57 protein-coding genes and 2 pseudogenes (2 of these 59 running past the window's edge) are annotated in these 55,478 nt (G+C 70.2%); 37 read left to right on the forward strand and 22 right to left on the reverse strand.

Annotated features, from left to right (window positions below; all coding sequences use genetic code 11):
• Positions 1-447, forward strand: partial view of an acyl-CoA dehydrogenase family protein gene (locus tag IEY88_RS15715; RefSeq protein ID WP_189155511.1) — the 3' portion only. The gene continues 693 nt to the left of window position 1, outside the view; the window shows 447 of its 1,140 coding nt (coding positions 694-1,140); its start codon lies off the left edge, out of view; it ends in the stop codon at positions 445-447.
• 13 nt (positions 448-460) lie between these two features.
• On the forward strand, positions 461-1,264 hold the full coding sequence (locus tag IEY88_RS15720; protein WP_189155512.1) for an alpha/beta fold hydrolase: 804 nt from the start codon (positions 461-463) through the stop codon (positions 1,262-1,264).
• On the opposite strand, the gene IEY88_RS15725 is transcribed toward IEY88_RS15720, so the two are convergent.
• The gene (locus tag IEY88_RS15725; protein WP_189155513.1) at positions 1,204-2,103 is read right to left on the reverse strand and encodes a helix-turn-helix domain-containing protein; all 900 of its coding nucleotides are present in this window, start codon (positions 2,101-2,103) and stop codon (positions 1,204-1,206) included. The genes IEY88_RS15720 and IEY88_RS15725 overlap by 61 nt on opposite strands.
• Before the next feature lie 182 nt (positions 2,104-2,285).
• On the opposite strand from IEY88_RS15725, the gene IEY88_RS45780 reads away from it, so the two are divergent.
• The 9 genes and pseudogenes from IEY88_RS45780 to IEY88_RS15765 all read left to right on the forward strand — a co-directional run.
• Positions 2,286-2,960: a S8 family serine peptidase gene (locus IEY88_RS45780; RefSeq protein ID WP_308425982.1), complete on the forward strand. Its 675-nt coding sequence runs from the start codon at positions 2,286-2,288 to the stop codon at positions 2,958-2,960.
• Positions 2,933-3,436 carry a S8 family serine peptidase gene (locus IEY88_RS45785; RefSeq protein ID WP_308425983.1) on the forward strand — a complete coding sequence of 168 codons (504 nt, stop codon included), beginning with the start codon at positions 2,933-2,935 and terminating at the stop codon, positions 3,434-3,436. The genes IEY88_RS45780 and IEY88_RS45785 overlap by 28 nt, the downstream gene beginning before the upstream one ends.
• Before the next feature lie 74 nt (positions 3,437-3,510).
• Positions 3,511-4,584: a S8 family peptidase gene (locus IEY88_RS15735; protein WP_229693422.1), complete on the forward strand. Its 1,074-nt coding sequence runs from the start codon at positions 3,511-3,513 to the stop codon at positions 4,582-4,584.
• A 118-nt stretch (positions 4,585-4,702) separates the two neighbouring features.
• On the forward strand, positions 4,703-5,872 hold the full coding sequence (locus IEY88_RS15740) for a S8 family peptidase (RefSeq protein ID WP_189155514.1): 1,170 nt from the start codon (positions 4,703-4,705) through the stop codon (positions 5,870-5,872).
• Positions 5,873-5,934: 62 nt separating this feature from the next.
• Positions 5,935-6,966 carry a hypothetical protein gene (locus IEY88_RS15745; RefSeq protein WP_189155515.1) on the forward strand — a complete coding sequence of 344 codons (1,032 nt, stop codon included), beginning with the start codon at positions 5,935-5,937 and terminating at the stop codon, positions 6,964-6,966.
• Entirely contained in the window at positions 6,963-7,319 is a 357-nt protein-coding gene (locus IEY88_RS15750) for a hypothetical protein (RefSeq protein WP_189155516.1), read from the forward strand. The genes IEY88_RS15745 and IEY88_RS15750 overlap by 4 nt, the downstream gene beginning before the upstream one ends.
• 99 nt (positions 7,320-7,418) lie before the next feature.
• Positions 7,419-9,230 (forward strand): aspartate--tRNA ligase, encoded by a 1,812-nt coding sequence (gene aspS / locus IEY88_RS15755; RefSeq protein WP_189155517.1) that lies wholly within the window; start codon positions 7,419-7,421, stop codon positions 9,228-9,230.
• A 474-nt stretch (positions 9,231-9,704) separates the two neighbouring features.
• On the forward strand, positions 9,705-10,688 hold the full coding sequence (locus IEY88_RS15760) for a hypothetical protein (protein WP_308425984.1): 984 nt from the start codon (positions 9,705-9,707) through the stop codon (positions 10,686-10,688).
• A gap of 41 nt (positions 10,689-10,729) precedes the next feature.
• Positions 10,730-11,269 (forward strand): annotated as a pseudogene (locus IEY88_RS15765) (SGNH/GDSL hydrolase family protein); the annotation flags it as partial.
• 201 nt (positions 11,270-11,470) lie between these two features.
• Here IEY88_RS15765 and IEY88_RS15770 read toward each other — a convergent pair.
• From IEY88_RS15770 to IEY88_RS15785, 4 genes are read right to left on the reverse strand one after another with little or no spacing between them, the layout of a single operon-like run.
• The gene (locus tag IEY88_RS15770; protein ID WP_189155519.1) at positions 11,471-13,288 is read right to left on the reverse strand and encodes a glycosyltransferase family 39 protein; all 1,818 of its coding nucleotides are present in this window, start codon (positions 13,286-13,288) and stop codon (positions 11,471-11,473) included.
• Positions 13,285-15,006 (reverse strand): ArnT family glycosyltransferase, encoded by a 1,722-nt coding sequence (locus tag IEY88_RS15775; RefSeq protein ID WP_189155520.1) that lies wholly within the window; start codon positions 15,004-15,006, stop codon positions 13,285-13,287. Before IEY88_RS15775 ends, IEY88_RS15770 begins: the two co-directional genes overlap by 4 nt.
• An 18-nt stretch (positions 15,007-15,024) precedes the next feature.
• Positions 15,025-16,419: a sensor histidine kinase gene (locus IEY88_RS15780; RefSeq protein WP_189155521.1), complete on the reverse strand. Its 1,395-nt coding sequence runs from the start codon at positions 16,417-16,419 to the stop codon at positions 15,025-15,027.
• Positions 16,397-17,122 carry a response regulator transcription factor gene (locus IEY88_RS15785; protein WP_308425985.1) on the reverse strand — a complete coding sequence of 242 codons (726 nt, stop codon included), beginning with the start codon at positions 17,120-17,122 and terminating at the stop codon, positions 16,397-16,399. The genes IEY88_RS15780 and IEY88_RS15785 overlap by 23 nt, the downstream gene beginning before the upstream one ends.
• 109 nt (positions 17,123-17,231) lie before the next feature.
• Between IEY88_RS15785 and IEY88_RS15790 the strand changes: the two genes are divergently transcribed.
• From IEY88_RS15790 to IEY88_RS15815, 6 genes are all read left to right on the forward strand, one after another.
• Positions 17,232-17,729 (forward strand): hypothetical protein, encoded by a 498-nt coding sequence (locus IEY88_RS15790; protein WP_189155522.1) that lies wholly within the window; start codon positions 17,232-17,234, stop codon positions 17,727-17,729.
• An 86-nt stretch (positions 17,730-17,815) separates the two neighbouring features.
• Entirely contained in the window at positions 17,816-19,465 is a 1,650-nt protein-coding gene (locus IEY88_RS15795; protein ID WP_189155523.1) for a bifunctional metallophosphatase/5'-nucleotidase, read from the forward strand.
• Positions 19,466-19,539: 74 nt separating this feature from the next.
• Complete coding sequence (locus tag IEY88_RS15800) at positions 19,540-19,998, forward strand: hypothetical protein (RefSeq protein WP_189155524.1); 459 nt, start codon at positions 19,540-19,542, stop codon at positions 19,996-19,998.
• 10 nt (positions 19,999-20,008) lie between these two features.
• Positions 20,009-20,326, forward strand: coding sequence for a sunset domain-containing protein (locus IEY88_RS15805; protein WP_189155525.1), 318 nt, complete (start codon positions 20,009-20,011; stop codon positions 20,324-20,326).
• 10 nt (positions 20,327-20,336) lie between these two features.
• Positions 20,337-20,831, forward strand: coding sequence for a G/U mismatch-specific DNA glycosylase (gene mug / locus IEY88_RS15810; protein ID WP_229693423.1), 495 nt, complete (start codon positions 20,337-20,339; stop codon positions 20,829-20,831).
• A 168-nt stretch (positions 20,832-20,999) separates the two neighbouring features.
• The gene (locus IEY88_RS15815) at positions 21,000-23,858 is read left to right on the forward strand and encodes an AfsR/SARP family transcriptional regulator (RefSeq protein WP_268241239.1); all 2,859 of its coding nucleotides are present in this window, start codon (positions 21,000-21,002) and stop codon (positions 23,856-23,858) included.
• On the opposite strand, the gene IEY88_RS15820 is transcribed toward IEY88_RS15815, so the two are convergent.
• Entirely contained in the window at positions 23,848-24,399 is a 552-nt protein-coding gene (locus IEY88_RS15820) for an NlpC/P60 family protein (protein ID WP_189155527.1), read from the reverse strand. The genes IEY88_RS15815 and IEY88_RS15820 overlap by 11 nt on opposite strands.
• A gap of 144 nt (positions 24,400-24,543) precedes the next feature.
• On the opposite strand from IEY88_RS15820, the gene IEY88_RS15825 reads away from it, so the two are divergent.
• From IEY88_RS15825 to IEY88_RS15860, 8 genes are all read left to right on the forward strand, one after another.
• Entirely contained in the window at positions 24,544-25,014 is a 471-nt protein-coding gene (locus IEY88_RS15825) for a hypothetical protein (protein ID WP_189155528.1), read from the forward strand.
• A gap of 41 nt (positions 25,015-25,055) precedes the next feature.
• On the forward strand, positions 25,056-25,814 hold the full coding sequence (locus tag IEY88_RS15830) for an LLM class flavin-dependent oxidoreductase (RefSeq protein ID WP_189155529.1): 759 nt from the start codon (positions 25,056-25,058) through the stop codon (positions 25,812-25,814).
• A 75-nt stretch (positions 25,815-25,889) separates the two neighbouring features.
• Positions 25,890-26,519 carry an SNIPE associated domain-containing protein gene (locus IEY88_RS15835; protein ID WP_189155530.1) on the forward strand — a complete coding sequence of 210 codons (630 nt, stop codon included), beginning with the start codon at positions 25,890-25,892 and terminating at the stop codon, positions 26,517-26,519.
• A gap of 21 nt (positions 26,520-26,540) precedes the next feature.
• On the forward strand, positions 26,541-26,990 hold the full coding sequence (locus IEY88_RS15840; protein ID WP_189155531.1) for an SRPBCC family protein: 450 nt from the start codon (positions 26,541-26,543) through the stop codon (positions 26,988-26,990).
• Positions 26,991-27,022: 32 nt separating this feature from the next.
• On the forward strand, positions 27,023-27,757 hold the full coding sequence (locus tag IEY88_RS15845) for an ABC transporter ATP-binding protein (protein ID WP_189155532.1): 735 nt from the start codon (positions 27,023-27,025) through the stop codon (positions 27,755-27,757).
• Positions 27,754-28,725 (forward strand): ABC transporter permease, encoded by a 972-nt coding sequence (locus IEY88_RS15850; RefSeq protein WP_189155533.1) that lies wholly within the window; start codon positions 27,754-27,756, stop codon positions 28,723-28,725. Before IEY88_RS15845 ends, IEY88_RS15850 begins: the two co-directional genes overlap by 4 nt.
• A gap of 36 nt (positions 28,726-28,761) precedes the next feature.
• Positions 28,762-29,139 (forward strand): GntR family transcriptional regulator, encoded by a 378-nt coding sequence (locus IEY88_RS15855; protein ID WP_229693424.1) that lies wholly within the window; start codon positions 28,762-28,764, stop codon positions 29,137-29,139.
• Between the two features lie 25 nt (positions 29,140-29,164).
• Positions 29,165-30,025: an ABC transporter ATP-binding protein gene (locus IEY88_RS15860; protein WP_189155535.1), complete on the forward strand. Its 861-nt coding sequence runs from the start codon at positions 29,165-29,167 to the stop codon at positions 30,023-30,025.
• On the opposite strand, the gene IEY88_RS15865 is transcribed toward IEY88_RS15860, so the two are convergent.
• Positions 30,019-31,557, reverse strand: a complete 1,539-nt coding sequence (locus tag IEY88_RS15865; RefSeq protein ID WP_189155536.1) for a phytoene desaturase family protein — start codon at positions 31,555-31,557, stop codon at positions 30,019-30,021. The two genes, IEY88_RS15860 and IEY88_RS15865, sit on opposite strands and share 7 nt — an antisense overlap.
• Entirely contained in the window at positions 31,554-32,417 is an 864-nt protein-coding gene (locus tag IEY88_RS15870) for an NAD-dependent epimerase/dehydratase family protein (protein WP_189155537.1), read from the reverse strand. Before IEY88_RS15870 ends, IEY88_RS15865 begins: the two co-directional genes overlap by 4 nt.
• Positions 32,418-32,622: 205 nt before the next feature.
• Here IEY88_RS15870 and IEY88_RS15875 point away from each other — a divergent pair, with 205 nt between their 5' ends.
• Positions 32,623-33,858, forward strand: a complete 1,236-nt coding sequence (locus IEY88_RS15875; RefSeq protein WP_189155538.1) for an ABC transporter substrate-binding protein — start codon at positions 32,623-32,625, stop codon at positions 33,856-33,858.
• Positions 33,859-33,908: 50 nt separating this feature from the next.
• Here IEY88_RS15875 and IEY88_RS15880 read toward each other — a convergent pair whose 3' ends face one another.
• Positions 33,909-36,239 carry a Tex family protein gene (locus IEY88_RS15880; RefSeq protein ID WP_229693425.1) on the reverse strand — a complete coding sequence of 777 codons (2,331 nt, stop codon included), beginning with the start codon at positions 36,237-36,239 and terminating at the stop codon, positions 33,909-33,911.
• 49 nt (positions 36,240-36,288) lie between these two features.
• Here IEY88_RS15880 and IEY88_RS15885 point away from each other — a divergent pair, with 49 nt between their 5' ends.
• Both IEY88_RS15885 and IEY88_RS15890 read left to right on the forward strand, forming a co-directional pair.
• Positions 36,289-37,386 carry an alkaline phosphatase family protein gene (locus tag IEY88_RS15885; RefSeq protein ID WP_189155540.1) on the forward strand — a complete coding sequence of 366 codons (1,098 nt, stop codon included), beginning with the start codon at positions 36,289-36,291 and terminating at the stop codon, positions 37,384-37,386.
• A gap of 45 nt (positions 37,387-37,431) precedes the next feature.
• On the forward strand, positions 37,432-38,292 hold the full coding sequence (locus tag IEY88_RS15890) for a patatin-like phospholipase family protein (RefSeq protein ID WP_229693426.1): 861 nt from the start codon (positions 37,432-37,434) through the stop codon (positions 38,290-38,292).
• Positions 38,293-38,585: 293 nt separating this feature from the next.
• On the opposite strand, the gene IEY88_RS45490 is transcribed toward IEY88_RS15890, so the two are convergent.
• Complete coding sequence (locus IEY88_RS45490) at positions 38,586-38,675, reverse strand: putative leader peptide (RefSeq protein WP_322789012.1); 90 nt, start codon at positions 38,673-38,675, stop codon at positions 38,586-38,588.
• Between the two features lie 152 nt (positions 38,676-38,827).
• On the opposite strand from IEY88_RS45490, the gene IEY88_RS15895 reads away from it, so the two are divergent.
• The 3 genes from IEY88_RS15895 to IEY88_RS15905 are packed head-to-tail and all read left to right on the forward strand — an operon-like array spanning position 38,828 to position 41,164.
• Positions 38,828-39,400: an RNA polymerase sigma factor gene (locus IEY88_RS15895; protein WP_189155541.1), complete on the forward strand. Its 573-nt coding sequence runs from the start codon at positions 38,828-38,830 to the stop codon at positions 39,398-39,400.
• Entirely contained in the window at positions 39,397-40,206 is an 810-nt protein-coding gene (locus tag IEY88_RS15900) for a hypothetical protein (protein WP_189155542.1), read from the forward strand. Before IEY88_RS15895 ends, IEY88_RS15900 begins: the two co-directional genes overlap by 4 nt.
• Positions 40,207-40,249: 43 nt before the next feature.
• The gene (locus IEY88_RS15905; RefSeq protein WP_189155543.1) at positions 40,250-41,164 is read left to right on the forward strand and encodes an alpha/beta fold hydrolase; all 915 of its coding nucleotides are present in this window, start codon (positions 40,250-40,252) and stop codon (positions 41,162-41,164) included.
• Between the two features lie 45 nt (positions 41,165-41,209).
• Here the strand turns inward: IEY88_RS15905 and IEY88_RS15910 are convergent, their stop codons facing one another.
• On the reverse strand, positions 41,210-42,742 hold the full coding sequence (locus IEY88_RS15910) for a WS/DGAT/MGAT family O-acyltransferase (protein WP_229693427.1): 1,533 nt from the start codon (positions 42,740-42,742) through the stop codon (positions 41,210-41,212).
• A gap of 221 nt (positions 42,743-42,963) precedes the next feature.
• Between IEY88_RS15910 and IEY88_RS15915 the strand changes: the two genes are divergently transcribed.
• A complete protein-coding gene (locus IEY88_RS15915) occupies positions 42,964-43,782 on the forward strand; it encodes an esterase/lipase family protein (protein ID WP_189155545.1) in 819 nt (272 codons plus the stop codon).
• 81 nt (positions 43,783-43,863) lie between these two features.
• On the opposite strand, the gene IEY88_RS15920 is transcribed toward IEY88_RS15915, so the two are convergent.
• A complete protein-coding gene (locus IEY88_RS15920) occupies positions 43,864-45,075 on the reverse strand; it encodes a hypothetical protein (RefSeq protein ID WP_189155546.1) in 1,212 nt (403 codons plus the stop codon).
• Between the two features lie 349 nt (positions 45,076-45,424).
• A complete protein-coding gene (locus IEY88_RS15925) occupies positions 45,425-46,204 on the reverse strand; it encodes a helix-turn-helix transcriptional regulator (RefSeq protein ID WP_189155547.1) in 780 nt (259 codons plus the stop codon).
• Between the two features lie 65 nt (positions 46,205-46,269).
• Here IEY88_RS15925 and IEY88_RS15930 point away from each other — a divergent pair, with 65 nt between their 5' ends.
• Positions 46,270-47,004 (forward strand): SDR family oxidoreductase, encoded by a 735-nt coding sequence (locus IEY88_RS15930; RefSeq protein ID WP_189155548.1) that lies wholly within the window; start codon positions 46,270-46,272, stop codon positions 47,002-47,004.
• 25 nt (positions 47,005-47,029) lie between these two features.
• Here IEY88_RS15930 and IEY88_RS15935 read toward each other — a convergent pair whose 3' ends face one another.
• Both IEY88_RS15935 and IEY88_RS15940 read right to left on the reverse strand, forming a co-directional pair.
• The gene (locus tag IEY88_RS15935; protein ID WP_189156029.1) at positions 47,030-47,932 is read right to left on the reverse strand and encodes a hypothetical protein; all 903 of its coding nucleotides are present in this window, start codon (positions 47,930-47,932) and stop codon (positions 47,030-47,032) included.
• Positions 47,933-47,952: 20 nt separating this feature from the next.
• Complete coding sequence (locus IEY88_RS15940; protein WP_189155549.1) at positions 47,953-48,921, reverse strand: DUF2332 family protein; 969 nt, start codon at positions 48,919-48,921, stop codon at positions 47,953-47,955.
• Between the two features lie 220 nt (positions 48,922-49,141).
• Between IEY88_RS15940 and IEY88_RS15945 the strand changes: the two genes are divergently transcribed.
• Entirely contained in the window at positions 49,142-49,900 is a 759-nt protein-coding gene (locus tag IEY88_RS15945; RefSeq protein WP_229693428.1) for an enoyl-CoA hydratase/isomerase family protein, read from the forward strand.
• Here IEY88_RS15945 and IEY88_RS15950 read toward each other — a convergent pair.
• The 7 genes and pseudogenes from IEY88_RS15950 to IEY88_RS15980 all read right to left on the reverse strand — a co-directional run bounded on the left by IEY88_RS15950 (position 49,897) and on the right by IEY88_RS15980 (position 53,573).
• Entirely contained in the window at positions 49,897-50,496 is a 600-nt protein-coding gene (locus IEY88_RS15950) for an MBL fold metallo-hydrolase (protein WP_189155551.1), read from the reverse strand. The genes IEY88_RS15945 and IEY88_RS15950 overlap by 4 nt on opposite strands.
• Positions 50,496-51,585, reverse strand: a pseudogene (locus IEY88_RS15955) (S-(hydroxymethyl)mycothiol dehydrogenase). The gene IEY88_RS15950 and the pseudogene IEY88_RS15955 overlap by 1 nt, the downstream one beginning before the upstream one ends.
• Before the next feature lie 13 nt (positions 51,586-51,598).
• Entirely contained in the window at positions 51,599-52,117 is a 519-nt protein-coding gene (locus IEY88_RS15960; RefSeq protein ID WP_189155552.1) for a VOC family protein, read from the reverse strand.
• 102 nt (positions 52,118-52,219) lie between these two features.
• A complete protein-coding gene (locus IEY88_RS15965) occupies positions 52,220-52,489 on the reverse strand; it encodes a DUF4235 domain-containing protein (protein ID WP_030476400.1) in 270 nt (89 codons plus the stop codon).
• Positions 52,486-52,773 (reverse strand): DUF3618 domain-containing protein, encoded by a 288-nt coding sequence (locus IEY88_RS15970; protein ID WP_189155553.1) that lies wholly within the window; start codon positions 52,771-52,773, stop codon positions 52,486-52,488. The genes IEY88_RS15965 and IEY88_RS15970 overlap by 4 nt, the downstream gene beginning before the upstream one ends.
• Entirely contained in the window at positions 52,770-53,159 is a 390-nt protein-coding gene (locus tag IEY88_RS15975; RefSeq protein WP_189155554.1) for a phage holin family protein, read from the reverse strand. Before IEY88_RS15975 ends, IEY88_RS15970 begins: the two co-directional genes overlap by 4 nt.
• 33 nt (positions 53,160-53,192) lie before the next feature.
• Positions 53,193-53,573, reverse strand: coding sequence for a thioredoxin family protein (locus IEY88_RS15980; RefSeq protein ID WP_189155555.1), 381 nt, complete (start codon positions 53,571-53,573; stop codon positions 53,193-53,195).
• Positions 53,574-53,707: 134 nt separating this feature from the next.
• Between IEY88_RS15980 and IEY88_RS15985 the strand changes: the two genes are divergently transcribed.
• The 3 genes in view from IEY88_RS15985 to IEY88_RS15995 are tightly spaced (at most 7 nt apart) and all read left to right on the forward strand, a layout consistent with a single transcriptional unit that may run on beyond the window.
• A complete protein-coding gene (locus IEY88_RS15985) occupies positions 53,708-54,610 on the forward strand; it encodes an ABC transporter substrate-binding protein (RefSeq protein WP_189155556.1) in 903 nt (300 codons plus the stop codon).
• 7 nt (positions 54,611-54,617) lie between these two features.
• A complete protein-coding gene (locus IEY88_RS15990; RefSeq protein WP_189155557.1) occupies positions 54,618-55,430 on the forward strand; it encodes an amino acid ABC transporter permease in 813 nt (270 codons plus the stop codon).
• Positions 55,417-55,478, forward strand: partial view of an amino acid ABC transporter ATP-binding protein gene (locus tag IEY88_RS15995; protein WP_189155558.1) — the beginning only. The gene runs 697 nt beyond the window's last position; 62 of the gene's 759 nt are visible here — the first part of the coding sequence; it begins with the start codon at positions 55,417-55,419; its stop codon lies beyond the right edge, outside the window. Before IEY88_RS15990 ends, IEY88_RS15995 begins: the two co-directional genes overlap by 14 nt.

The raw sequence follows: 55,478 nt of genomic DNA on the forward strand, positions 1-55,478 counted from the left end.
CTCAACCCCGAACGGATCATGGGCGCGAGCATGGGGACCGGGTCGGCGCGGCTCGCGATCGGCAAGGCCGTGAAGTACGCGAAGGAGCGCGCGGTCTGGGACACCCCGATCGGTGCCCACCAGGGGCTCGCGCACCCGCTCGCGAAGATCCACGTCGAGGTCGAGCTCGCCCGGCTGATGACGCAGAAGGCCGCCGCGCTCTACGACTCCGGCCGCGACAAGGAGGCGGGAGAGGCCGCGAACATGGCCAAGTACGCGGCGGGCGAGGCCATCGCCGCGGCCGTCGACCAGGCGATCCAGATCCACGGAGGCAACGGCCTGAGCCGCGAGTACGGTCTCGCGTCGATGCTCGCGTCGTCGCGCCTGTCCCGCATCGCGCCGGTGTCGCGCGAGATGGTGCTCAACTTCGTCGCGCAAAACTCGCTGAAGTTGCCGCGCAGCTACTGACACACTGCGGGGCATGGGGACTTTCACGAACTCGGACGGGCTCGGTCTCGCCTACCACGGCGAGGCCGAGAACCCCTTGATCTGCCTGGCCGGTGGGCCGATGCAGGACTCGTCGTACCTGGGCGGGCTGCCACTTCCCGACGTGATCAGGCTGGACCTGCGCGGTACGGGCGACTCGGACGAGGCGACCGCCTACGGCGTCGACGACCAGGTGGGCGACGTCGACGCGCTGCGCCGGCACCTCGGGCTCGACCGGATCCGGCTGCTCGGCCACTCCGCGGGAGGCACGCTCGCGGTCCTCTACGCCACGCGCCACCCGGAACGGGTCGAGGAACTCGTGCTCGTCGCGCCCAGCCCGTTCGTGGTCGGCATCGACGTCAGCGACGACGACCGCCGCGAGATCGCCCTGCGACGCGGTGGGGAACCCTGGTACGCCGAGGCGATCCAGGGCTTCGAGGAGATGTGGGCGGGCCGGGTGACGCCCGAGGCGTTCGCGAAGATCACGCCGTTCTTCCACGGCCGCTGGGACGACGCCGCGCGTGCGGTGGACGCCCACCCGCGCCACCCCAAGGCCGCCATGGAGTACTACAAGGACGCCAGGTTCGATCCCGCGAAGGTGCGCGAGAAGGTCCAGAAGCTCGACGTGCCGGCACTTCTGGTCACCGGCGAGCTGGACGTGTCGCTGCCGCCGGTCCGCGCGCGGGAGTACGCGGACCTGTTCCCGCGCGCGACGCTGGTCGTGCAGCCCGGCGCCGGTCACTTCCCCTGGGTCGACGACCCCGGGGCGTTCGCGGCGACCGTCCAGCGCATGCCGTAGAGGCCCGGACCGAAGTCGAGCGCGGCGGCGTGCGCGTAACCACCCTCGTCCACCGGGGCCGCTCGCGCGCCGCCGGGCATTTCCGCGCCGGCCGGGCCGGACGAGAACTGTTCACAGGACTCCGGTGAGCCCTGGAATTTGACCTCCAGCACGTAGTCGTGCACGCGGTCGCCGAAACGCCGGAAATGCGTGTGCTCGACCGTCGGGTGTGGATAGATCAATTCGTACTCGATCGCGATCGTCTCGCCGGAGGAGATCGGTTCGTCGAACAGGATCTCCGCGACCAGAACGCCGTTCGTGCGTTCACGCGCGATCCGGCCGACCCGGCAGGAACGGACCGCGGTGAGCGCGGGCTGCGCGGAACCCGTTTCCTGACACAGGATCCAGCGGTCCACATTGGCGGTGTTCGCCCGCATGACCTGGCGTGAGCGGACGCCGCGCACACCGCCGCAGGGCGCGACGTCGACCCGGTCGTGCTGGGCGGTCATCACCAGCCCGGACCCGTTCCACGGTGTCCGCGCCGGCTGCTCCCGCCTGCGGGAACGGCCGCGCGGCCTGGGCGGGCCGAGCAGGCGGCTCAACGCGGCCGCGGGAAGTCCGAGCACGTCCTCGAGGTGTGCCAGGGCCATCATCGACTCCGGCCGCTCGGGTCTGCGGCGACCCGACTGCCAGTAGCTCAGCGCCGTCACGCTGATCGGCGCTCCCCGCACCTTCAGGCGGTGCTGCAGCCGTTCGAGACTGAGTCCCCGCACCTGGATCGCGACGCGCAACGCGTCCGCGAACGGGCCCGTGACGAGAAGGTCGGCGAGCTCCTCGCGCGGTGGGTAAATCGTGAGCATCCACTCCTCCGTTTCACGGAGTCAAGCTGGGAAGGCTATCGGCAGCAAAGGGAGCGCGGTACAGCCGATCGGCGGTTTTGTCCGGGTTCGAAACTCGGCAGGTTCAGATCTCGGGACTATTACGCCGCCAATACCCCCGTTCGAGGTTCCTGCAGCATCCCTGCGACGAACAGGACCGCACAATGCGCAAGACCGCAACTCTGCTGAGCTCGGCGGCCATGGTCGCCGTCTTCGCGGCACCGGCCACCGCCGCGGCGGGCGAGATCCGCGTCTCGCCCGGTGAGAACATCGCCGGAAGCTTCATCGTGAAGCTGAAGGAGGGCGGGGTCACCGCGAGCGCGCAGACCCTCGGTTCCCGGTTCGGGGGCCAGGTCGGGCACGTCTACAACACGGTCTTCCAGGGCTTCTCCGTGAAGATGAGCGACGCGCAGGCGCGCAGACTCGCCGCTGATCCCTCGGTCGAGTACGTGGAACGCGACCAGGTCGTCAGCATCCAGGCCACGCAGGTCAACCCGCCGTCGTGGGGGCTCGACCGGATCGACCAGCGCAACCTGCCGCTCGACCAGCGCTACACCTACAACAGCACCGGTTCCGGTGTGAACGCCTACATCATCGACACCGGTGTCCGCATCACGCACCGCGACTTCGGCGGCCGGGCGCGCAACGGCCGCGACCTCGTGGACAACGACGCCGTCGCGCAGGACGGCAACGGCCACGGCACGCACGTGGCCGGCACCGTCGCGGGCACGCTGCACGGTGTCGCGAAGCAGGCCAACATCATCGCCGTCCGCGTGCTCAACAACTCCGGCTCCGGCACCATCGCCGGGGCGTGGACTGGGTGGCGAACAACCACGTGAAGCCCGCTGTCGCCAACATGTCGCTGGGTGGTGGCGCCAACACCTCGCTCGACAACGCCGTGCAGGGCGCGATCACGCGCGGTGTGACGTTCGCCGTCGCGGCGGGCAACTCCAACGCCAACGCGTCGGGCTTCTCGCCGGCCCGCGTGGCGGCGGCGCTGACCGTCGGCTCGACCGAGCGCACCGACGCGCGGTCGTCGTTCTCGAACTACGGCGCCGGTGTCGACGTGTTCGCGCCGGGTGGCGGCATCACGTCCGCGTGGCACACCAGTGACACGGCCACGAACACCATCTCCGGCACCTCGATGGCGTCGCCGCACGTCGCCGGTGTGGTGGCCCGCTACCTGCAGGGCAACCGGAACGTGACGCCCGCCCAGGTGGCGACCGCGATCACCTCCAACGCCACCAACGGCAAGGTGACGAACCCCGGCCCGAGCACGACCACGAGGCTCCTGCACTGGCCGCCGACCAGCTGACACCCCTGAGATGTGCGGCCCCGGTTCCCTGCGGACCGGGGCCGTTTTCCCTGCACACGAAAGGAAACCTGCCCGTGAGAGCCCTGCTGGCAGTCGCCGCCCTGGGTGCGGCGGTCGTGGTCGCCCCGGCGTCCGCGGCCACGTCGTCGTACATCGTCGTGTTGCGTGAGGGGGCTGTGTCCTCGTTCAGCGGCACGGTCGAGCACACGTACTCGAGTGTTTTCAACGGGTTCAGCGCTCGGTTGACCTCGGCCCAGGTCCGCGCCCTGAAAGCCGATCCGAACGTGTCCTCTGTGGAGCGTGACGGGATCGTGCACGCCAACTCCGTCCAGCTCAACCCGCCGTGGGGCCTGGACCGGATCGACCAGCGCGCGTTGCCGCTCGACCAGCGCTACGAGTACACGACCACCGGCCGTGGCGTGAACATCTACGTGATCGACACCGGGCTGCGCGTGACGCACGCGGACTTCGGTGGCCGGGCGCGCAACGGCTGGGACACCGTCGACAACGACGCGATCGCGCAGGACGACAACGGCCACGGCACGCACGTCGCCGGCATCGCCGCGGGTGCGAAGCACGGCGTGGCCAAGCAGGCGACGGTGTGGGGCGTGCGCGTGCTGAACGGGTCGGGTTCCGGCACGATCTCCGGGGTCATCGCCGGTGTGGACTGGGTGACGCGCAACGCCGTGAAGCCCGCGGTCGCGAACATGTCGTTGGGAGGCGGTGCTTCCGCGGCACTGGACACGGCCGTGAAGAAGTCGATCGACTCCGGTGTCTCGTACGCGGTCGCGGCGGGCGGCAGCAACACCGACCCGGGAAACTCGTCGCCACAACGGGTTTCGCAGGCGATCTGCGTGGGTGCGTTGACGCAGAACGACACCAAGGCCTCGTCGTCGAACTTCGGGCCGCTCGTGGACATCTGGGCGCCGGGCGTGAGCATCCCCTCCGCCTGGAACACTTCGGACTCGGCGACCAACACGCTGAGCGGAACCTCAATGGCCGCACCACATGCGGCCGGTGTCGCGGCACGGTTCCTGGAGCGCAACCGCGCGGCCACGCCCGCGCAGGTCGAGCGCGCGCTGGTTACCACGGGCACTCCGGGGACGCCACCCGTCACTCGTATCCTCTACTGGCCGCCTTCCCTGTGAAAGGTGAATTGTCCGGCAATGCAAGTGCGTCCTAAAACGTAAGACACCCTTGGCAGGAACCGGATCTCTCCATAACGTCGAAAGCGCTTCGTTCCCCTGCAAAGAACGGAAAGCAATCATGACGCGAAAGATCCGGTTCCTGGCCGGTGCCGGCGCGGCGACTCTCGCCATGTCGGTTCTGATGGTTCCCAGCGCCTCCGCCGCCGAGGGCGAGGTGCTGTCGCTCGACGCACCCGAGAAGATCTCCGGCAGCTTCATCGTGAAGCTCAAGGAGGGCAAGGCGAACGGGCATGCCCTCGCTTCCCGTTTCGGCGGCACCGTCGAGCGCGAGTACAAGACCTTCGGCGGCTTCAACGTGAAGCTGACCGAGAAGCAGGCCAAGCGCCTGGCCGCCGACCCGTCGGTGGAGTTCGTGGAGGCCGACCAGGTCGTCCACACGCAGGCGACGCAGACGAACCCGCCGTCGTGGGGTCTCGACCGCATCGACCAGCGCAACCTGCCGCTGAACCAGTCCTACAGCTACACCTCGACCGGTACCGGCGTGACGGCGTACGTCATCGACACCGGTGTCCGCATCAGCCACTCGACGTTCGGGGGCCGCGCCTCGAACGGCCGTGACTTCGTGGACAACGACGCCGTCGCGCAGGACGGCAACGGCCACGGCACGCACGTCGCCGGCACCATCGCGGGCTCGCAGTACGGCGTCGCGAAGGCCGCTCGCATCGTCGCCGTCCGCGTGCTCGACAACGCGGGCTCCGGCACCCTCGCGGGCGTCGCGGCCGGCATCGACTGGGTGGGCGCCAACGCCGTCAAGCCCGCCGTCGCGAACCTCTCCCTCGGTGGTGGCGCCAACGCCACCCTCGACACCGCCGTGCGCAACGCCGTCGCCAAGGGCGTGACCTTCGCGGTCGCGGCCGGCAACTCCAACGCCAACGCGTCCGGCTTCTCGCCGGCCCGCGTGACCGAGGCGATCACGGTCGGTTCCACCGACCGCAACGACGCCCGCTCGTCGTTCTCGAACTTCGGCGCGGTGCTCGACATCTTCGCCCCCGGCCGCGACATCACGTCGTCCTGGCACACCTCCGACAGCGCCACCAGCACCATCTCGGGCACGTCGATGGCCACCCCGCACGTCGCGGGTGCCGCCGCCCGCTACCTCTCGACGAACCGCGCGGCGACGCCGGCCCAGGTCGCCTCGTACCTGGTCGGGCAGTCGACGCCGTCGAAGGTGACGAACCCGGGCACCGGTTCGCCGAACCGCCTGCTCTACCTCGCGCCCACCGCGTGAGCTAGCCCTGTGTGAGAAGGCCGCGACCTCCCCGGTCGCGGCCTTTTCCTATTGTTGGGTCCATGGTGGAGGCTCTGAGGAAGATCGACTGGTACCGGTTGCGCGGTCACAACGGGTACGCCGACGAGCTTCCCCGGTTGCTGAAGCAGGCCAGGACGTCCGTCGAGCCGCACGAGGAGCTGGTGGGCGTCCTCACCGGCGAGGAGTCGGAGGTCAGCGAGGCGACCGCGGCGGCGTGGCCGTTCCTGCTGGAGCTGGTCGCCCACGACAACACCCCCAGCCGGGAGTGGCTGCTCGAGAACCTCTGCGGGGCGATCGCGGTCGCCGGGGGCAGCGGTGCGGACGGTGTCCACCCGAGCTGGCCGCCCGCGTTCGAGGCCTCGAAACCCGCCCTGCTCGCCCTGCTCGACCACAGCTCCGCGGGGGTGCGGCGGGGCGTGCTGTTCGTGCTCGGGAAGGGGCGTGGGGACAGTGCGCTCGTGCTGCCCGCCCTGACGCGGCGGTGGGACGAGGAGACGGATCCGGCCACGCGGTTGTGCCTCGTGCTCGTCGTCACGGAGTTCGCCGGGCGGGGCGACGAGGCCGCGGTCTCGTGGTTGCGGGAGCTGGACGTGCCGGACGGCGAACCCCTGGCGCGGCTGCTCGTGTCCGCGGCGACCCGGCCGGACGCCGACGTCATCCTGCGCGGGCTGACCGGGGACCTGGAGCTGTTCCTCGCCACCGGGTCGTTCGAGATGGGCTACGACGAGGTGCTGGAGCACGTGCTCTGGCTGGTGGGGCCCAAGGACTTCGAGGGCATGGACCTCGTGCTGGCGCTGGTGGACGTGCTGCCCTGGCGGACCGAGGCACTCGACTACCTGCGCAGGCTCTTCGAACGGGACACGACGGACGTGGGTCTGGTCGTGCCGTTCGTGCCGGTGTGGGCGGCCGATCCGGACGTGCGGCTGCGGGCGTTCGCGGTGTGGCTGGTCGGTGTCGCGCGGGCCAGGGAGTACACGGACCTCGTCGCCGCGGCGGTGCACGACCACGCCGTGACCTCGCTGGGGCAACGGGTCTCGGCGCTGGCCGAGTCGGTGCTGCTGGAGTTGCGATGATCCTGGACGGACTGGACGACGTCGCGTGGCAGCTGGTCGACCACGCGTACGGGCCCGCGCTGGACACCCCGGGTCACCTCAGGGCGTTGCTGTCCGAGGACCCCGAGGTGGTCGCGCGGGCCATCAGGGACCTCGACGAGACGATCTACGAGGAGGGTGGCTTCGTGTGCCCCGCGGCCACGGCCGTGCTGCCGTTCGTCGTCGAGGTGCTGCCGGTGCTGCGGGCGGACCACCGCGCCGCGCTGGTGGACCTGGTGGGGCGGATCGCGTTCTACGGCGACGCCGAGCAGGTCGACCGCGGCTGGCACGCGGCCTGGGAGCGGGCGAAACCCGTGCTGGAGCGCTACCTCTGAAGATCGGCTCCGCCCACGAAAAGCCCTGCGTGAAAATCTGTCGGTGGCTCCGGCTAGCCTTGACGGCAAAGCTGACTTCGTCTACAAGGAGCCACCACCGTGTTGCGCACGCACGAGGCCGGATCACTCCGGGCCGAGCACGCCGGGCAGTCCGTCACCCTCACCGGGTGGGTCGCTCGCCGGCGGGATCACGGCGGTGTCATCTTCATCGACCTCCGCGACGCCTCGGGCGTCGCCCAGGTCGTGTTCCGCGAGGGCGAGATGGCCGAGCGCGCGCACCGGTTGCGCAGCGAGTACGTCATCAAGGTCACCGGCGACGTGAGCGCGCGTCCCGAGGGCAGCGAGAACCCCGACCTGGCCACCGGTGCCATCGAGGTCTACGTCAGCGAGCTCGAGGTCCTCAACGAGGCCGCGCCGCTGCCGTTCCAGGTCGAGAGCGACGTGGAGCCGGGCGAGGAGGCCCGCCTCAAGCACCGCTACCTCGACCTGCGCCGCAGCGGTCCGGCTCAGGCGATCCGGTTGCGCAGCGAGGTCAGCCGCATCGCCCGCGAGGTGTTGCACGGCGAGAAGTTCGTCGAGATCGAGACGCCCACGCTGACCCGGTCCACCCCCGAGGGCGCGCGTGACTTCCTGGTGCCGGCGCGGTTGCGCCCCGGCTCCTGGTACGCGCTGCCGCAGTCGCCGCAGCTGTTCAAGCAGCTGCTCATGGTCGGCGGCATGGAGCGGTACTACCAGATCGCGCGCTGCTACCGCGACGAGGACTTCCGCGCCGACCGCCAGCCGGAGTTCACCCAGCTCGACATCGAGATGAGCTTCGTCGAGCAGGACGACGTGATCGGCCTGACCGAGAAGCTGCTCGCCGCGATCTGGAAGGAGACCAAGGGCGTCGACATCCCCGTGCCGTTCCGCCGGATCTCCTACGCCGACGCGATGGCGAAGTACGGCTCGGACAAGCCCGACCTGCGCTTCGAGCTCGAGCTCACCGACCTCACCGAGTACTTCAAGGACACGACGTTCCGCGTGTTCCAGGCGCCGTACGTCGGTGCCGTCGTGATGCCGGGTGGTGCCTCGCAGCCGCGCCGCACGCTCGACGCGTGGCAGGAGTTCGCCAAGCAGCGCGGCCACAAGGGCCTCGCGTACGTGCTGGTCCAGGAGGACGGCACGCTGGGCGGCCCGGTCGCGAAGAACCTCACCGACACCGAGCGCGAGGGTCTCGCGAAGGCCGTCGGCGCCAACGCGGGCGACTGCATCTTCTTCGGCGCGGGCGACCCGCGTGACGCGCGTGCCCTGCTGGGCGCCGCCCGCGTCGAGATCGCGCACCGCGTCGGTCTGATCGACGAGAACGCCTGGGCGTTCGGCTGGGTCGTCGACTTCCCGATGTTCGAGTCGGTCGACAAGCTCGAGGCCGGTGACGTCGCGGTCGGCGGCAGCAACTGGACGGCGCTGCACCACGCGTTCACCTCGCCGACCCCGGAGTGGATCGACAACTTCGAGTCCGACCCGGGCAACGCGCTGGCCTACGCCTACGACGTGATCCTCAACGGCAACGAGCTCGGCGGTGGCTCCATCCGTATCCACCGCGCCGACGTGCAGCAGCGCGCGTTCAACGTCATGGGCATCGGTGCCGAGGAGGCGCAGGAGAAGTTCGGCTTCCTGCTCGACGCGTTCAAGTTCGGCGCCCCGCCCCACGGCGGCATCGCACTGGGCTGGGACCGCCTCTGCATGCTGCTCGCGGGCGCCGACTCGATCCGCGAGGTCATCGCGTTCCCGAAGTCGGGCGGCGGCTACGACCCGCTGACGGCGGCTCCGGCCCCCATCACGGCGCTGCAGCGCAAGGAGGCCGGTGTGGACGCGAAGCCCCAGGAGAAGGCCGCGGACAAGGCGGCCGAGAAGGCCGAGCAGAAGGCCTGACGATCTTTCTCGCGCGTGGAGGCAACCGATCGGCTGCCTCCACGCGTCCCAGAACATGAGACCGGTTCGCCCGATCGAGCAGCTACTTGATCGGTATTGAGGTGCGCGTGCCGATCGATCGGCTTGATCGGCACGTAGTGGGCAACGGAAGGTGTTTCCACACGTCCACACCTCGGAGGGGTGTCCGGGAACCGTTCGAGCCGTTATCAACGAGTGGTGGTAGTCGCAGCCTGGCCCGATTAGCGTCGGTCCGGCTCACGGACTTGGGGAGTAGGGTCGGAGGGGATGAGCGTGGAGATCACCGCGGGCCCTCCCGACACGACTTCACCTGAGATCGCAGACGCTGTCGGGGCGGCTGAGCGGGTACTGACCAAGCGACTGGGCGCACAGGTGCGCCTCGCGGACCCCGAGGCTCTCGGGGGTACCGGTCGTTCCGTCGTCATTCGCGTGAGAGTGGCGTCCTCGCCTTTCTCGATGCCCCGCACACTGGTCGTAAAGCGCTATCCCGCCGGGACCGGCGACCGCGACCCGTGGGCGCACGAGGCCGTGAGCCACCAGCTGCTGACGGCGCTGCCCGCCGAGGAGCGCGCCACCCCCGAACTCTTCGCCCACGACGCGGCGTCACGCCTGGTCGTGCTGGAGGACCTGGGCCGGGCGCCGAGGTTGTCCGAGAAGCTGCACGCCAAGGACGCGCGGGCGGCCGAACGAGGGCTGCTCTCGTGGGCCCACGCCATGGGCCGCCTGCACGCCACGACGGCGGGCCGCGACGCCGACTTCGACGCGTTGATGCGCCGGGCCGGTGCGCAGTGCTGCCAGGACCCGATCGCGGTCGACGTGCACGCGGCGATCGCCGGCTTGCCCGCGCTGCTCGAGTCCACCCTGGGCGTCGCCACGTCCACGCAGGCCGTCGAGTTCGCCGCTGGTGCCGCGAAGGCGTTCAGCACCTCGCGGCGGCGCGCGTTCAGCCCGTCGACGTCGTGCCCGGACAACCACCTGGTCACCTCGCGCGGGGTGCGGTTCGTCGACTTCGAGGGCGGCTGCGTCCGCGACATCGTGTTCGACGCCGCCGCGCTGCGCGTGCCGTTCCCGTCCTGCTGGTGCGGGTGGGGCCTGCCGCCGGGGATGTCCGAGGCCATGGTCGCCGCCTGGCGGGCGGAGGTCGGGTCGGTGTGGCCCGAGATGGACGACGACGCGGTGCTCTTACCGCGGCTGCTGGAGGCCCAGCTGCTGTGGGTGTGGCTCGCGACGTGGCGGGCCCTGTCCAAGCCGATGCCGACAGCGGACAACGCACCACCGCGCAGCGTCGTGCTCACCGGCCGGTGGGTCCGGTTGCGGTCCGACGCGCTGATCCTCGGTGAGAAGACGGTGGCCTCGCACGCCGACGCGGTGATCGGGGCACTGGCCGACCGCTACGGCTCCGAGGTGCTCGAACTCCCGCTTTACCCAGCATTTCGCTGAACCGTTCCCACACGGTCACGCCCGCATCACCGGGCCCGCTGATGCTGATCCGCGTGCTGGTGCTACTCGGTGACTCGACCGCGGTCGGGATCGGCGACCTCGTTCCCGGCGGATGGCGCGGCTTCGGCCCGATCCTCTCGTCCGCCTACTCGGACAACGGCTATCGCAACCACGCCGTCTCCGGCGCGCGGCTGGCCGACGTGCGGCGGGTTCAGCTGCCGCAGGCGTTGCGGGACAGGCCCAGTGCCGCCGTCGTCATCGCCGGCGTGAACGACACCCTCCGGTCCGACTTCTCCGTGCGGCAGATGCACGAGGACCTCGACCACGTCTGCCGCGAGCTCACCGCGGCCGGCGCCTCGGTCGTCACCGTGCGGTTCCACGACCAGGGGCGCGTGTTCAAGCTGCCCGGCAAACTGCGGCGGGTGCTGAGGAACCGCATCGACGAGTACAACCGCGTGGTCGACGTGGTGGTGGCACGGCACGGCGTGCGGTGCGTGGACCTGCACACGATGCCCGGTGCCTACGAGCTGGAGACGTGGGCGGTGGACCGGCTGCACCCGTCCGAGCGCGGTCACCGCATGCTGGCGCGGGCGTTCGCGGCCGAGCTGCGCGCGACCGGGCTCCGGTTCGGCGACGTCAGCCTGGAGTGCTCGGGCGGACGCGAGCTGACGGTGTGGCACCACGCGGCGTGGCTGGTGCTCAAGGGGATCCCGTGGTTGTGGCGGCGCGGAGCCGACCTGCTGCCGTTGCTGTGGCACGACGAGCAGGCCGGCTCCGGGACGTCACTTCGCGGCGGTCAGGTCGTAGAGCGTCTGGCCGCCCGCGGTGACGGTCTGGAAGTGCGCCGCGACCCACTCGCCGATGTCGCTGCCGCCGCCACCGGGGCCGCCGCGGCCGCCTTCGACGTAGTAGCGCACCTCGCCCTGGGCGACGAGCGCCTGGAACTCCTCGAGCGTGGGCGCGGGATCGCTGCCGTTCCAGCCGCCGATCGCGATCACCGACCGGCCGGACGCCAGCTGCAGTGATGCCGCGCTCTGGGCGCCGACCGTCGCGGCGGCCCACTTCGTGCCGGTGGCCTTGAGCAGCTGCACGACCTCTGTGGACGACGAGCCCTCGCGCATGCCCATGCCGCCGCCCTGCTGGGAACGCGGGCCGGACAACGGGATCGAGCCGCTGTGCGTGGTGGCCGCGGTCGCCAGCGCGTAACCGGAGGTGCCGAGCAGCGCCGCCACCACCAGGACACCGGCCAGCCGGCGCCGGTCCAGGCCGAACACCAGCGCGAGGACGGCTGTTGCCGTGACGGCCAGCAGGACCCAGCGCAGCCACGGCGTCCAGTCCGGGGTGCGGTCGAGCAGGATGAAGCCCCACACGCCGGTCACCGCGACCATCGCGGTCAGGGAGGTCCGGACCGGGAAGTGCGCGCGGCCACGCCACAGTTCGCTGCCGGTGATGCCCACGACAGCGGCGATCGCGGGTGCCAGGGCGACGGTGTAGTAGGGGTGGGTGATGCCGCTCATGAAGCTGAACACCGCGCCGCTCACGAGCACCCAGCCGCCCCAGACCACCAGCGCCGCACGGGTGCGGTCGGTGCGGGGAGCGCGGCGCAGGAACCACAGTCCGGCGGCCAGGCCGATCAGCGCGGCGGGCAGCAGCCAGGAGATCTCCGGGCCCATGCTGGCGCCGAACAGCCGGCCGATTCCCGTTTCCCCGCCGAATCCGATGTTGCCGTTGCCGCCCATTCCGCCACCGCCGGGACCGCCGGAACTGCCGAAGATGCGGCCGAGCCCGTTGTAGCCGATGGCGAGTTCCCACAGCGAGTCGTTGGTGGAGCCGCCGATGTACGGGCGGCTGTCCTCGGGCCACAACGCGACCAGCGCGATGAACCAGCCCGCCGAGACCGCCACCGCGGCCCCGGCGCCGAGCAGGTGCAGCACGCGCTTGAGAAGTGACGCCGGCGCGGCGACCAGGTAGGCGAGCGCGAGTGCGGGCAGCACCAGGAACGCCTGCAGCATCTTGGTGAGGAACGCGAAGCCGATGGCCGAGCCCGCGAGTGCCAGCCACAACGGGCTCGCGTTCTCCAGCGCCCGCACCGTGCAGTACGCGGCCGCGACCATCAGCAGCACCAGCAGCGCGTCCGGCAGGTTGAACCGGAACATCAGCGTGGCGACCGGGGTGAGGGCGAAGGCCGCGCCGGCGAACAGGGCCGCCGCCGGACCGGACGTGCGCTTGACCGTCGCGTACAGCAGTCCCACCGCCGCGACGCCTTCCAGCGCCTGCGGGGCGAGCACGGTCCAGCTGGAGAACCCGAACAGCTTCGCGAACAGCCCGCTCACCCACAGGAACGCGGGCGGCTTGTCGACCGTGATCGTGTTGCCGGGGTCGAGCGAGCCGAACAGCAACGCCTTCCAGCTCTGCGACGCGGCCTGCGTCGCCGCCGCGTAGAACTCGTTGCCGTAGCCGGACGCCGTGAGGTTCCACAGGTACAGCACTGCGGTCGCCGCGAGCAGGCCGAGGAAAGCGAGGCGGTGCAACGACTTCGGGTTCCGGAGTGGCTTCGGTCGCGGTGCCGCGACGGGCGCGGGGGCGAGCGTGGCGGTCATGACCCGTCCAGTTCGTAGAGGGTGGTACCGGCGACGGTGGTCGCGGTGAAGTTCTCGGCGACCCACGCGCCGATGTCGTGGGCGGCGTCGCTGCCGGTCTCGCCCTGCATCATGCGACCGGCGGCGACGTAGTAGTGGATCTGTCCACTTCGGACCATCTCCTGGAACTCCTCCAGTGTCGGCGCGGGATCGGTGCCGTTGAAGCCGCCGAGTGCCATGACCGGCTGCCCGCTCGCGAGCTGGAGCCCGGCCGCGTTGTTGGAGCCGATCGTGGCGGCGGCCCACCTGTAGCTGGTCGCGTTGTCCTGCAACAGGGTCACGACCTCGGCGTCCGGGGTGGTGGCGTCGAGCAGTCCGCCGCCCATGCCGCCCATCCGGCCGTTGGACGGACCCGCGACCGGCAGCGCGCCGGTGTGCGGGGTGGTGACGGTGGCGAAGGAGTACGTGGTGGGGCCGAGCAGCGCGGCGATCAGTGCGACCGGGATGGCCCAGCGCAGCGACAGCACCAGGCCGACCGCGGCGATCAGTCCCGTCATGAGCACGAGGAGGGCGACGGGCGTCGAGAACTCGTTGATCAGCACGTAGCACTGCAGTGCGGACAGTGCGACGGAGCCTGAAAGCACCGCTGCCGCAACGGGTTCCGCGCGCCTCTCCCAGAGTTCGGTGGCCGCGATGCCGACGACGGCGGCGATCGCGGGAGCCAGGGCCACGGTGTAGTAGGAGTGGATGATGCCGTTCATGAAGCTGAACACCCCGGCGGTGACGGCGAGCCAGCCGCCCCACAGGGCGAGTGCGGTGCGGACGCGGCCCTTCGTCAGCCACAGCCCGGCGACCAGCAGGACCACCGCGGCCGGCAGCAGCCACGCGATCTGACTGCCCATCTCCGCGCTCAGCAGGCGGCTCCAGCCCGCCGAGCCCCACCCGCGGCCGCCGCCGACGCTGCCGACCTCGTCGCCGGTGAGGCGGCCGAGACCGTTGTAGCCCAACGCCAGTTCCAGCACGCTGTTCGTCTGCGAGCCGCCGATGTAGGGCCGGTCAGGGGTGAGCTCGACGGCGGCGATCCACCAGCCGCCCGCGACGATCATGGCGCCCAGCGCGCCGGTGAGGTGCAGGAGTTTCCTGGGCACGGTGGCCGGTGCGGCGAGCAGGTAGACCAGCGCGAACGCGGGCAGCACCAGGAACGCCTGCAGCATCTTGGTGAGGAAGCCGAATCCGACCGCGACCCCGGCGAGCGCGAGCCAGAACGGGCTCGCCTTCTCGACCGAGCGGGTCACGCAGTAGGCGCCCGCGATCAGCAGCAGCACCAGCAGCGCGTCCGGGTTGTTGAAGCGGAACATCAGCACCGCCACCGGCGTCAGCGCGAGCACGGCGCCGGAGATCAGCGCGGCGGCGGGGGAGAACCAGCGGCGGACCGTCGCGTGCAGCAGCCAGACGCTGCCGACGCCCATCAGCGCCTGCGGCGCCAGGATGCTCCACGCGTTGACGCCGAACAGCCGCGCGGACAGGCCCATCACCCACAGCGAGGCGGGCGTCTTGTCCACGGTGATCGCGTTCGACGCGTCCGAGGAGCCGAAGAACCACGCCTTCCAGCTCGTCGCACCGGCCTGCGCGGCGGCGGAGTAGTAGGCGTTGGCCCAGCCCGAGTCCCCCAGCCGCCACAGGTACAGCGCGCCGGTCGCGATCAGCAGGACCGCCAGCGCCAGGCGTTCTCGTCTCATGCGGACGAGACTCGCGGTCTAGCCTGGGTGGGTCGTGTGCCCTTGCTGTGAACGACCTGTGTGCAGTGAGACGGTGAACGTGGTGTGGCCGGGCCTGCTCGCGACGGACACCTCGCCGTCGTGCGCGCCGACCACGGCGGCCACGATCGACAGGCCAAGGCCGGTGCTGCCCGCGGCCCGCGAACGCGAGGAGTCGCCGCGCGCGAACCGTTCGAAGACCTCCAGACCCTCCGGGACGCCGGGGCCGTCGTCGGTGACGCTCAGGTCGACGCGTCCGTTGTGGACGGACAGCCCGGTGGTCACGGTGGTGCCCGGCGGGGTGTGGGCACGCGCGTTGGACAGCAGGTTGCCGATGACCTGGTGGAGTCGCTGTATGTCACCGGGAACCGTCACGGGGTCTTCCGGCAGCGCGAGCTTCCAGCTGTGCTCCGGGCCCGCGATCCGGGCGTCGCCGACCACGTCCAGCACGAGCCTCGACAGGTCCACGTCCTTGCTCTCCAACGGTCTGCCGGCGTCGAGGCGGGCCAGCAGCAGCAGGTCCTCGACCAGCGACGTCATCCGCACGGCCTCGGACTCGACCCGGCCCATCGCGTGGGTGACCTCGGGCGGCAGGTCCGCGCCGGTGCGGCGGGTCAGCTCGGCGTAGCCGCGGATGGCGGCGAGAGGGGTGCGCAGCTCGTGCGAGGCGTCGGCGACGAACTGGCGGACCCTGGTCTCGCTGTCGTGCCTGGCTTTCAGGGCTTGGTCGACGTGGCCGAGCATCCTGTTGAGCGCCAGGCCGACCTTGCCGACCTCCGTTGCCGGATCGGTGTCCTCCTCCGGCACGCGTTCGGCGAGCGCCACCTCGCCCTCGTGCAACGGCAGCCCGGCGACGCGCGTCGCCGTCTCCGCGACCCTGTCCAGCGGCACCAGCGCCCTGCGCACGATCACCCGGCCCGCCAGCGCCACCACCGCGGCACCCGCCGCGATCAGCGCGGCGAGGATCCAGACCATCTGCCACACGATGTCGGTGACGGGCCGCATCGACATGCCCTTGATCTCGCGCTGGATGGTGACGACGCGGAACTCGCCGGCCTCACCCAGGTCGACCGTGTGCGGGGCCGAGGGCGCGGCCGCCAGCACCTTGATCTCGTCGGCGGTGAGCGAGCGCGGCTCCTCCGAGCCCGGCACCTCGATGAAGCCGCGGATGCTGCCGTCGGGGAGGATCCGCGCGTTGATGCCGGGCGGCCCGTAGCGCTGGCCGAGCGGCGGCGGGCGGAACGTCGTGACCTCGTGGTCGAGGTTCTTGACCAGGAACGCGTGCAGCGCGAGCACCGAGACCCCGCCGATCACCAGGCAGAGCGCCGTCAGCAGGACGATCTGGCCCGAGACCAGCTGGGCCCGCAGGGTTCTAGGTCGCAGGCTTGAGGACATATCCGGCGCCTCGCATCGTGTGGATCATCGGGGTGCGCCCGGCGTCGATCTTCTTGCGCAGGTACGAGATGTAGAGCTCGACGATGTTGGCCTGGCCGCCGAAGTCGTAGCTCCACACGCGGTCCAGGATCTGGGCCTTGCTCAGCACGCGCTTCGGGTTGCGCATCAGGTAGCGCAGCAGCTCGAACTCCGTCGCGGTCAGGTCGATCGAGGTGCCGGAGCGTTCGACCTCGCGGGTCTCCTCGTTCAGCGACAGGTCGCCGACGACCAGCCTCGTGCCCGCGTCCGCGTCGGTCACACCGGTGCGCCGCAGCAGTGCGCGCAGCCGCAGCACGACCTCCTCCAGCGAGAACGGTTTGGTGACGTAGTCGTCGCCGCCCGCGGTGAGCCCGGCGATGCGGTCCTCCACCGCGTCCTTCGCCGTCAGGAACAGCACCGGCAGGATCGGCGCCTCGGCCCGCATCCGGCGCAGCACCTCGAAACCGTCGAAGTCGGGCAGCATCACGTCGAGCACCACCACGTCCGGGCGGAACTCCCGCGCGGTCCGCACCGCCGTCGTGCCGTCCAGCGCCGTGCGCACGTCCCACTTCTCCATGCGCAGCGCCATCGACATCAGCTCGGCCAGAGTGGACTCGTCGTCCACGACGAGCACCCGCACCGGCTGCCCGTCCGGCCTGCGGAGTTCGGTCTTCATCGCGCGCATGGCTCCCATCGTGAACGCGGATCCTGTGTACCAGCTGTGAGCGATGCGCACAGCTCAGGCCTACGGCGCACACAGGTCCGGCACAGGCGGGGCCGCCACGGTGGTCGTCATGACCGAACAACAGCCCCCGGAGTGGGGCGCACCTCAGCCCGCCGAGCAAGCGGCACGCCCCTCGTGGACCGCGAGGAAGACGGTGGCCGCCGTGGCCATCGCCGTCGCGATCGCCGGTGCCGGAGGCGTCGCGATCTACGCCGCGAGCGGCACGGGCCAGCAGAACGCCGGTATGGGCCCTGGCGGCATGGGAGGCACGCCTCCGGACGGCCAGGGCGGCATGCGAGCCTTCGGGCTGGGGACCGGCACCACGACCCACGGTGAGTTCCAGACCGGTGAGGTCACCGCGATCAGCGACACGTCCGTCGAGGTGAAGTCCACCGACGGCTACACCAAGACGTACGTGGTCGACGCCGGCACTGTGGCCGAAGGTGTCGAGAAGGGGGACACCGTGACGGTGATCGCCACCACAGAAGACGGCAAGTCCGTCGCGTCGAGCGTCGTCGAACCCGGTCAGCGCGGCCAGCGCGCCGGGCAGGCCCCTCCCACGAGGTGATTTGGGGTCAAGTGTGAGCGGTTATGGTCGGGTGATCAGCCCGACCACAACCGGAGGTGAGCGTGCGCACGTTCACACTGACTGTGATGGGGTCGACGGACCTGCACGGCAACCTGTTCAACTGGGACTACTACCTCAACCGAGAGTTCGACGACTATGCGCACAACGACGTCGGGCTCGCCAAGATCTCGACCTTGGTGAACGACGTGCGTTCGGCCGTGGGGCGGCATCGGACGTTGCTGCTCGACGCCGGTGACACCATCCAGGGCACACCGCTCGCGTACTACTACGCCAAGGTCGAGCCGATCACGCGTGGTGCGCACGTGCACCCGATGGCCGCCGCGATGAACGCGATCGGCTACAACGCCGCCGCCCTGGGGAACCACGAGTTCAACTACGGGCTGGCCGTGCTGCGGACGTTCGAGCGGCAGCTGGACTTCCCGTTGCTGGCGGCGAACGCGCTCGACGTCGGCACCGGGCTGCCCGCGTTCCCGCCGTACGTGGTGAAGACGCTGTGGCGCACGGGCGGGGCGCCGTTGCGGGTCGGCGTCCTCGGGCTGACGAACCCCGGCATCGCCGTGTGGGACCGCGCCCACGTCGACGGCGTGCTGACGTTCCCCGGGCTCGTGGAGCAGGCGCTGCACTGGGTGCCGGAGATCCGGCGCAAGTCCGACCTGGTGATCGTGGTGGCGCACTCCGGGGCCGACCTGTCGTCGTCGCTGGGCGACCAGGTGCCGTTCCCGGAGAACTGCGCCGAACTGCTGGCGGAGACCGTGCCGGGGATCGACGCGATCCTGGTCGGGCACGCGCACGTGGAGATCCCGTCGAGGTTCGTGACGAACAAGGTGACCGGGCGGCCGGTGCTGCTGACCGAGCCGCTGTACTGGGGCAAGCGCCTCTCGGTGATGGAGTTCGACCTGCGCCACGACGAGCACTGGGAACTGGCCGGCGCGCGGTCGTCCGTGCTGTCGTCGGCCTCGGTGCGGGAGGACCCGCGGATCGTGCGGCTGCTGCGGCACGACCACGAGCGGGTCGTGTCGTACGTCAACGCGCGGGTCGGGACGTGCGCGTCCGCGATGTCGGCCGCGCGCTCGCGGTTCGAGGACACGCCCGCGCTGAGGTTCATCAACCACGTGCAGGCGCTGGAGGTCGCGAAGTCCACCTCGCTGCCGGTGCTCTCGCTGTGCGCGCCCTTCAACCGGGCCGCGGCGATCCCGGCCGGCGAGGTGTCCATCCGGGACGTCGCCGGGCTCTACATCTTCGACAACACGCTGGTGGGCGTGCGGATGACCGCCGGGCAGGTGCGCGACCTCCTGGAGGAGTCGGCGCGGTACTTCCGGCAGGTGCCCGCCGGTCCGGTGGCGGCCGCGGACGTGTCGGCCGACGTGCCGGACTACAACTTCGACATCGCCTACGGGCTGACCGCGCCGCTGACCTACGACATCGACATCTCGCGGCCGGTCGGCTCGCGGATCGCGGACCTGCGCTTCGGGGGCGTGGAGGTGCCGGACTCGTTCGAGTTCGCCGTGGCCGTGAACAACTACCGGCAGGCGGGCGGCGGCGACTTCCCGCACATCGCCGCCGCGCCCGTGCTGCACAACCAGCAGCAGGAGATCCGGCAGCTGCTGATCGACTGGGTCAAGGCCGCGGGCGTGCTGGACCCCGCCACGTTCGCCGGCGCGGACTGGCGCCTGGTGGCCGGCGGTGAGCCGGTCGTGGTGTCCACCAACGAGTGAATCTCGGCGGGGTGTCCTGCGGGTTCCGGTCGAGGTGGTGGCACCCGATCGGCCCGATGGGATAGTCCAAGCGCGTGCAGTTGCTGCAACGCGTTGTCGTCGGCGCAATCGTCGTGCCGGCCACGCTCGCCTCCGTGGGGCTGGCGGCGCACCCCGCACCCGCCGTGCCGCCCGGTCAGCTGGTGTTCGCGGTGCGGTCGTCGGAGATCGTGCTGGCGGGCACCGCCGGGTCCGCGCGCGAACGCCAGGAGGTCGTGGACGCCGTGCGCGCGCTGAGCGCCGCCCACCGGATCACCGACCTGATCACCCCCGGCACGGGTGCACGCCTGCCCGTCTCGTCCGCCACGGCGGCGCGGTTGCTCGGTGCGGTGCTCGACCGGGGTGTCACCGACTTCACCGGTGTCGTCCACGGGGGACACCTGACCGCGTCGGCGCGCGTCGCGGACCCGGAGCGCGCGGGCTCGCTCAGCGACGCCCTGCGCACGGCCGCCCCCGGGCTGCGCGTCGACGAGGACTTCACGACTACGGGCTAGGAGCTGTTCGGTGTTCGGGTTCTTCTTCCAGATGTTCCTGCTGTGCGCGGGCGCGTTCCTCGCCGGCGTCCTGCTGACCTGGCTGACGATGCGCGCCCGCGAGTCCTCGGCCGTCGTGGACGCGGCCCCTCTGTCGATCATGGCGGAGCCGGTCGCCGCCGCGCCCGCGATCAAGGCGAACTCGCGCACGATGATGTTCCACACCCCGGAGTCGCCGTACTACAAGCGCATGAAGGGCGACGCGTTCTTCCACTCGCCGGAGGACGCCCGCCGCGCCGGCTACACGATGTGGACGCCACGCCCGCGCGTGCCGGCGACCACCTCGTAGTCTTGGCGGCGTGATTCACGACGTGATCAGGCCTGGGCTGGACGTGCTGTTCTGCGGTATCAACCCCGGCCTCGTGTCGGAGGCCACCGGCCATCACTTCGCCCGGCCGGGAAACCGGTTCTGGCCCGCTCTTCATTTGTCCGGTTTCACGCCGTCCCAGTTCGCGCCCGCGGAGCAGGAGAAGCTGCTCGAACTGGGGCTGGGCATCACGAACGTGGTCGCCCGGCCCAGTGCCCGCGCCGACGAATTAACAATTGACGAGATGCGGCAAGGTGCGATCGACCTCTCGGAAAAGGTCGAGAGGTATTCACCGAAGGTTCTCGCGATACTCGGGGTCACGGTGTACCGTGCCGCCTTCGGGCGCAAGAAAGCGCAGGTAGGGCCACAGCACGACACCGTGGGCGGGGCCAGGTTGTGGATCCTGCCCAATCCGAGCGGGCTGAACGCGCACTGGCAGTTGCCGGCGTTGGCCGAGGAGTTCGGGCGACTCAAAGCCAGCCTGTAGAAACGGAACAAAAGTTCACATTCATGCCCACTGAAAGTGGGCTGGACGTAGTGACCCCTGGTCTGGTTGCCCCCGGATTTGCGTCCGTTCGAGTGCATTCACCCTGAAGTGGAACCCCCGTGAGCCGGATTGCGTCAGCATTCGGCAATGCCGTGCAGAACTGGGTGAATGTTCAACACTGGTGGGGGCACAGTGGAGGTCAGGATTCTCGGGCCGGTCGAACCTTCGGTGCCGCCGAAGCCCGCGCAGATCCTAGCTGTCTTGGCCGTGGAATGCGGGAAGATCGTGCCCGTCGAACGGCTCATCGACCTGATCTGGGGTGAGGAGCCGCCGCCGCAGGCGCGCAAGTCGCTGCAGGTGCACATCTCCAGCCTGCGCCGGGCCGGGCTGCCCGTCGAGCACCGGGCGGCGGGGTACGTGCTCAACGCCGACCCCGAGACCGTCGACCTGCACGCGTTCCGCAGGCTCGTGAGCGGCGCGGGAGACGAGGCCGACCTCAAGGTCAAGGCCGCCACGTTGAACAGGGCGCTGCAGCTCTGGCGCGGCACGCCGGTGGTGTTCGCGCAGACGCTCGACGTGCAACGGCTCGCGGCCGCCGAGGCGTGGGTCGACGCCGAACTGGCGCTCGGCCGGCACGCCGAGCTGATCGACCGGCTCGGCACGTTCGTCGCCGAGTACCCGCTGGCCGAACGGCTGCGCGGGCAGCTCATGACGGCACTGGCGCGGGCGGGGCGCCGGGCGGACGCCATGCGGGTGTTCCGCGAGACCCGCAAGGTGCTCGTCGACGAGCTCGGGGTCGAGCCCGGCGAGCAGCTCCAGCAGCTCTACCGGGACGTGCTGGAGGGCTCGCGGGACAGCCGCCGCAACTACCTGCCGCGCGACGCGGGCGACTTCACCGGGCGTGACCGCGAGCTCTCGCGGCTGCTCGACAGCGACGGCGGTGTGTGGTGGGTCGAGGGACCGGCGGGTGTCGGCAAGTCGGCGCTCGCGGTGCACGCGGCCCACCGGCTCGCCGACCGCTACCCGGACGGGCAGCTGTTCGTCGACCTGCACTCGCCGTCCGGGGCGCTGGACGCGTTGCTGCGCGCGATGGACGTGCCCAGCGAACGCATCCCCGAGTCCGCCGAGGAACGCGCGGCGCTCTGGCGGGCGACGGTCGGCGGGCGGCGCGTGGTGATCGTGCTGGACGGCGTCACGAGCGTCTCGCAGGTCAGGCCGCTGCTGCCGGGCAGTCCCGGGTGCCTGACGCTGATCACCAGCCGCAGCAGGCTGTGCGGGCTCGAGGGCGTGCGCCGAATCCCCCTCGACGTGCTGAGCGGCGACGAGGCCGTGACGCTGCTGGGGCGCATCCTCGGTGACGACCGGGTGGCCGCGGAACCTGACCAGGCGCGGGAGGTCGCGCGGTTGTGCGGGTACCTGCCGCTCGCGGTGCGGATCACCGGCGCGCGACTGGCCGGGCGGGCGCACTGGCCGGTGTCGAAGCTGGTGCGCCGCCTGTCCGACGAACGGTCCCGGCTCGACGAGCTGGTCGCGGACGACCTCGCGGTGCGCGCCGGCCTGGAGCTGGGCTACCGGGCGCTCGACGAGAACGCCCGCCGCGCGTACCGGATGTTCGGGTTCCTCGGGCTGCCCGAGGTGCCGAGCTTCGTGTGGGCGCACCTGCTCGACGAGGACGTGCTCGACCAGCTCGTCGACGCGCGGCTGCTCGACGTCATCGGCAGCGCGCGGTACCGGATGCACGAGCTGGTGCGGCTGCACGCCCGTGAACGCGCCGAGGCCGAGGACGAGCGGCCGGACCGCGAGAACGTCGTCCGCAGAGCCGTGGTCGCCGCGCTGTCCACTGTGGACGGACTGACCGAACAGCTCTTCCTCGCCGTGCCGCGCATGCAGGACTCGCTGGGTGTCGTCACGTCGGCGACGCGCCCGACCGACAAGGACGCCTGGTTCGCGCGCGAGGAGTCGTTGCTGACGAGACTCGTGGAACGCGCGGCCGAGCTGGACCTCACCGAGATCGCGTGCCAGCTGGCCGAGGTGCTGGTGTTCGCGTGGTTCGGGCTCAGGAACCGTTACGAGGCCTGGGAACGAACACACACGGCGGCGCTGGAGGCCGTGTGGAGGACCGGGGACGTGCGGCTGGAGGCGGTGCTGCGGTGCAGCCTCGGTCAGATGCACTACAAGCGCGACAACCTCGCGCAGGCGCGGTCGTGGTTCGACACCGCGCAGACGTTGTTCGTGAACCTGGGCGACCAGCGCGGCGAGGCCGTCGCGATGAACGGCATCGGCATGGTGTGCCGTGACCTGGGCCAGTACCCGTGCGCGCTGGAGGCGCTGGGCCGGGCCCGTGAGCTGCTGGAGTCCAACGACCCCGAGGGCGAGGCGCACGCGCTGTACGGGATCGGCTCCATCAAACGGGAACTCGGCGACGACGAGGGCGCGTTCGAGACGCTGCGCCTCGCGGAGACGGTCTACCGGCGGGCCCGCAGCAGGCGGGGTGAGGCGCTGGCGGCCCGCGGGATCGGGCTCGTCCACCGCGCCCGCGGTGAGCTCGACCTCGCCGAGGACCACGTCCGGCGCGCCCACGAGATGGTCGCGGGCACCGGCGACGAGCTGCTCGCCTGCTACACCGCCCAGGCGTGGGCGAAGGTGTTGCTGCGCAAGGGAGTTCTCGAACCTTCCGAACGCCTGATCCACCAGGCGCTCGACGGGTGCCGGGACGTCGGCGACCGGTTCGGCGAGGCCCTCGTGCGCCGCACGCTGGGGGAGTGGCGGCTCGCGGCGGGCGACCTCGCCGGCGCGCGGACCGTGCTGACCGACCTGATGCCGGTGTGGAACGACCTGAGCCTGCCGTTGTGGCGGGCCAGGAGTCTTCGTGACCTGGGAGCGGTCCACGCCCGTCTGGGGGACGTCGAAGACGCGGACCGCTCCTGGCGCGAGGCCGCCGGCCTGTTCACCCGACTGGGCACCAGAGAGAGGGAAGAGGTGCACCAGTGGCCGGCTCAATGGGCCCCGCCCGCACTCAGCCGGTGATCTTCTTGTACTTCCACGGGGCGTAGCCACCGCTCTTGAGCGAGGAGATGGTCACGGTCTCGTGGTCCATGTCCGTCGACGTGCTGCCCTCTTCGTAGATCCACGCCGACGTCTTCGCCGAGTTGGCCCACTTCTCGAACAGCTTCACGTGGCCGTTGCGCAGGATCATGTCGCCCGGCTTGAGGTTCGCCCACGAGATCTTGGTGGCGACCTCGTCCAGGTTGCCCGTGTTGCGGCTCGTCGTGAGCTTCCACGTCATGGACACGAAGCCGGAGCAGTCCGTGCGGTACTTCTTGCCCTTGTTGATGTCCCACGCGTAGGCGGACTGGCTGTACGGGACCTTGCGGTCCCACCAGTCCTTGGCGCGCTTGATGACCTCGGTACGGCTGATGGAGCCGCCGTACCCGGCCGCCGCCTGGACCTGCGAGATGGCGGTCTCCTGCTCGGCAGGACCCTCCGGGGCGGCCTGGGCGATCCCGCTCAGACCCCCCAGGAGCCCGAGCGAGATCGCGGTCGCCGCGACGGCGTGGCGAATGCGCATTGTTGTTGCTCCGATCGACTTGCCGTTGGTGATGACCGGAACTGTCCACTGAGGCGCCAAAGATCGGCCTAAGGCCGGTTTAGGCCTTCCTTTACCGCTGCTCCTTAACTTCCGCCGCACCTTGGGCATAAGGAGAGAGAGCACATGTTCGTTCGCACGATCGCCGCCGTGGTCGCGATGTTCGCCGCTCTGATCATGGGCGCGTCCGTCGCGTCGGCGGCCCCGGCCAAGTACACGCACTCGCAGGCGACCGCGCAGCTGCGCGCGGCCGGCATCGGCTGGACGTCGAGCGGTGGGTGCAGTGACCGCACCAAGCCGAACTGCACGTCGTTCGAGCAGATCAACCAGACGACCATCGCGGGTGCCAAGACGTTCAAGAGCGCGTCGGGCTGTGCGCTGATGATCACCGGCGGCACGGAGACCGGCCACGCGTCGGGCACGTACTCGCACTGGAACGGGTACAAGGTGGACTACCGGCTGTCCAGCTGCGTCACGAACTACATCAAGGGCAGCTTCTCGTCCATCGGTGGCAACAAGTGGAAGTCGAACGCGGGCAACATCTACTACCTCGAGTCGAACCACTGGGACGTCACGTACCACAACTGCGGCTGCTGAGGCGGTTGCTCAACTGAGGTGAGGCCGGTAGTAGTGGACGGGTGACCTCACTCGGCGCTGTCTACCGGCCCCAGCTCCCTCCCGAGAACCTGCGTTCCGTCGTCCTCGCGGCCGAGGAGTCCGGTGTGGACTCGTTGTGGCTGTGGGAGGACTGCTTCCTGGAGAGCGGCATCGCCTGCGCCTCCGCGGCCCTCGCCTGGACCTCGCGGCTGAAGGTCGGCGTCGGCCTGCTGCCGGTGCCGTTGCGCAACGTCGCCCTGACGGCGATGGAGGCCGCGACGCTCGACCGGTTGTTCCCCGGCCGCGTCTCGATCGGCGTCGGGCACGGCGTGCAGGACTGGATGGGCCAGGTCGGCGCTCGGGTCTCGTCGCCGCTGACGTTGCTGCGCGAGTACACCGAGGCGTTGAAGGCACTGCTGGCCGGCGAGCGCGTCACCGTCGAGGGCCGGTACGTGAAGCTGAGCGGCGTGGCGCTGGACTGGCCGCCGGCCGCACCGATGCCGATCTACGTGGGCGGGCTCGGCACGAAGACCCTCGACCTCGCGGGTGAGGTCGGCGACGGCACGATCCTCGACGCGTCGGCCGACCTGGACCGCGTCCGGGCCATCAGCGCCACCCGCGAGCACCCCGTGATCGTCTACGTGGAGACGGACTCGCGGGACCGCGCGTTCGTCACGGACCTGGTCGCGCGGGTCGCCGCGGCGGGCGCCACCAGCGTGGTCCTGCAGCAGTCCGCCACGAGCGAGGACCCCGAAGGGTTCGTTCGTTTCGTCGGATCACTCGATGGAGTGAGTGCATAGCGTCGTGGATAACGACGGATTCCTCCTTGCGATGGAACGGTCATGGGCCTTTCGTCGCGGATCGGGGAGGGAAGCATGCTCGGTCGCAAGGACCGCCGGATCGCTGAGCTGGAGCGGGCCGTGGAAGGTCTGCAGGACCTCCTCTCCCGGATCGGTGACGCCCGGTCAGCGCGGACCGACGTGCTGGAGGAGGTCGACCGGGCCGGTGCCGAACTCGTAGCGCTGCGGCACCGGATCTCGAACGCTCGCGCCGAACTGCGGCCGTTGAAGGACGAACTGACCCTGCAACGGGCAGGTGTGTTCCGCACCGGCGCCACCGTGGACCACCAGGCGCAGCTGGACCTCGTCCACGACGAGATGAAGACCCTGATCAAGACCGGCGCGGCGATCGAGGGTGGCGGGCAGGTCACCTGCAACGGATCGGACGCGACCGGGCGCAGGCTCGTCGAGGACTGGTCGGCGCTGATGCTCCGCTCGTACAACTGCGAGGCCGAGAACTGCCTGCGCATGCTGCGAGCCGGTGGCCTGGACGCGGCGAGGAGGCGGCTCGACCGCTCGGCGTCGGCGATCGAACGGCTCAGCGGGACGTTCGCGCTCCGCGTCTCGCCGCGTTACCAGGCCCTGCGCGCGTACGAACTGGAGTTGACGGCCGACCACCTGCAGCGCAGGGCGGAAAGCCGCCGCACGCGCCGGATTGCGTCGTAGCGCACGGGGTACCTCCTCGGTATGGCCGAGGTTTCGCTGAACGTCGAAGCACCAGTGGACGCCGTGTGGGCGGTACTCGCCGACGGCTGGTCCTACGCGGGCTGGGTGGTGGGCGCGTCGCACATCCGCGACGTGGACAAGGGGTGGCCAGAGCCGGAGACGCGGATCCACCACAGCGTGGGGCCGTGGCCGCTGGTCATCGAGGACACCACCGGGGTGGTCCGCTGCGAGCCGAACCGGCTGCTGGAGCTGGACGCACGCCTGTGGCCGGCCGGGGCCGCCCGGATCACCTTCACCCTGCACCCGCGCTCCGAGTCGCTCACCGAGGTGCGGATGGCCGAGCGGGTGGTGCGCGGGCCGTCGACCCTCATGCCGAAGGTCGTGCAGGACGTGCTGCTGACCCCGCGCAACAAGGAGACACTGCAACGCCTGAACGCGCTGGCCAAAGGGCGGGCTACACCCTTTCACTAGGTAACTAGTGAAAGGGTGGTACGGTTGCTCCCATGAGTCAGAGGGAGCACCCGCCGGTCCTGGCGGAGGAGCTGGGGAAGAGGTACTCGCGGGGCTGGGCGTTGCGCGACTGCACGCTCGAGGTCCCGGCGGGGCGCATCGTCGCGCTCGTCGGGCCGAACGGCGCGGGCAAGAGCACGCTGATGGGCATGATCACCGGACTGCTGCGGCCCACGACGGGCCGGATCTCCGTGTTCGGCGACGAGCCGAGCGGTGGTGGGATGCACCGGTCGGTGGCGTTCCTGACGCAGGCCAAGCCGCTGTACCCGCAGTTCACGGTCACTGAGACGCTGCGGTACGGCCGCAACGCCAACCCGGGCTGGGACCAGGCGTATGCGGAGGAGCTGGTCGAGAAGGCGCAGGTGCCGTTCGCGGCCAGGGTGGGGACGCTGTCGGGTGGTCAGCGGACGCGGGTCGCGCTCGCGCTGGCACTGGGGAAGCGGCCGCGGTTGCTGATGCTGGACGAACCGCTCGCCGACCTCGACCCGCTGGCACGGGAGACGGTGTTGCGGACGCTGGTGCGGGAGTGCCGGACGCAGGGCATCACGGTGCTGCTGTCGTCGCACGTGCTGGCGGAGCTGGAGGACGTGTGCGACCACCTCGTGCTGCTGACCGAGGGGCGCGTGCGGCTGGCGGGGGACGTGAGCGAACTGCTGCGCGCGTACCCGGAGCACCGGACGCTCAGTCAGCTCGCGCTCGCCCACATGCGCATGGGGGTGGCGGCATGACGTGGATCGTGTGGCGCCAGCAACGGCCCGTGTTCATCACGCTCGTCGCCGGTCTGGTCGTCAGCGTCGCCGTCATCCTGATGTGGCGGGCGGGAATGGCCGGGGACCTCCGCGCGGGCAACCTCGAGGCCTGCGTGGAGAAGATCTTCGACGGCTGCGGGGGCAAGGCCGCCGACGAGTTCCAGGACGTCTGGTTCGACCGGTTGCACGCCGCCCAGGGCACGGTGCTCGCGGCGCCCGCGCTGATCGGGGTGTTCGTCGGCGCGCCGTTGTTCGCACGGGAGTACGAGCAGGGCACGCACGCCTTGGCGTTCACGCAGTCGGTCAGCCGGACGCGCTGGATGGCGGCCAAGTTCGCCGTCGCCGCGCTGCCCGCACTGGTCGTGGTGCTCGTCTATCAGTTCGTAGTGCACAGCTGGCTCGACGTGGCCGGGGATCTCGGTCCGCTGGCGACGGGTCCGTTCTACTTCACGACCTTCGACGCCCAGGGCGTCTCGCCGGTCGCGTACACGCTCTTCGCCTACACGCTCGGCATGGTCGCGGGCGCGCTGTTCAAGCGGACGCTCGTCGCGATGACGCTGACGCTCGGCCTGTTCATCGCGGCGCGGATCGCGCTCTCCGGGGTGCGGGAGTTCATGATCACGCCGACCAGGGTGCTCTCGGACGACCTGGACGGCCGCTCGCCCGTCGAGCGCGGCCCGCTGGTGGTGGAGTCGGGGTTCCTCGACGCCAGGGGCGCGGTGGTCGCGGACCCGACGCCGATGATGAACTGCGCCGGCAGGAACGACGCGCAGGGGATCACGGACTTCGAGGTCTGCTACCGGGAGAACGGCCTCGCGCAGCGGTTCACCGACGTCATCCCGGTCGAGCAGGCGACGACGCTGCACCTGCTGGAGGCGTCGGTCTTCGCGGGGTTCGCGGTGCTGTTCGTGCTGGGCACGGTGTGGGCCGTGCGCAGGCAGGTGTGACCGGGAGTGGACGGATGGGCACCTATGCTGAGCGGCGTGATCGAGTTTCGCATCGATCGGCACTCCGGGGTGTCCACCTATCTCCAGATCGCCGCACAGGTCAAGCAGGCCATGAGGATGGGGCTGCTCGGACCCGGCGACAAGCTGCCGACGGCACGGGAGGTCGTGGAGGCCACCAGGGTCAACCCCAACACCGTGCTCAAGGCGTACCGGGAGCTCGAGCACGAAGGGCTGGTGGAGGGCCGGCGGGGCATGGGCACGTTCGTCACGGCCTCGCTCGCCACCGACGCGGCCAAGGCGGACGCGCCGCTGCGGCAGGACCTGGAGCGGTGGATGGACCGCGCGGTGGACGAGGGGCTCTCGGCGGACGAGGTCGACGCGATCTACACCGACGTGCGGGGCACGCACTACTGATGTCCACTGTGGACGTGGGAGCACGATGAACACCAGTCCCGTGCAGGCTCGCGACGTCGCGAAGCACTTCGGGCGAACGAAAGCCCTCGACGGGTGCTCGTTCACGTTGCCGGAGGGCAGCGTGACCGGGCTGGTCGGACCGAACGGCGCGGGCAAGAGCACGCTGCTGTCGCTGATCGCCGGGCTCGCGAGGCCCACCGCGGGTGAGATCACCGTGCACGGCACGGCAGTGCGCGGCCGGATGCACCCCGACGTGTCGCTGCTGACCCAGAAAAGGCCGCTCTACGACCAGTTCACCGTCCGTGAGCTGATGCGGGCGGGTGCGGCGATGAACGACCGGTGGTCGGCGGAGCGCGCGGACGAGGTGCTGGACCTGCTTGCGGGAGTGGCCAAGGACGCGAAGGTGCGCACGTTGTCCGCCGGTGCGCGCACACAGGTCGCGATCGCGCTGGCGCTGGGGCGGTTGCCGAAGGTGCTGCTGCTCGACGAACCGCTGTCCGACCTGGATCCGCTGGCACGCGACGAAACGCTGCGGATCGTCATGACCGAGGTCGCCGAACGCGGCACGACGGTCCTGCTGTCCTCGCACCTGCTCACCGACCTCGGTGACGTCTGCGACCACCTGCTGCTGCTCGACGAGGGCCGCGTGCAGGTGTCGGGCGAGATCGACGACGTCCTGGCCGAGCACCACGTCGTGGTCGGGCCCGCCGGTCTGGAGCTGGACGTGGACGGCGTGGTCGACTCCTCGCGCACGTCCCGCCAGACCACGGCGCTGGTGCGCGGGACGGTGCCTCCTGGTTGGGAGACAACGCATCCCGACCTGGAAGCGCTGGTGATGGGCTACCTGCGGGCGTCCCGCACCCGCAGGCTCGCCCGCACTCAGTAGATCGCTTTGTGCAGGCCCTGGACCACCGTCTTGTAGACCTCGCCGGCCGCACCCCACCGCGCGAGCGCCGCCCGTGCCGCGTTCGCACCCGCCGCGCCGTGCACACCGCCGCCCGGCCACGCCGACGAACCCGTGAGGTAGAGCCGGTCGAACGGGGTGTCCGCGCGGCCGAGACCGGGCACGGGCCGGAAGATGAGCTGCTGGTGGATCGCCGCCGTGCCGCCGTTGACCGAGCCGATCTCATCCGGGCCGAGCACGGAGCGCCCGACGATGCGGGAGCGGAAGCCCGGCGCGCGTTCCTCGATCATCAGCTCCAGGCGGTCGGCGCGGCGCTTGAGCCGGTCCGGCGTCCAGCTCCCGCCCAGCGGCACGTGCGTGTAGGCCCAGGCGGCCTCGGTGCCGGCGGGGGAGCGCGACGGGTCGCTCGTCGTCATCTGGCCCAGGATCATGAACGGGTTGCGCGGCACCTTGCCGCACGCCAACTCGTGCGCGACGTTCGCCAGGCCGTTGACGTCGCCGCCGAGGTGGACGGTGCCCGCCTGGGACGCCTCGGGGTTGGCCCACGGGATCGGCCCGGACAGCGCCCAGTCGACCTTGATCGTGTCGCCGTCCCACTGGAACCTCTTCAGGTCCTCCGCGAGCTTCGCGGGCAGGGCGTCGCCGCCGATCAGGTCCAGGTACAGCCTCGGTGCGGGCACGTCGGCCAGAACGGCACGGCGTGCGCGCACAACGGAACCATCGGCCAGACGCACACCCACGGCGACACCGCGCGCGTGCAGCACGTCGGTGACGCGAGCGCCGGTCTCGACGCGGCCACCGAACCGGCGGACCAGGGACGCGGTCAGCTCGCCCGCGCCACCGCGGGGCACGGGGTTGCCGACGTCCTGGGCGAGCATCGCGAGCAGCCAGCCGAAGCCCGCGCCACCGGCCTGGTCCGGGCCGAGGTCGGAGTGCATCGTGTTGCCCGCCAGCAACACCCTGGCGCCCTCACCGGCGAACAGCTCCTCGCCGAGCCGGCGCACGGGCTGGGTCAGCAGCCGCGTCAGCCGCAGCGTCTCCCCGAGACCGAGCGTGCGCAGCAACGAGAACCCACCGCGCACGGGCGGGAACGGGCGCAGCAACCCGTCCAGCACCCCGTCGCGGACCTGCCGCCAGCGCGCGTACTCCGCCTGCCAGGCGTCGGCGTCGGAGTGGGCGAACGCGCTCACGGACTTCGCGGTGACGTCGACGTCACGGGAGAGCAGCGCGACACGGTCGTCCGGCAGCACGTGGGCGAGCACGGCAGGTGCGTGCAGCCACTCCACGTCGAGGTTCAACGCGCCGATGACGGGCGAGCCGAGACCGAGGGGGTAGAACGCGCTGTAGACGTCGTTCGTGAAGCCGGGAGCGGTCATCTCGGCCGATGTCACGGCCCCACCGGGTGTGTCGCGCTGCTCCAGCACGAGCACGTCCCAGCCCGCGTCCGCCAGCAGGGTCGCGGCGACCAGCCCGTTCGGGCCGGAGCCGATGACGACCGCGTCAACCTCGTTCACGCACGCCCTCCCATTGCAGTGATTACCTCACGCAGCACATCACGCGCGTCGTGTTCGGGCCACCATTCCAGTTGTTCCCGTGCTCGTGTGGTGCGCACGAGAGGCGCCTGATCGGCCATCCGGACCCATTCGGGGGTCAGGGGCTGCAGGCCGAGCTTCGCCGTCGCCCCCGCGAGCCTCTCGATCACCGGGTACGGCACCGGCAACCGGGCGGCGCCCACCCGGTCGGCGATCATCGGCGCGGTCAGCACCGGTTCCGAGGCGAGGTTGAAGGCGCCGAACGCCTTGCGGCGCACGATCTCCACGATCGCGCGCGCCACGTCGTCGGAGTGCACGAGCTGCAGGCGCAGGTCGTTCCACAACGGGATCGGCAGGTACGGCAACAGCTTCGGCGGCAGCAACGGGCTGAGCAGCCAGCGGCGGATCTGCGCGGCGGCGGAGGCCTGCCCGATGCCGCACGGCCGGATCACGCTGTGCGGCAGCGGATAGCGGCTGAGCATCTCCTCGAGCCGCACCTTGTGCGCGCTGTAGGTGTTGTCCGCGATGCCCGTCAGCGCCCACGACTCGTCGACCCTCGACCAGCGCGGCGCCGGGCCGTAGGCCGCGACCGAGGAGGCGACGACCAGGTGGCCGACCTGTTCCTTCACGCACGCGGTGAGAACGTGCTCGGAACCGTCGATGTTGGTGCCGGTGTTCGTGGGCTTGATGGCCCAGGCCAGATGTATGACGACATCAGCGCCCCGGAAGGCGTCCCGCAGTGATGACAGTCCGCGCACGTCCACTTGGGCGTCCTCGAACGGCAGATGGCGGCGCAGCGCGGTGCCGACGTTCCCGGACCCACCTGTGACGACGATTTTCACATCTGTGGCTACCCCATGATGTGACCGGTCACGCGTATCTCATTTCGTTCGGCACCGAAGAGCTAGCACACTCCGTAGTCGAGCGGTAGTCACATGAACCTTACGAGTCTGTGTTCCGTAGCACATAAGGGGCCATTAACTGGATCCCCGCTCAATACTGAGCTACCGCTTAGTATGCCGAGATCATTTGGACAAGGACTGCTGCATGCCCCTCCGCCGTGTACTGCCCACCGCAGCCTTGGCGCTCGCCGTCCTCGCGGCCGGCTGCGGTGCCGAGACCGAGAAGGCCCAGGTCAAGACCGGGCCGGGCGTTACCGACGACACGATCTCGCTCGGCATCCTCACCGACATGACGGGTCCGTTCAAAGCCTCCGCGCTCACCCGCATGAAGGGCTACGAGCTCTACCTGAAGCAGGTCAACGACCGCGGCGGCATCTGCGGGCGCAGGATCGAGCTCAAGCAGAAGGACCACGCGTACGACGTGCAGAAGGCGCTCGACGCGTACTTCGACCTGGAGCCCCAGGTCCTCGGCCTGCTGGAGCTCGCGGGCACGCCCATGACCGCGGCGATCGAGCCCGACATCATGCAGACCCGCACGCTGACCGCGCCCGCCTCGTGGGCCGCGTCGCTGCTCGGCAACCCGCACATGATGATCGTCGGCACCACGTACGACCTCGACGTCATCAACGGGCTCGACCACTACAAGCGCAAGGGCGTGATCAAGGACGGCGACACCGTCGGCCACGTCTACGCCAAGGGCAGCTACGGCGACAACGCCGTCGAGGGCAGCCGGTTCGTCGGCACGCAGTGGAACATGAAGATCGTCGAGCAGCCGATCAGCGAGACCGCCGCCGACCTCTCGCAGCAGATCGCCGCCCTGAAGGCCGCGGGTGCCAAGGCCGTCGTGCTCAGCACCACCCCCGCCCAGACCGCCGCCGCCGTCGGTGTGGCCGCGGCGCTGAAGTGGGAGGTGCCGTTCATGGTCAACGTGGTCGGCTTCGACACCGCGATCCTCGACTCGCCGGTCGGCCCGGCCGTGGAGAAGCAGGTGTCCGTGGTGACGTCCGTGGCGCCGTTCACCGGCAGCCAGCCCGGCCCGCGCGAGGTGGCGGCCGCGTTCAACAAGTACTACCCGAACGACAAGCCCGCGATCTACGTCGACCACGGCTACACCGTCGCGAAGGTGTTCCTCTCGGTCATCGAGAAGGCGTGCCAGAACGGCGACCTCACGCGCGACGGCGTGCTGGACGCGTTCCACAGCACCAACGGCCTGGACACCCAGGGCCTGACCAGCGCGTTGCACTACTCGCTCGTGGGCAGGCCGTCCGCCACGCAGTCGTACATCACCAAGGTCGACTCGAAGGTGCCCGGCGGTCTCACGACCGTGGAGGAGCTGTTCGAGTCCGAGCTCGTGAAGGCCAAGGGCACCAGGGCCAAGTAGCCACCGAACGAGAAATGCCCCTCCCGCACGCGGGAGGGGCATTTTCCGTCCTACTTGCCGAAACCGGCCTTGCGGAGCGCGTCCGCCATCGAGCCGCTCGCGGGCGCCGCCGCGGCGCGCTGCTGGCCACCGCGCTGCTGCCCGCCACGCTGCTGCGGGCGGCCACCGCGGTCACGGCCACCGCCGCCACCGCCCTGCTGCTTCGGAGCGGGCTTGCCCGGCTCGTCGGTCAGGCGCAGCGTCAGGCCGATGCGCTTGCGGGCCTCGTCGACCTCCAGCACCTTCACCCGCACCACGTCACCGGACTTCACGACGTCGCGCGGGTCCTTCACGTAGGTGTTGGACAGGGCCGAGATGTGCACGAGACCGTCCTGGTGCACGCCGATGTCGACGAACGCGCCGAACGCGGCCACGTTCGTCACGACGCCCTCCAGCACCATGCCGGGCTGGAGATCGGCGATCTTCTCGACGCCGTCGGCGAAGGTCGCCGTCTTGAACGCCGGGCGCGGGTCGCGGCCGGGCTTCTCCAGTTCGCGCAGGATGTCCGTGACGGTCGGCAGACCGAACTGCTCGTCCACGAACTGCTCGGGCCGCACCTTCGTCAGCACCGCCGTGTTGCCGATCAGCTCGGCACCGGCGGCCTCCTGGATCCGGCGCACGACCGGGTACGCCTCGGGGTGCACCGAGGAGGCGTCGAGCGGCTCGTCGCCGCCGCGGATCTTGAGGAAGCCCGCGCACTGCTCGAACGCCTTCGGGCCCAGGCGCGCGACGTTCATCAGCGCCTTGCGGGACCTGAACGGGCCGTTGGAGTCGCGGTGCAGCACGATGTTCTCCGCGAGACCGGCGGTGATGCCGGAGACGCGGCTGAGCAGCGGCACGGACGCGGTGTTGAGGTCGACGCCGACCGCGTTCACGCAGTCCTCGACCACCGCGTCGAGCGACCGCGACAGCTTCGACTCCGCCAGGTCGTGCTGGTACTGACCGACGCCGATGGACTTCGGGTCGATCTTCACCAGCTCGGCCAGCGGGTCCTGCAGGCGGCGCGCGATCGAGACGGCGCCGCGGATCGACACGTCGAGGCCCGGCAGTTCGGACGACGCGTAGGCCGACGCCGAGTACACCGACGCGCCCGCCTCCGACACCACGATCTTGGTGAGGTTGAGCTCGGGGTGGCGCTTGATCAGGTCGGCGGCCAGCTTGTCGGTCTCGCGCGACGCCGTGCCGTTGCCGATCGCGATCAGGTCGACGTCGTGCTGCTTGGACCACGCGGCGAGCTTCGCGATCGACTCGTCCCAGCGGTTCGCGGGCACGTGCGGCTGGATGACGCCGTGCGAGACGACCTTGCCGGTGGCGTCGACGATCGCGACCTTCACGCCGGTGCGGTAGCCGGGGTCGAGGCCCATCGTGGCGCGCGTGCCGGCCGGGGCGGCCAGCAGCAGGTCGCGCAGGTTCGAGGCGAACACCTTCACGGCCTCGTCCTCGGCGAAGCTCCGCAGCCGGCCGCGCAGGTCGATGCCGAGGTGCACGAGGATCCGCGTGCGCCACGCCCAGCGGACGGTGTCGGTGAGCCACTTGTCGCCCGGACGGCCCCGGTCGTCGATGCCGAAGCGCGACGCGATGCGCACCTCGAACGTCGAGGGACCCTCCTCACGCGGCTCCTCCGGCTCCAGGACGAGGTCGAGGACCTCCTCCTTCTCGCCGCGGAACAGCGCCAGGATGCGGTGCGACGGCAGCTTCGCGAACGGCTCGTCGAACTCGAAGTAGTCGGAGAACTTGGCCCCGTCGGTCTCCTTGCCCTCGCGGACCTTGGAGACGACCCGGCCGCGCGTCCACATCTGCTCGCGCAGCTCGCCGATCAGGTCGCCGTCCTCGCCGAAGCGCTCGACCAGGATGGCCCGCGCGCCCTGCAGGGCGGCCGCGGCGTCCGCGACCTCCTTGGCCGGGTCGACGAACTTGGCGGCCTCCTCCTGGGGGTTCAGGCCAGGATCACCCAGAAGTGCGTCGGCCAGCGGTTCGAGACCGGCCTCCTTGGCGATCTGGGCCTTCGTGCGGCGCTTCTGCTTGTACGGCAGGTAGAGGTCCTCGAGCCGCGCCTTGGAGTCGGCGGCGAGGATCTGGGCTTCGAGGGCGTCGTTCAGCTTGCCCTGCTCGCGGATGGAGTTGATGACGGCCGCGCGGCGCTCTTCCAGTTCGCGCAGGTAGCCGAGGCGTTCCTCGAGCGTGCGCAGCTGGGCGTCGTCGAGACCGCCGGTCGCCTCCTTGCGGTAGCGGGCGACGAACGGGACGGTCGCGCCACCGTCGAGCAGTTCGACAGCAGAGCCGACCTGGCCTGCGGCCACGCCGAGCTCGTCAGCGATCTTCTGGTGGATGAGCGTTGTCACAGCGCGCCATTCTGCCCGTTGTCCGATTCGACGTGGCACGGTGTCCTTCATGACCATCGCCGAGGTCGTCCCCTCACTGCTGTCGGGCCTGGACGTGCCGGGTGCCGACAACACGCTCGGCCTGCCACCGGCCCGGCGTGTCGTCCTGCTGCTCGTCGACGGTCTGGGCCACGAGCTGCTGCGCGCTCACGCCTCGCACGCGCCGTTCCTGTCCGGGTTGTCCGACCGGCACATCTCCGCGGGCTTCCCGTCCTCGACGGCCACGAGCCTCGCCTCGATCGGCACCGGGCTGCGGTCCGGTGAGCACGGCATCGTCGGCTACACGTTCGCGGTCGGCGACGAGGTGCTCAACTCGCTGACCTGGACGCGCGCCGGCGACCACCAGCACGACCTGCGCAAGGCGCTCGTGCCCGAGGTCGTGCAGCCGCACCCGACGCTGTTCGAACGCGCGGCGGCGGCCGGGGTCGCGGTCAGCGCGGTCGCGCCGATGCCGCACCGGTCGTCCGGGCTGACGAGGGCGGTGCTGCGCGGCTCGTGGTTCCGCGGCACCGCCGGGTTCGGCGACCTGGCGCTGGGCGCGGTGGCGGCGGTCCGGCAGGACCGGTCGTTCTGCTACGCCTACCACGCCGACCTCGACACGATCGGGCACATCTACGGGCCGGGCTCCGAGGAGTGGTTGCTGCAGCTGGAGTTCGTGGACTCGCTGGCAGCCCGGATCGCCTCGCGCCTGCCGTCCGGCTCGCTGCTCGCCGTCACGGCGGACCACGGCATGGTCACCGCGGGCGAGCGGATCGACTTCGACACCGAACCGCTGCTGTGGCAGGGGGTCCGGGTGATCGCCGGTGAGCCTCGGGTGCGGTACCTGCACGTCCAGAGCGACGAGGTGCTGTCCGTGTGGCGGGAGTTCCTCGGCGACCGGGCCGACGTGCTGACCCGTGCGGAAGCCGTGGACGCCGGGTGGTTCGGGCCGGTCAGCCCGCTCGCGATCGACCGCATCGGGGACGTCGTGGTGGCCATGAAGGACGCGCACGTGCTGGTGCGCAGCCAGGCGGAGCCGGGGCTGAGCGGGCTGACCGGGTTCCACGGCTCGCGGACCTCGGCGGAGCTGGCGATCCCGTTGCTCGTCCACTCAGTGGCTTCAGCGTAGAGTGAAATCAGCCCTTTCCGTTGTCTCGCTTTAGGATCACCGGACGTGACGATCGAACTGCCAGGACCAGTCGGGTTCGTGCTCGGGGGCGGTGGGAGCCTCGGAGCCGCGCAGGTCGGCATGCTGCGCGCGTTGCGGGAGCACGGCGTGACGCCCGATCTGGTCGTCGGCACGTCGGTCGGCTCGGTCAACGGCTCGTTGCTCGCTCTGGACCCGGACAAGGCCTTCGAACGGCTCGCCGTGCTGTGGGAGGGCATGACGCGGCAGCGGGTGTTCCCCGGCGGGCCGATCGCGCAGCTGAGGTCGTTGCGCACCAACAAGACCTACCTCTTCCCGAACACCGGCCTGGCGCACGTGCTGGCCGAAGGGTTGGACGGCAGCACGTCCTTCTCGGACCTGACGCTGCCGTTCGGCGCGGTGTCGGTGAACGGCGTGACCGGTGAGGCCGTGAACATCACCGAGGGCGAGCTGATCCCCGCGATCCTCGCCAGCGCGGCGATCCCGGGCGTCTACCCGCCGGTGCGCATCGGCGACCAGGTGCTCTACGACGGCGGTGTGCTCGCGAACGTGCCGATCCGCCAAGCGCTCGCGATGGGCGCGAAGTCGTTGGTGGTGCTGGACTGCGCGTTCCCCGGGCACCTGCCGACGGTGCCGGAGACACTCGCCGAGACGTTGCTGTTCTGGGCGACGCTGGGCATGCGCAACCAGGCCGTGCTGGAGGTGGAGCTGGCCTCGCGGAGCGCGCCGGTGCTGTACCTGCCGGGCCCGCCGGTGCAGGCCGTGACGCCGCTGGACTTCTCGCACACCGCGGAACTGGTCGAGGCCTCCTACCTGGCCTCGACCACGTTCCTCACGACGCTGGAGTACGCCGGCGTGGGGCTCTACGGGCACCCGTCACACGGGTAGCGCGCTGAACTGGCCGGACGCGGGCTGGTGCGGGCTCTGGGGTCAGCCCCGAAGAGCTGCTCGGCCCGCGCGAGCGCTCTCGAGTGCGACTCGACGTGCACTGCCGTGTCGAGCGCGTGGTCAGAAACTCCTTGGCACGCAACTGCTTCGTGACGGTCGCGGCACTCAGCCCGGTCAGGCGGGCGATGGTGCTGCGCGCGACGGGCCCGTGGTCCAGCACGGACCTGAGCACGTGGCGGCGGTGCGGCTCACGCGGTCCCTCCCCTTCTCGCAGGGGTTCGTCTGATCTCCGGTCAGGCGAAGGCGGGCACCGCACAGATCGCGCTCGCCTGCCGACGGAGGTCGACGTGGCGGCGCGTGCTGAGCACGGAGGCCTGGGACATGCCCCGACTCTGACATCCGGCGGCGCTCCGGCCAAGGGTGTTCACGTGGTGAGACGGCGCTGGCGCCCCCGGATGTGCCACGCTCCGGGACGTCAGTGATCGGCGCGTGAAACTGGTGCCAACACTTCTGGGGCGGGCGGACACCAACGGACATGACAACGGAAGACGACCGCTCGTTGTGGTCGCAGGCCGTCGGGGGCAGCGCGCACGCCTTCGGGGTGCTGTTCGACCGGCACGCGAAGGCGGTCTACAACCACTGCTTCCGGCTCACGGCGTCGTGGGCCGAGGCGGAGGACCACCTGCAGGCGACGTTCCTGCTGGCCTGGCGCAAGAAGGGCCAGGTGGTGCGGCTCGAACGGGAGTCCGCGCTGCCGTGGCTGCTCACGGTGGCGACCAACGTCGTGCGCAACGAGCAGCGGTCGCTGAGCCGGCGGCTGAAGAACCTGCGACGGCTCGACGAGGAACGCGCGGTGCCCGACCACGCGGACATGGTCGCCGAACGGCTCGATGACCAGCAACGGATGAAGGAACTGCTCAAGGCCGTGGAGAAGTTGCCGCGCAACGAACGTGAGGCGCTCGCCCTCTGTGTGTGGGCCGGGGTGTCGTACGAGGACGCGGCCATTGTTTTCGGGATCGCCGCGGTGAGCGTGCGAGCACGGGTCAGCAAGGCGAAGGCGAAGCTCCAGCAGCAGCACGTGCTCGTGCACACCGGGGAGGACCGATGACCACCACGCTTCCGCCGGAGCGCGACCTGCCTCCCGGCCGTCACCTCCGGATCCGTGCCGAGCTGGAACGCACCGTCGTCCGGCGCCGCCGCGGGATGCGGTTCGCGACGACGGCGACCGCGCTCGCCGCGGTGGTCACCGCCGTGATGCTCGTGCGGCCCGATCAGCCGATCAGCGGCTACTGGTCCTCCCGGCCGACGATCTCCGGTTTGGACGCGCAGCGGGTGAAGGACGTCGAGGAAGGCTGCTGGAAGGCGGCGCGGACCCCCGACCGGCCGGTGCTGCACCGCTACCACCAGGACGCCGCGGGGACGTTCGCGCTGCTCTACACGCCGACCGACGCGCTGACGTGCGATCTGAGCACGCCGGGCAGCTACTACTCGAACCAGTACCTGCCGAGCCGGAAGGGGTTCGACACGCGGTGGCTCAACGGGCACTTCTCGGTGGACTTCCAGCACCAGATGAGCGGGGACCGCGCCGGGCGGCCGGGCAGCCAGACCGTGGCCGGGCGGGTCGACTCGCAGGTCAAGCGGATGACCTGGACGTACTTCGGCCGGACCGTCGAGGCCGAGATCAAGGACGGCACCTTCGTCGCCAGGATCCTGCAGCCGGCCGACTGGGACCACCCGAGGGAGCGCGACGGCAGCGAGTCGCTCAAGGCCTACGACGCCGAGGGCAGGTCGCTCGGTGACACGCGCTCGGATCTGAGCGCGTGCTACGTCGACCGGGAGGGCAACATCATCTCCGGTTCCTGGGACCCGCAGCAGGTCCCGGACTACTGCAAGCCGGGAGAACCCTGGCGCTGAACGACACTACCGATCAGTACGCTCAAGCGACATACTGGTTGGTATGACGACTGTGGCGAACTTCGGCGGCACCAGTCACCACGCCGACCTCGACGGGCCCGTGCACTGGGTCGACTTCGGCGGACCGGAGGACGGTCCGCGCATCGTGCTCGTGCACGGACTCGGCGGCTCGCACCTCAACTGGGTGCTGCTGGCGCCGTTGCTCGCCCAGAGGGCCCGCGTGACGGCCGTCGACCTCGCCGGGCACGGCCTGACGAACCCCGAGGGGCGCCAGACCACGGTCCAGGCCAACACGCGGCTGCTGGGCCGGTTCCTGCGCGAGGTCGTGGGGGAGCCGGCGGTCCTGGCCGGCAACTCGATGGGCGGGCTGATCTCGCTCTTCCAGACCGCCCACGACCCGGAGCTCGTGCGCGGACTGGTGCTGATCGACCCCGCGCTGCCGATGGTGCTCGGGACGCGGCCCGACCCGACGATGCTCAGCACGTTCTTCCTGTACTCGGTGCCGGGGCTGGGGGAGCGGTTCCTGGCGAGGTCGAGGGCCGTGCCCGCCCGCCGGCAGGTCGAACGCCTGCTGGAGCTGGTCTGCGCTGACCCGTCCGGCATCCCCGAGGAGCTCAAGCAGGCCAGTGAGCACCTGATCGGCGAACGCGCCAAGGTCGACGGGCTCGACACGGCGTTCCTCGCGGCCGCGCGCAGCGTCGTGTTCACGACGTCCAAGCGCGGCGCTTACCACGCGGCGATGGCCAAGGTCCGCGTGCCGGTGTTCCTGATGAGCGGCGACCGGGACAGGCTGGTCAACGTCGCCGCGGCCAGGGCCGTGGCGCGCAGGTTCCCGCACTGGCGCTACGACGAGTTCGCGAACGTCGGTCACGTGCCCCAGATGGAGATCCCGGACGTCGTGTCCGAGAGGGTCCTGGCCTGGATGGACGCCAACCGCCTGAGCACGTCCGCGAGCTGACCCGGCGTGCTGCTCGGCGCCGGTGAGCTCGATGCCGCGCGTGCCTCAGGCCGTCGTCTCCGGCCTCACGCCGTTCGTGGCCGCCTTGGACGTCGTCGTCCGCGCGGCACGCGGCTTGGGAGCGGGCTTCTTCGCCACCGGCTTGGAAACGGCGGGCTTCGGGGCGACGACCTTCCGGGCCGCCTCGGTCCGCTCCGCGGCCTCGGCGGCCAGCGCCACCATCTCGTCGAAGCCCGCGCGGATGCCGTCCGCGAGCAGCTGGACGTCCGGCACGCCGTCGAAGTCGGCGTTGATGCCGAAGGTGAACCGGTCGAGGTAGGAGAAGATGCCGACGGTGATCCGGATCGTCGAGGCGACCGGCACGTACGGGAACATCTCCACCAGCGGGCGGCCGAGCATGTAGAGCGGGATGCGCGGGCCCGGCACGTTCGTGGTGACGGTCTGCAGGATCTGCTGCGGGAACCGCATCGCGGTCCGCGAGCCCAGCGCCATCAGCGTCGGCGCGGCGAAGTTCGACAGGTTCGTGAGGACGTCGGCACCGGCGGCCTGGCGCGAGCCCTTCAGGTCGTCCATCTGCGCGCGGATCGACGCGAGGCGTTTCACCGGGTCGGCCTCGCCCACGGGCAGGTTCACGAGCACGGCGCTGACGCGGTTGTTCAGCTCGTTGTGCTGATCTGCCTTGCGCATCGACACGGGGACCATGGTCCGCACGACCATGCCCTCGGTCAGTTCGCCGCGCTTCTCCAGCAGGTCGCGGAAACCCCGCGTGATCGCCGTCAGGATGACGTCGTTGACGGTGCCGCCGGCGGCGGTGCGGATCTGCTTGATCTCGGCGAGGTTCGCACGCGCCCAGACCCAGCGGCGGTGTGGCCCGATAGGACCGTTCAAAGAGGTCGCCGCCCGCGTGACCAAACGCTTGGCAGTACCGGGAAGTGAACCGAGGACGGTCTTGCCGAAGTCCAGGATCTCGCTGAGGGAGCGCACGTTGCGGGCGACGGCGGGCAACGCGGACAGGTGCTGCACCGGCGTCACGATGGCGTCGCGCACGCCGTCGACCACCAGGTCGAGCGTGGAGGGCTGCGGTTGCGGCGTCCACTCCTTCGGCTCCGGCAACACGCTGTCCTGCCTGAAGTCCAGGATGAGCTGGAGCATGTCCGAACCGGACACTCCGTCGATCATGCAGTGGTGGACCTTGGAGATGATCGCCCAGCGGCCGCCCTCGAGACCCTCGACGAGCCACGCCTCCCACATCGGCTTGGAGTCGTCGAGCTTCTGCGCGAAGATCCGGCCCGCGAGGTTGCGCAGCTGGTCCTCCCCGCCCGGCGACGGCACCGCGGTGTGGCGCACGTGGTAGAGGATGTTGAAGTGGTCATCGTCGACCCAGACCGGACGACCCACGTGGAACGGCAGCGCCTTCACCTTCTGGCGGTAACGCGGAACCTGGTCCATGCGCGCCAGGAAGAGGCGGATCACATCGCCGTAGGACGGGGCCGGCCCGTCGAAGACCAGGACGGAACCGACGTGCATGGGCACGTTCTCGTCCTCGATGAAGTAGAAGCTGGCGTCCAGGGAACTCATCCGATCCACTCGAAAAATGGTAGAGGACCGGTGCGTCTCAATCGACGTCCATGCAGGTGAGAGGCACTGCACAGCTGTGAGGTTGCCGACGCGTTACCTGCGGGTGGCGAATCGAGACTCGAAAGTGCTGGCGAAAAGATCGTTCACGAAACATCATGGACTCACCGGGCGACGTGGCCCGGGGCGCCGGCTCGGGGTTGTCGACGTGTGGGGAGGCTCCTATGTCTGCCGTTCCATCGGACGAAGTCCTCGAAGTGCCTGCCGCTTCACCCCTGCGCCTCGTGAGAGGCAGCGCTCCCGGCCTCTTCTGGTACCTCACCGAGCCCACCCGCTGCGCGCTCGACGTCAGCGAGTTCGTGGCCACGCGGGCGATGCTGCGCGGCGCGCCGTCCGGTGACGGCCACCCGGTCCTCGTCTTCCCCGGCCTCGGCGCCGCGGACTCCTCGACGGTGATGCTGCGCCGGTTCCTGTCCGGGCTGGGCTACCAGGTCAACCCGTGGGGCCTGGGCCGCAACATCGGGCCGACCCGCAAGGCCGTCGACGGCATGCACGCCTTGGTGAAGAAGGTCTCTGACGCCTGCGGCGCGCCTGTCTCGATCGTGGGCTGGTCGCTGGGCGGGATCTTCGCGCGCGAGATGGCCCGTGACCACCCGCACCGCGTGCGTCAGGTGATCACGCTGGGCTCGCCCTACAACATGAGCGATCCCGTGCAGTCACGGGCGATGCCGGCGTTCTCCTTGCTGGCGCGCCTGCACATCCCGAAGGACGAGTTCCCGCCACCGGAGTCGACGCGGCCGCCGATCCCGGTGCCCGCCACGTCGATCTACTCCAAGACGGACGGCATCGTCTCGTGGGAGTCGTGCGTCGAGGAACCCGGACCACGCCGGGAGAACGTCCAGGTGTCGTCCTCACACCTGGGTTACGGCTTCAACTCCACCGTCCTGTGGGTGGTGGCGGACCGGCTGGCGCAGGCGGAGGGTACGTGGGCACCCTTCGCCGCGCCTCCCGGCATGGCCCGCATGTACCCGCGCGCCGCCTGAAACCCTTGTAGCACCCGGAAAGCGGGTGGGACCGGAACCCGGCCCCACCCGCTGCGCGGATGATCCCTCAGTACGTGGTGATCAGTCGTCCATCGCCTCGATCAGGTTCGCGGCCACCGCTTCGGCGTTGCCGCCGTTGCCACCGTGGCCGGTGTTGCCGCCGTGGGTGTTGCTGTTGTTGGTGGCGTGGCCGGTGTTGCCGGTGGAGGTGTCGCCGGAGTTGCCGGAGTGCGTGCCGGTGAGGCAGGTGGAGTGCACGCACATCACCATTGCGGAGTTGTGGCCCGTGTCGCCGGAGTCGCCGGAGTCGTCGCTGTCGCCGGAGAGGGCGACGTTGGTGCTGTCGGCGTCGCCGCCCTCACCGGACGGCGCGCCGTTGCCGGCAGTGGCCGTGGCCTCGGCGTCAGCGTCACTGTGCGCGGTGTTCTGGTCCTCATCCCACTCAGCCGCAGTGGAGTTCCCCGCTGCTGCGTCGGCGTTGCCGCCGTTGCCGCCGTTGCCGGTGTTGCCGCCATGGGTGTTGCTGTTGTTGGTGGCGTGGCCGGTGTTGCCGGTGGAGGTGTCGCCGGAGTTGCCGGAGTGCGTGCCGGTGAGGCAGGTGGAGTGCACGCACATCACCATTGCGGAGTTGTGGCCCGTGTCGCCGGAGTCGCCGGAGTCGTCGCTGTCGCCGGAGAGGGCGACGTTGGTGCTGTCGGCGTCGCCGCCCTCACCGGACGGCGCGCCGTTGCCGGCAGTGGCCGTGGCGTCGGAGTCGCCTTGGCCGGAGGTGCCGTTCTCGTTCCCGCCCTTGCCCTCGTCCTCGTCCTCGTCCTCGTCCCAGTTGGTCGTGGCCGAGTTCTCCGCAGCGGCGTCGGCGTCGCCGCCGTTGCCACCGTGGCCGGTGTTGCCGCCGTGGGTGTTGCTGTTGTTGGTGGCGTTGCCGGTGTTGCCCGTGGTCGTGCTGCCGGAGTCGCCGGAGTTCGTACCGGTCTGGCAGGTGGAGTGCACGCACATCACGTGCGCAGAGTTGTGCCCGGTGCTGCCGGAGTCGCCGGAGTCACCCGAGTCGCCGGTCGAGGCGACGTTGGCGCTCTCGGCGTCGCCGCCTTCGCCCGAGTGCGCGCCGTGTCCGGCCACGGCGGACGCCGAGGCGTGATGGTCGAGCCACTGGGCGGCGATCAGATGTTCCGCACCGCCGATCCGGTACGGGTGGAACGCGCTGATGTCCGCGCTGGCGGTCGATCCGCCCGTCAGTACGAGGCCAGTGGCCGCTACTGCGGCCATGAGGCCGGTCTTGACGTTCTTGCGCATGTTCTTCCTCTCTTGACGACAACTTCTCGTTCACGTGAGGCGTTTTCCGGTGGCGGTGTCCCATGCGTCCTCCACGTCCCGGAGTACGCCGTCATCCGGGCCGCAGGGTTGTGCAGAGCTTGGGAAGCAGAACTGGCCGCTACCGTCGCGCCGGCGTTCCGGGCACAAGCACCTCCTCTTGCGCGGAACGACCTGGTTGCGCCATTTGGAGTAGCCGCGTTGAAGGGCGAAAAACCTGCCGGACGGGAGCTAGCTGAATGGGGGACATCCGGTGCGCCTGCGCCGATGTCGACGGCCACCTGACGGGGGAAGCGCACTTCGGACAGGGGTCGCGCGAACGGATGATCGGTTACTGGCAGAGCCGGGGATCCGCGTAGATCACGAGCGTGTGGTCCGGCTGCCCGGCGAGGTGGAAGGCCGTGTAGGCGTAGTCGACGGCGCCGAGTTCCGGGTGCCGCAAGCGTTTCCGCCCGCTGTGCTGGGGCTGCACCTCGTAGCGTGGCCACCAGGAGCGCACCTCCGGGCTGGCCTCGTGCAGTTCCTCGAACAGCCTGGCGAACCGGGGCTCGCCGGGGTGCCGGCCGGCGATGGTGCGCAGCCGGGCGAGCAGGGCGCGCGCCTCCAACTCCCAGTCGACCACCGCGAGACGGGACGCCCCGTCGGTGAACACCCAGCGTGCGAAGTTCGGGTTCTCCGTGCGCAGGACGGGGAAGAGGGCGGCCGCGGCCTCGTTGTGGCTGAGCACGTCGTAGGTGGCACCGATGACGTACGCCGGGTTCGGCTGCAGCAGGCCGGGGACGGCGGCCACCTCGGCGGGCAGCGGTTCCGGACGCGCTGCCTCGGCCGGGGCGTGCCCGGCGAGGCGGAACAGGTGGTCCTCTTCGGACCGGTCGAGCTTCAGCGCCGCGGCGAGGGCGGCGAGGACCTGGCCGGACGCCTGCACGTCACGCCCCTGCTCGAGGTAGGTGTACCAGGTGGCGCTGATCCCGGCGAGGACCGCGATCTCCTCCCGCCGCAGCCCGGGCGTGCGCCGCCGGCCGGTGGTCGGCAGACCGGCCTCGGCGGGCGTGATCCGCTCCCGGCGGCTGCGCAGGAACACCCCCAGCTCACGCCTCTGGTCCGCGGACATGGCACCTCCGATACCAGAATAAGCCGACTCTGGATACCAGGCTGACTGGACCGCAGGCTGGGGTCATGGCTATGGAGGACAAGGTCGTGGCGATCACCGGTGCGAGCAGTGGGATCGGTGAGGCGACCGCGCTGCTGCTCGCGGAACGAGGTGCGCGCCTCGTGCTCGGAGCACGCCGATCCGACCGGCTCGCGGACGTCGTGGCCAGGATCGAGAAGACGGGCGGCACGGCTGTGCACACGCGCACCGACGTGACGCGCCGCGAGGACCTGCACGCGTTGGTGGCGCTCGCCCGTGAGCGGTATGGCCGGCTCGACGTGCTGGTGAGCAACGCCGGCGCCGGCCCGATCTCGCCGCTGGACGACCTGCGCGTGGACGAGTGGGACGAGATGGTCGACGTCAACGTCAAGGGGGTGCTGCACGGCATCGCGGCCGCGCTGCCGGTGTTCCGGGAGCAACGGTCCGGGCACTTCGTCACCACCGCCTCCACCGCCGCGTTCAGCGTGGTGCCGTCCATGGCGGTCTACGCGGGTACCAAGGTCGCCGTGCGGGCGATCTGCGAGGGCCTGCGCCAGGAGGCGGGTGCCTCGGTGCGGGTCACCACGGTGTTCCCCGGCTTCGTGCACACCGGGTTCGCGGAGGCGTCGTCGAACGGGGCCGTGCGGGAGCGCGTCGCGGGCCTGCGGGACGAGATCGCGATCCCGCCGGACGCGATCGCCCGCGCCGTCGCGTTCGCGCTCGAGCAGCCGGCCGACGTCGACGTGAACGAGGTCGTCGTGCGGCCGACCGCCCAGGGGTAGCCGTTGATGAGGCCGTGCAAGCGTTTCAGCGGAACGCGTTGCGCGTGTAGGTCAGGCTGAACTCGCCCTTGTTCGAGAAGTACCGGTCGACCAGCGCGGCCGGGTCGGTGGCCATGTACCCGCGGTAGATCGCGTCGTCGTTCTGGTCGTCCCAGCCCCACGGCGCGTGGGCGGCGTTGTCCTTGCCGTTGTCGCCGCGGAACGTGCCGAACGACGCGAAGGTCTCGGAGTTGGTGCGGCGCGACCACATGCCGTTGGCGTCGAGAGTGTTCACCAGGCGGTAGCCGACGCTGCGGTCGTTGCCGCCCGACGGCACCTCGCCGGTGGTGGCGGGGCGGTAGACCACGCCGTCGCCGCCGGGGAAGTCGGTGCCGGTCCAGCGGTACAGGCCGTGGCCCTTGGCCTCCTGGAAGGTGGTGGGGCGGCCGTCGGTCAGCAGCAACGTGCCGTCGATCGTCTCCGCGCCGTTCTGGAACGGCGACCCGGCGGGCACGTACGAGTAGAAGTCGCTGTGCGCCACCGTGACCGCGGCTTCGAGCTTGCCGAAGCCGGTGTCCCTGCGGATGGCGAGCAGCACGCCCTCCAGGTCGTTCTCGTGGGTGCGCTGGCCGAACGGGTCGGGCTGGTCGTCCCAGTCACGCGGGTGGTAGAAGCCGTAGACGACGAACCAGTGCGTCGAGGTCTCGACCACGGAGTAGTAGGCGGCGCCGGTGAGCTTCGCAAGTTGGGGCTGGTTCTCCCAGTTGTTCAGCGTGTTCCATTCGCCGTCGAAGTCCACTGTGGACAGGTAGTCGGCGTCGGCGTCCGAGGAGTCGGTGTCCTGGTGGTGGACCGGGGCCCAGTGGAACGCCAGGTCGTGGTCGGAGACGGCATGGGCGGGTGCAGGGGTCAGGGCGAGGAGAGCGATCGCCACCAGACCAGCGCGCATCGTTTTCACGCCGCCGGAGGCTAGCTGTAGATGGTGACCGTCAGGCGGGGGTTCGAGCGAAAATCCGTCGACTCGTAGGCAACGCGCGCGAGTGGCATCGAGCCCGCCGCCGCGGTCAGCGTCGTCTCGATCTCGTGGCGCTCGTCCTCGGTCAGGTACGCCCAGAACGAGCTGTGCCAGATCACCGTGTACGTGCCGCGGTCGCCGGGTGGCACGAGGTTCTCGCGCAGCCACCGCCCGGCGGGGGAGCGCGCGACCTTCACGCCGACCTCGGCGGCGAGCTCGATGGCGTCGTCGAGGTCCCACCGCAGCGCGTCGTGCTCGGGCGGGATGAACGACTGCAGGATCATCGCGTGCTTCGGGTCGGCGGGGTCCCGTGGCTGCAGGTCGCAGCCGGCCCTGTCGACGATCTCGAGGTTCGGCGGCCGCGGCCCGACCGCGGCCAGGCGCACCTTCGAGTCCTTGTCGCCCCACTCCCAGCCGAGGCCGAACCAGCGGTAGTGGTCGAGGATCAGGTTCAGCCCCGCGCACGCGCCGAGCTCGAGCAGCCGGACCTTCGGCGCGCCGATCATCGTGAGGCCCCTGAGCAGGAACCCGGCCGTCTTCGGCTGGTGCTGCTGCACCGTCCGGTCGAGGGCCGCGAGGACGTCGCCCGCGTTCTCGACGATCGCCCGCCGGGCCGCGAGCCACGCCAGCAGCGCCGTCGAGTCGGACTCCCCGGCCATCGCGGCCGCGTGCGCGCTGGCGAACCGCTGGCTGAGCTCCGGCGCCTTGCCCGACAGCATCAGCAGCCGCACGCCCGCGAGCGCCTGGACGCCGAACAACGGGCTGTGCACGGCGCTGTGCGAGCACAGCAGGTCGGCGACCGGCCCGCCCTTGTCGAGCTCGCTCGCGAGCTCGGAGAGGATGCGCGCGGACACCGGCGCGGTGGTGCGCAACCGCACCGCGAGCGTGCGCAGCGTGGCAGCACCGATGGCAGCAGCCGTCACGGAGTCCTCCAGGTCTTCGGCCAGGGGACTTTACAGGTCGTGTCCCGGAAGTTCGTCCGGTGACAGACGCGGGCGAGAGACCCGGAGACGGCGCCGCCGCGATGCCCTCATACCGGGCGTATTCGGGCGTTGCGGCGGTGTCGTCTCCGGGGCCCTCGCCCGCTGCTGTCGCCCGACGGGCTTCCGGGACACGACCTGGGGCGTGGGTATCGTGCGGCGGGTGAGCGAGTTCCTGGAACTGTCCGCGACCGGCCCGGTCGCCACCCTGACGATCAACCGACCGGCCAAGCGCAACGCCATGAGCTACGAGATGTGGTCCGCCCTGCCGGGGCTCCTGGCCCGCGTTTCCGCAGATGAGGCCGTGCGGGTGCTCGTGATCCGGGGTGGGGAGCACTTCTCCGCCGGCGCCGACATCGCCGAGTTCTCGACCCTGCGGCGGGGCGCGGAGGGCGCCGCGCACTACGGCGAAGCTGTCCACAACGGCGAGCGCGCCATCGCACAACTGGACAAGCCCACGATCGCCGCGGTCTCCGGTTTCTGCGTCGGCGGCGGCTGCGAGATCGCGCTCGCCTGCGACATGCGGGTGGCCTCGGTCGACGCCCGGTTCGGCATCACGCCCGCGAAGCTCGGCATCGTCTACAACTTCACCTCCACCAAGGCGCTGGTGGACGCGGTGGGCCCGGCGTGGGCGAAGCAGATCCTGTTCTCGGCCGACCTGATCGACGCCTCGACGGCCCTGCGGATCGGTCTCGTGAACGAGGTCGTGGAGTCGCTGGACGCTCGCGTGAAGGAGCTGTCCGAGCAGATCGCGGGCCGCGCGCAGGTGTCCGTGCGGGGCGCCAAGAAGATCATCGACTCGATCACGGACGGCGGCCGCGAGGACGACTTCGTGCGCGCGTTGTACGCGGAGGCCGCCTCCAGTGCCGACTACGCCGAGGGCGTGGCGGCGTTCCTGGAGAAGCGGCCTCCGCGGTTCTAGAAGACCTCGGCGGCGATCGTGGTGTCGTCGCCGTGGCCCGTGTGCACCACGGTCTCGCCGGGCAGCGTCAGCAGCTTCTCCCGGATCGACGCCTCGATCGTCGGCCGGTCCGAGAACGACCGGCCGGTCGCGCCCGGACCGCCCTGGAACAGCGTGTCGCCGGTGAACACCGCGCCCAGGGACGGCACGTAGAAACACAGGGCGCCGGGCGAGTGGCCCGGCGTGTGCAGCACGTGGATCTCCTCGCCGGCGACGGTGATGACCTGACCGTCCTCCAGCGCCTGGTGCGGGAGGACGCCGGTGTGCGTCAGGTTCCACACCACGTGGTCGGCCTGGTGCAGTGCGAGAGGCGCGCCCGTCGCGTGCGCCAGGTCCGGCGCGACGCGGACGTGGTCGTCGTGCGCGTGCGTCAGGAGGATCGCCACGACCCGGCGGCCGTCGACGGCCTCGAGGATCGCGTCCACGTCGTGCGGGGCGTCGATGACGACGCACTCACTGCTGTCGCCGATGACCCAGACGTTGTTGTCCACGTCGAAGGTCTCGCCGTCGAGCGAGAACGTGCCGGACGTGACGGTGTGGTCCACGCGCAGCGTCATCAGAACACCACGACCGATCGCAGGACCTCGCCGTGGTGCATCTTCTGGAACGCGGCCTCGACGCCGTCCAGCGGGATCTCCTCGCTGACGAACGCGTCCAGGTCGAAGCGGCCCTGCTGGTACAGGTCCACGAGCATCGGGAAGTCGCGTGACGGCAGGCAGTCGCCGTACCACGAGGACTTGAGCGCACCGCCGCGCCCGAAGAAGTCGATCAGCGGCATGTCGAGCCGCATGTCCGGCGTCGGAACACCCACCAGGACAACGGTTCCGGCGAGGTCGCGGGCGTAGAACGCCTGCTTCCACGTCTCCGGGCGGCCGACCGCGTCGATCACGACGTCCGCGCCGAACGAGTCCGTCAGGTCCTGGATCGCCGTGACGACGTCGTCGACCTCGCGGGCGTTGATGGTGTGCGTGGCGCCGAAACCCTTGGCCCACTCCAGCTTCCGCGGGTCGGTGTCCACGGCGATGATCTTCGCGGCACCGGCGATGCGAGCGCCCGCGATGGCGCCGTCACCGACACCGCCGCAGCCGATCACGGCCACCGAGTCGCCGCGGCCGACGTTGCCGGTGTTCATCGCGGCACCGACGCCGGCCATCACGCCGCAGCCCAGCAGGCCGACGGCCGCGGCACGGGCGGACGGGTCGACCTTCGTGCACTGTCCGGAGTGGACGAGCGTCTTCTCGATGAACGCGCCGATGCCCAGCGCGGGCGAGAGCTTCGTGCCGTCCAGCAACGTCATCGGCTGCGAGGCGTTGAACGTCGAGAAGCAGTACCAGGGCTTGCCGCGCTTGCAGGCGCGGCACGTGCCGCAGACCGCGCGCCAGTTCAGCACGACGAAGTCGCCGGGTTCCAGGTCCGTGACGCCCTCGCCGACCGACTCCACGACACCCGCGGCCTCGTGGCCCAGCAGGAACGGGAACTCGTCGTTGATGCCGCCCTCGCGGTAGTGCAGGTCGGTGTGGCAGACGCCGCACGCCTGGATCTTCACCACTGCCTCGCCGGGGGCCGGGATCGGGCACCAGCACCGAGGTCAGCTCGACGGGTTGTCCCTTGCCCCGGGCGACGATGCCCTTGACCTCTTGCGCCACTGCGACTCCGCTCTCAGTTGATCAGCTTCGTGCCTTCGAACTCACCGAGAACCTCCCGGTAGAACTCAATCCCTACACCGTTGGGGTCGCGGATGTACAGGCTGTCCTCGACGCCGCGGTCGGGTCCCAGGTACTCGATCCCGGCCTCGTCCAGCTTGGACTTGATCTCGTCGAACCGCTCGGGCGTCGTCGACAGGGCCAGGTGCTGGACGGCACCGATCGTCTCGGAGAACGCCGGGTGGTCGTGGCCCGGGAAGTCGAAGAACCCCAGCAGGTTCTTGGCACCGAGGTCGAAGAAGAAGTGGCTCGAGCCGTTGTAGTCGCGGTTCTCCACCAGTTCGACGAGCGGGAAGCCGAGGAACTCCTGGTAGAACTCGATCGTCTCCTCGACGTCCTTGCAGATCAACGCGATGTGGTGGACGCCGCTGGTCGGCGAGCCGCCGCGCTCGGCGAGCGGCTTCACGTAGCGTTCGCGCAGCTCGTCGCGCTTGGCCCGGATCGCGGCGAGCGCTTCACCCTCTGGCTGTGGCATGTCCGCCAGGGTAGTTGATGGTTCAAGCGGTCGCAGGCCCAGACGCCGACGCCCGGCCCGCGAAGGGGCCGGGCGTCCGGAACGGCTCTGGTGGGTCCTGGATCAGTCTTCCTCGTCGCCGGGCCACTCGCCGGTCAGCTTCTGGAAGCCCTTGGCGCCACCGCGGTCGATCGCGGCCTTGACCAGGCCGAAGATGGCGCCCTGGATGGCCGCGGCCATCAGCACCTCGGTCCAGGCGCGGTTGCGCATCGTGGCGCTGGGCGCTTCCTTGTCGCCCGCGACGAGCTTCCAGATCTGGCCGAAGATCGCGGTGGCGAGGAACCCTCCCAGCGCACCGAACAGCATTCCGAGGGGACGGTAGAGCAGCTTCATCGGTTCCTCCGTGAGATCGCCCAGATCGCGACGATCAGCGCGATGAGCGCCGCCGCGATGGCACCGGGGTGCCGGCGCGCCTTCTCGACCTGCTCCGCGACGGGGTCGGGCAGCGAGTCGATCGCCTGGTTGGTCGCCGCGGTCATCCGCACGACCGTCTCGTGGGCCTGCTCCTTGACGCGGCCGGGCACGTCCACCTTGTGCGCCAAGGCTTCCACGGTCTCGCCGAGCTCACGCCGGGTGCGCTCGACGTCGCGTTGCAGCTGCTCCTTCGGGTCGGTCATCGGTGCGCACTCTCCTTGATCGTCGCGATGTCCTGCTGGACGTTGTCCATGGCCTGCCTCGGCACCGGGGGAGCGGCCTGCTTGACCTGGCCCTTGCCCACGAGCGCGAAGATGCCCGCGAACAGCAGAAGGGCGGCCGCGACGATCAGCGCGGCCGCCCACGGCGGTACTACGAGAGCCAGCAGCAGGATCAGGCCCGCGACGACGCTGAGCCCGCCCCACCACGCGAACACGCCGGCCACGCCGAACATCCCGGCGCCGACACCGGCGTGCTTGCCCTTGTCCTTGAGCTCGGCGACGGCGAGACGGATCTCATCGCGCGCGAGCCTGCTCACCTGCTCGGACAGCTGGTGCACCAGCTGTGCGGTCGACGTGTCGGTGTTCATGCACGTCAGATACCCACAGGTGGGCCACGTCAATCAGCCCTGCTGGGCCTGGGCCTCCGCGACCTTCGCGTGGACCTCTTCCATGTTCACGTCGCGCGCTTGCTGGATAAGGCCGTCGAGGGCCGGTCCGGGCAGCGCGCCCGGCTGCGAGAACAGCACGACGCCCTCGCGCACGATCATCAGCGTCGGGATCGACCGGATGTTGAACGTGGCCGCGAGCTCCTGCTGCGCCTCCGTGTCGACCTTGCCGAACACGATGTCCTCGTTCTTGTCCGACGCGGCTTCGTAGGTGGGCCCGAACGCGCGGCACGGGCCGCACCACTCGGCCCAGAAGTCGACCAGGACGATGCCGGAGCCGTCGGAGTCACCGACCACCTCGTCGAAGTTCTCCTTGGTCAGCTCGACCGTCGCCATGTTGGTCCTCCTAGTTCGCTGGGGGCACCCGATCCAACGAAGCGGGCGGCGGCGGAATTCCCCACGTGCCCCCGGTCACGCCTGGTTTCAACTTTTTGTGGACGTCTTCAACTCGGCGTTGTACCGTCCCCGCCATGATGCCGCGCCTGCTCGTGACTTCGCTGCTCGTACTGGGGCTCGCCGCCTGCGGGTCCATGTCTGACACCACTCAGACGTCCACGCCTCCGTCGTCCGACCTGGGCTCGGTCAAGAAGGACGACGCGCTGGCCGCGCTGCTGCCGCCCGAGATCGCCTCGGCCGGCACGTTGAAGGTCGGGTCGAACATCCAGAACCCGCCGAACAACTTCTACGACCAGGACGGCAAGACCCCGATGGGGTCCGAGGTCGACCTGATCAAGGCGATCGCCGCCAAGCTCGGGCTGAAGGCCGAGCACAGCGACATGGCGTTCAGCTCGTTGATCACGAGCCTCGAGACCGGCCGCGTCGACGTGACGATGGCGGCGATGAACGACACCGCCGAGCGCCAGCAGAAGATCGACTTCGTCGACTACTTCACCTCCGGCATCACGATCATGGTGCAGAAGGGGAACCCGCAGGGCGTCAAGTCCGTCGAGGACCTGTGCGGCAAGAGCATCGCGGTGAACCTGGGCAGCTCGCAGGAGCAGTTCGGCAAGGAGCAGAGCGCCAAGTGCGTGGCCGCCGGCAAGGGCGAGGTGACGCTGAGCGTGACCGACAGCGACACCGGCAACCAGAACCAGCTGCGCACCGGCCGCGTCGCCGCGATCCTCAACGACCTGCCGACCGCCGTCTACGTCGCCAAGACCGCCGGTGACGGCCAGTACTTCGAGGTCGTGCCGCTCGCGCCGATCAACGGCGGCCCGTACGGCATCGGCGTCGCGAAGAAGAACGCCAAGCTGTCGGAGGCCATCAAGGGCGCGCTGCAGTCCCTGATCGACGACGGCACCTACGAGAAGATCGTCACCACCTGGGACATCAAGCAGGGTGCGATCACGAAGGCCGCCATCAATGGCAAGTGACACCCGCATGAACGACGTCAGGGAAGACCTGGTCGTCGTGCCGCTGAGCCACCCCTGGCGGTGGATCAGCGGCGCGGTGATCGTGCTGGTCCTCGCGGGCCTGGGCTGGTCGATGTCCGAGGCCCAGATCCAGTGGGAGGACGTGCCGGGGTTCTTCACGCACCCCGTGATGCTCGAAGGCCTGCTCAACACCATCGTGCTCGCCCTCGCGGCACAGGGCGGCGCGATCGTCCTCGGCGTGGTCGTCGCGCTGATGCGGTTGTCGGCGAACCCCGTCGCGCGGTGGTTCGCCGTCGGCTACATCTGGCTCTTCCGCGGCCTTCCGGTGCTGCTGCAGATCCTGATCTGGTTCAACCTCGCGCTGGTGTTCCAGAACATCAGCATCCCGGGGCTGTTCTCCGTGCCCACCAACGTGGTCATGACCGCGTTCGTCGCCGCGTTGCTCGGCCTGGGGCTCAACGAGAGCGCCTACATGGCCGAGATCGTCCGCGCGGGCCTGAGCAGCGTCGACGAGGGGCAGACCGAGGCGGCCAAGTCGATCGGCATGACGCCGCTGACGACGTTGCGCCGAGTCGTCCTGCCGCAGGCGATGCGCGTGATCATCCCGCCGACGGGCAACAACTTCATCAACATGATCAAGGGCACGTCGATGGCGTCGGTGATCGCCTTCACCGAGCTCATCCACGCCGCGAACAACATCTCGTCGCGGAACCTCGAGATCATGGAAACCCTGTTCGCCGCCGCGGCCTGGTACCTCGTGATGGTGTCCCTCGCGTCGATCGGGCAGCACTACCTGGAGCGTGCTTATGGCCCTCGTTGAGGCGATCGGTGTCCGCAAGTCGTTCGGGCACACGGAGGTCTTGAAGGG

It is taken from the genome of Lentzea pudingi (genome assembly GCF_014646255.1).
In the GTDB taxonomy this organism is placed as follows: domain Bacteria; phylum Actinomycetota; class Actinomycetes; order Mycobacteriales; family Pseudonocardiaceae; genus Lentzea; species Lentzea pudingi.

Bases quoted from the DNA above. Each gene is read 5' to 3' on its own strand.
- IEY88_RS15935 (WP_189156029.1), bottom strand. From the start codon at position 47,932: ATGCGCGCTGGTCTGGTGGCGATCGCTCTCCTCGCCCTGACCCCTGCA.
- IEY88_RS15780 (WP_189155521.1), bottom strand. From the start codon at position 16,419: ATGTCCTCAAGCCTGCGACCTAGAACCCTGCGGGCCCAGCTGGTCTCG.
- IEY88_RS15835 (WP_189155530.1), top strand. From the start codon at position 25,890: ATGCTCGGTCGCAAGGACCGCCGGATCGCTGAGCTGGAGCGGGCCGTG.
- IEY88_RS15770 (WP_189155519.1), bottom strand. From the start codon at position 13,288: ATGACCGCCACGCTCGCCCCCGCGCCCGTCGCGGCACCGCGACCGAAG.
- IEY88_RS15990 (WP_189155557.1), top strand. From the start codon at position 54,618: ATGAACGACGTCAGGGAAGACCTGGTCGTCGTGCCGCTGAGCCACCCC.
- IEY88_RS15815 (WP_268241239.1), top strand. From the start codon at position 21,000: ATGTTCAACACTGGTGGGGGCACAGTGGAGGTCAGGATTCTCGGGCCG.
- IEY88_RS15750 (WP_189155516.1), top strand. From the start codon at position 6,963: ATGATCCTGGACGGACTGGACGACGTCGCGTGGCAGCTGGTCGACCAC.
- IEY88_RS15910 (WP_229693427.1), bottom strand. From the start codon at position 42,742: ATGAGTTCCCTGGACGCCAGCTTCTACTTCATCGAGGACGAGAACGTG.
- IEY88_RS15975 (WP_189155554.1), bottom strand. From the start codon at position 53,159: ATGAACACCGACACGTCGACCGCACAGCTGGTGCACCAGCTGTCCGAG.
- IEY88_RS15895 (WP_189155541.1), top strand. From the start codon at position 38,828: ATGACAACGGAAGACGACCGCTCGTTGTGGTCGCAGGCCGTCGGGGGC.
- IEY88_RS15875 (WP_189155538.1), top strand. From the start codon at position 32,623: ATGCCCCTCCGCCGTGTACTGCCCACCGCAGCCTTGGCGCTCGCCGTC.
- IEY88_RS15720 (WP_189155512.1), top strand. From the start codon at position 461: ATGGGGACTTTCACGAACTCGGACGGGCTCGGTCTCGCCTACCACGGC.
- IEY88_RS15885 (WP_189155540.1), top strand. From the start codon at position 36,289: ATGACCATCGCCGAGGTCGTCCCCTCACTGCTGTCGGGCCTGGACGTG.
- IEY88_RS45490 (WP_322789012.1), bottom strand. From the start codon at position 38,675: ATGTCCCAGGCCTCCGTGCTCAGCACGCGCCGCCACGTCGACCTCCGT.
- IEY88_RS15845 (WP_189155532.1), top strand. From the start codon at position 27,023: ATGAGTCAGAGGGAGCACCCGCCGGTCCTGGCGGAGGAGCTGGGGAAG.
- IEY88_RS15950 (WP_189155551.1), bottom strand. From the start codon at position 50,496: ATGACGCTGCGCGTGGACCACACCGTCACGTCCGGCACGTTCTCGCTC.
- IEY88_RS15860 (WP_189155535.1), top strand. From the start codon at position 29,165: ATGAACACCAGTCCCGTGCAGGCTCGCGACGTCGCGAAGCACTTCGGG.
- IEY88_RS15820 (WP_189155527.1), bottom strand. From the start codon at position 24,399: ATGCGCATTCGCCACGCCGTCGCGGCGACCGCGATCTCGCTCGGGCTC.
- IEY88_RS15740 (WP_189155514.1), top strand. From the start codon at position 4,703: ATGACGCGAAAGATCCGGTTCCTGGCCGGTGCCGGCGCGGCGACTCTC.
- IEY88_RS15900 (WP_189155542.1), top strand. From the start codon at position 39,397: ATGACCACCACGCTTCCGCCGGAGCGCGACCTGCCTCCCGGCCGTCAC.
- IEY88_RS15920 (WP_189155546.1), bottom strand. From the start codon at position 45,075: ATGCGCAAGAACGTCAAGACCGGCCTCATGGCCGCAGTAGCGGCCACT.
- IEY88_RS15785 (WP_308425985.1), bottom strand. From the start codon at position 17,122: ATGCGCGCGATGAAGACCGAACTCCGCAGGCCGGACGGGCAGCCGGTG.
- IEY88_RS15905 (WP_189155543.1), top strand. From the start codon at position 40,250: ATGACGACTGTGGCGAACTTCGGCGGCACCAGTCACCACGCCGACCTC.
- IEY88_RS15840 (WP_189155531.1), top strand. From the start codon at position 26,541: ATGGCCGAGGTTTCGCTGAACGTCGAAGCACCAGTGGACGCCGTGTGG.
- IEY88_RS15960 (WP_189155552.1), bottom strand. From the start codon at position 52,117: ATGCCACAGCCAGAGGGTGAAGCGCTCGCCGCGATCCGGGCCAAGCGC.
- IEY88_RS15725 (WP_189155513.1), bottom strand. From the start codon at position 2,103: ATGCTCACGATTTACCCACCGCGCGAGGAGCTCGCCGACCTTCTCGTC.
- IEY88_RS15825 (WP_189155528.1), top strand. From the start codon at position 24,544: ATGTTCGTTCGCACGATCGCCGCCGTGGTCGCGATGTTCGCCGCTCTG.
- IEY88_RS15775 (WP_189155520.1), bottom strand. From the start codon at position 15,006: ATGAGACGAGAACGCCTGGCGCTGGCGGTCCTGCTGATCGCGACCGGC.
- IEY88_RS15745 (WP_189155515.1), top strand. From the start codon at position 5,935: ATGGTGGAGGCTCTGAGGAAGATCGACTGGTACCGGTTGCGCGGTCAC.
- IEY88_RS15795 (WP_189155523.1), top strand. From the start codon at position 17,816: ATGGGGTCGACGGACCTGCACGGCAACCTGTTCAACTGGGACTACTAC.
- IEY88_RS15980 (WP_189155555.1), bottom strand. From the start codon at position 53,573: ATGGCGACGGTCGAGCTGACCAAGGAGAACTTCGACGAGGTGGTCGGT.
- IEY88_RS15760 (WP_308425984.1), top strand. From the start codon at position 9,705: ATGCCCCGCACACTGGTCGTAAAGCGCTATCCCGCCGGGACCGGCGAC.
- IEY88_RS15925 (WP_189155547.1), bottom strand. From the start codon at position 46,204: ATGTCCGCGGACCAGAGGCGTGAGCTGGGGGTGTTCCTGCGCAGCCGC.
- IEY88_RS15915 (WP_189155545.1), top strand. From the start codon at position 42,964: ATGTCTGCCGTTCCATCGGACGAAGTCCTCGAAGTGCCTGCCGCTTCA.
- IEY88_RS15930 (WP_189155548.1), top strand. From the start codon at position 46,270: ATGGCTATGGAGGACAAGGTCGTGGCGATCACCGGTGCGAGCAGTGGG.
- IEY88_RS15985 (WP_189155556.1), top strand. From the start codon at position 53,708: ATGATGCCGCGCCTGCTCGTGACTTCGCTGCTCGTACTGGGGCTCGCC.
- IEY88_RS15965 (WP_030476400.1), bottom strand. From the start codon at position 52,489: ATGAAGCTGCTCTACCGTCCCCTCGGAATGCTGTTCGGTGCGCTGGGA.
- IEY88_RS15970 (WP_189155553.1), bottom strand. From the start codon at position 52,773: ATGACCGACCCGAAGGAGCAGCTGCAACGCGACGTCGAGCGCACCCGG.
- IEY88_RS15790 (WP_189155522.1), top strand. From the start codon at position 17,232: ATGACCGAACAACAGCCCCCGGAGTGGGGCGCACCTCAGCCCGCCGAG.
- IEY88_RS15850 (WP_189155533.1), top strand. From the start codon at position 27,754: ATGACGTGGATCGTGTGGCGCCAGCAACGGCCCGTGTTCATCACGCTC.
- IEY88_RS45780 (WP_308425982.1), top strand. From the start codon at position 2,286: ATGCGCAAGACCGCAACTCTGCTGAGCTCGGCGGCCATGGTCGCCGTC.